We start from the raw sequence: 57,671 nt of genomic DNA, 5'->3' as shown, positions 1-57,671 counted from the left end.
ATTCAGCCCTGAAAACGTAAGGTTGTACTTTGCCATCTTTTTGCAATGTGTAATTGTAATCTGATGCTGATGGACTAAATGCGGGAACCTTAGCTTTGGTGATGGCTGGCATTGCAGCTGTACCAGTATTCGTAGTTGCAGGTCCGATGACTGAAACTACTTTATCATTATTGACCAGTTTAGAAACAACTGAGGCTGATTCTGAGGTACTTGTTTTGTTATCTCGATAAATCATTTGAATCTTCTTCTTTGATTTACCAACCTTAATTCCGCCATCTTTATTGATTTCTTGGGCTGCCAATGCAATCCCATTCTTTTCAGCTTGGCCATAAGCACCGGCGTTACCAGAAAGTTCCATGTTAACCCCGATCTTAATAGTTTTACCCGGATTGTTTCCCTCAGTCTTAGCTGAGGTACACCCTGCCATCGTTGTGCCAATTGTTGCGACTACCGTCAATACTGTTGCCATTTTCATAAATTTCTTCATAATCTTCACTCCTCAAAATAATTGTTGAAATAATTTCTAAACCCAATCTGCGTAAATCAGTTATGTATAATGCTGTCTCGCACCTCCCAAAGGCAATAAAAAAACCTCATTCCATGAATGAGGTTGATGTTATTTCTTGGTATCGTCCTCATTACTAAAAACATAAATAAGGGCTTACCAAATTGATTTTTTAAATCATCAATTTACTAGGTCCTTGGTTTTTAATAATAAGGCTAAATTTTGAATTGAGAAGCTATTGATTGTTTGTGTTGTTTTAATGATCATCGTGAACTTCCTCCTTCAAATTTTATTGCATCGTTTATTTCGTGAAACTGCTGAATTGCAACTCGCAATTTCTTGATGGGTTTAAGATTATAGAAAAAAGATTAGAAAGTCAACAAAAATTTCTAATCTTTTTTTAATTTATTTAAAATCAATATTTTTAATCAGCATTTAAGCATTGATACATCAGTATTTACTGGTTTTTAAAAAAATAACGTTTTCTTTGAATTCATTTTTTTAATCTTTAAAAATGAGAATTTAAAAAAATTTGTCTCAGGGCTACCGGTTGTGCGATTCTTTTGCTATAATTATTTACATGCTTGTTTAGCTCAGTTGGTAGAGCAACGCTCTAGTAAAGCGTAGGTCGCTGGTTCAAGTCCAGTAACAAGCATTTTTAAAACGACGTGATTGGATTCGCGTAGTTTTTTGTTTTTTTAAAATCACTTAAAATCAAATTCATTAAGCTCGTCTCGGTAAAAAAGCATTAATTCCCTGTTCTCTTAACGAAAACCACAGCGGCCCCCAAGCGTTAGAAGTTCTTTTAGGCTTCATACCATTCGCAATACGATCCATCTGTTGTTCATAATAACTTAAACCGATTAATGATCCAACTTTTTTATCTAACATTTTAAATCCTGTAGTTAAATGATCTAGCTCAATATTTGAAAATTGATTAGAAATAATTTGATTTGGTAAGTCTGGAATTAACGCCAATGTTCTGCCCATTCCTACCATTTCAGCCTCTTTATTTACAATCGCCTTAGTCATCCCCTCAACACTATGAAAACCCCCAGTAACTACAACCGGTACATTAACATCAATTTTTGCTTTAGCTGCAAAATTCACAAAAAAAGCTCCTTTGTTTGTAGTTGATTGCATCACTGGTGATTCATAATTACCACCAGATATTTCAATTAAATCGACTCCCATATTTGCCATTGTATGGATGACTTCAATAGAATCTTCTTCTGTAAAGCCACCCTCTACAAAATCAGAGGAATTAATCTTTAATCCAATTGGAAAATTAACACCAACTTGCTGTCGAACAGCTGAATAAATTTCTTTGATAATTCGCATACGATTTTCAAGAGCACCACCATATTCATCAGTTCTTCTATTCACTAATGGCGATAAAAACTGGTTTAACAAATACCCATGAGCAGCATGAATTTCTACACCACCAAATCCAGCTCTTTGTACAACCCCTGCAGCAATCGCAAAACGATTCACAATATCATGTATTTCAGCTACCGATAGCGCTCTTGGTTTGTTGAAACCAAAAGCATTTTCCCCAGAAAGGGGAACTTCACTGGGAGCAACAGGATGCTTGCTAATTGTTTTTGGTGATTGTCGCCCTGGATGATTCAACTGTACCCACGTTTGAGTTCCATTAATTTTGCCAGCTAAAGCCCATTGCTTTAACATCTCCATGTTTTGATCATTCTCAATAACGACATTACCAACCTCACCTCGTGCATGAGAGTCAATCATCACGTTTCCCGTAATTAACAATCCAGTACCACCTTGTGCCCAAGTTCGATAAAGTGACACTAGTTTTTTGGTTGGTGCAAAATTTTTATCACCCATTGTTTCAGACATAGCTGGTTTATAAATTCGATTTTTAATGACTACTCCGTTTTGTAAAGTAAGTGGGTTAAATAATTGTAAATTTGTCATATTTTATCTCCGTTCAAGTGTTTAATAATTTAAACCTTTAGTTTTAAAATAAAAGCCTAACTAGGCTTTTTTCTTTCCAAAATTAACATCGTTTTCTAATGACGCTGTCAATTCTTTCATAAGTACTAATGCATCATCCATATGCGCTGTATAGTACCTTTCAGTTCCTCGTTTTGTCACCACTACTAAGCCTGCATCTAACAACAGTTTCAGATGGTGGGAAACCGCCGGACGTGATAATTCGAGTTGATCAGTAATTTCATTAACTGTCATCTGGTTGCCTCGGCAAAGCATCACAATAATCTGCTGGCGATTTGGATCAATCATCATATTGAATGCAGGTATACCTTTTTTAAATAGTGCCATTGTCTTTTGTGCCACTAAATTACCTCCTATTTCAATTGTTGGATTAATAATTGTGCGGTTTCACGAACGGAAAACGGATTTTGACCCGTAATGAGTTGACCATCTTGAACCGCAAAAGATTTATAAGCGCGCTTTTTTTCAAAAAGTGCACCGTGTGCCTCAGCCACCTCTTTGTTTAAGAATGGCACAATTTGTTTTTTTCCAGCCAGTATTTCTTCGTTTGTAGTAAACCCAGTGACATGTTTATTGGTAATTAGGTAGTCACCATTTTCTTTTTTTATATTCAGTAATCCAGCTATCCCATGACACACTGAAGTCACATACCCACCTTGATTAAAAATTTGCATTGTTATTACTTGTAACTGTTGATTATTAAAGAAATCCCACATGACGCCGTGTCCACCAGTATAATAAATAGCTGCATAATCTTCAGTGTTGATGTCACTAGGTTTTAATGTTTTTGCAAGGCCACGTTGGATAAAGTCTTGACTCTCATAAACTTTCATAATATCTGTATCGACATACTTCATACTTCTTGGATCGATGGGCACAAACCCACCTTTTGGACTTACGTAGTCGACCTCAATACCATTATTTTGCATTTCATCGGTAAATTCTGTCGCTTCACCTAGCCATAATCCAGTTGGATCTACCGACTTGCCATAGTGACTGACATTTGTTTCCACCATTAATATTTTTTTCATAAATTCGCTTCCGTTTAAAGGTTTAAACATATTAAAACAAGATTAAGTTTACTTGTCAAGTTTAAGCTTGTATACTGACTAACTTGATGTCAACAAAGCCACTCAATGACATGCATTGAGTGGCTTTGTTAAATTTGTAATTTTATTCATATTCGATTGTCGAAGGTGGCTTGCTCGTGACGTCATAGAGTATGCGATTAACGTGTTTAACTTCATTAACAATGCGCACCGAGACGTCTTGTAAAACTTCCCATGGCACACGGGCAAAATCGGCTGTCATACCATCGATAGAAGTAACGGCACGAATTGCCACGGCGTAATCATAAGTACGGCCATCTCCCATTACACCAACACTCCTAATCCCAGGAAGGACAGTAAAGTATTGCCAAACGGTCTCGTCTAGTCCCGCATTTTTAAATTCTTCGCGTAAAATAGCATCACTATCACGAACAATTTCCAGTTTTTCTGGCGTGATGGCACCAATGACACGAATACCTAACCCTGGTCCAGGGAATGGTTGGCGCCAAACTAGATCATGTGGCATCCCCAATTTCTCACCTAATTCACGTGCTTCATCTTTAAAAAGACTACGTAATGGTTCGATCAATTCGAAATGCATATCTTCTGGCAAACCGCCAACATTGTGATGCGATTTGATCGTTTGCGCAGTATCTGTCCCACTTTCAATCACATCTGTATACAGCGTACCCTGCGCAAGAAAATCAATACCCTCGAGTTTTTGCGCTTCATCATTAAACACTTGAATAAACTCGTTACCAATAATTTTTCGTTTTTGTTCTGGCTCTGTAACACCTTCAAGTTTACTTAAAAAGCGTTCTTGGGCATCAACCTTAATAATATTCAGTCCAAATTTACCTTCAAGACTGTCCATCACTTGATCAGCTTCATTTTTACGTAATAAGCCATGATCCACAAAAATACTAGTCAATTGGTTGCCAATGGCTTTGTGTAATAAGACGCCGACAACACTGGAATCTACACCACCAGATAAACCAAGCAGCACTTTTTTATCGCCCACTGTTTGACGAATGTGTTCAATTTGGAGATCAATGAAATCATCCATGGTCCAATTAGCCCGTGCTTCACACACTTCAAATGCAAAGTGTTTCAGAATCTCACTGCCAAACTGTGTGTTTTGCACTTCAGTATGGAATTGTAGCCCATAGAATTTTCGCTGATCATCAGCCATTGCAGAGATCGGACAATTAACACTGGTAGCCACAGACTTAAAGCCATCTGGTACCTTCGTCACAAGATCACCATGGCTCATCCAAACATATTGTTTTTTTGGTAGACCTTGAAACATGACTGCATTTTCGTCGGTCACTTCAATATCTGCGTGACCATATTCGGAGTTATCAGCATTTTCAACCTGACCACCATCAAGTTTATAAGCCATTAACTGCATCCCATAACAGATACCTAAAATGGGAATGCCCAGCTCAAAAATTTCACTGTCCACATCAAACGCATCGGGGGCATAAACACTGTTTGGCCCACCAGAAAAGATAATCCCTTTAGGATGTATCTTTTTTATTTCTTGTGCAGTAATTTTGTGCGACAACAACTCTGAATAGATACCAAAATCACGAATTCGACGCGTAATCAACTGGTTATATTGACTACCAAAGTCTAAAACAATGATTTTATCAAATGCATCCATGTTTACATTTGCCAAAAAAGCCACCTCTTTATTTTTTCTAATATTACCATTCTACTTGGTCTGATAATACGGGTCAATGACTATGAGAACTATTTCAGAATTCGTTTTTTAATTATCTATTTACGTAAATAGATCTTGTTAATAATATGATGTTTGGTTTTATGAAGAATCACATCCGCACGATTACGTGTTGGTAAAATAAATTCTTCCAGATTTTTTAAATCGATATCTTTCCAAACTTTCTTAGCCATTTTAAAAGCATCCGCACGATCACCAATTGCATATGGGTAGTAGTAATTAGTTGGATCACGAAATGCGGATCTGAGTAACAAACTAAAACGTTCTAAATACCATTGTTCAATTAATTCCGGTTGTGCATCAACGTAAACGGAAAAATCAAAGAAATCACTGACATATAATTGCTGATTAGACGGTAATTGTAACGTATTAATTCCTTCGACAATTAAAATATCAGGTTGTTCAATTCGTTGCATCGCGCCTGGTACAATATCATAAGTCGCGTGAGAATACACGGGCGATTTAACTATATCTACTCCGGATTTAACGTCATTTAAAAAGGTTAATAGTTTTTCCATATCATACGATTCTGGAAATCCTTTTCGCTCCAACAAATTACGTTTTTTTAATTCTGCATTTGAAAACAAAAATCCATCAGTGGTAATCATTTCAACTTTTTTATTATCAAGTAGACGTTGCAAAAGTAGCGTTATTAATCTTGCAGTTGTACTTTTTCCAACAGCCACCGGCCCCGAAATGCCAATAATGAACGGTACGCGTCTTTGTTTAATTTGCAGAAAATCTGTTTTTTCATTTTGCCATTTTAAATACTGGAAAAATTGTAATTTCACTAGTTGCACTAGTGGTAAATATATATAATCGACATCTTCGAGCGAAATTCGGTCATTTAAAGCTTTAATTTGGTCTAAACCCTCCTGGCTCAGTTCCACGCGTCCGTTGGGATAAAAGCTCTTCCATTTTTCTCTATCAAATTGGTAAAAATTAACCCGATCTTCCATCAAATTGTTCCTCAACATTCAATTAATAATTTCCTGTTATATTTTAACACAAGCGCTTTCATTTGCAGAAAAAAAAGGAAGTCAAACGTCACAGTTACGACTTCCGTTAATATTTTCATTATTTAACTTTTGGAAAAACTAAGTCTTTAATATCCTTCAATTCTGGTGCATCTGTTGTGAAATCATCAATGGTAGTTTGCCCATCATTTTTCTTAATCACGCTGGTTGAATTTTTTGACTGGGCCTTCTTTAAATTCTGCAAACTCTTCTGTAAGTTGTAGGTAAAGTCCTTCTTATTAACTTTCTTAAAGCCCTTTGGCGTATAGAATCGTAGTAAATCACCATTCACCACTTTATCCGACAAATCAAGTTGCGTCGTTACATATTTTTGATCTTTAGCAACGGCTTTCTTTTGACTTGCCGTCAATTTGGTTAGTTGTTTACCAGTTTTCGTGTCATAGGTCTTGCCACCATACTTGGTAAACTTGTCTGAGACAAAATCTCCATTTCGAAAGGCAACGACTTGTTTTCGATTTGGTGCTAATAGATCATGGCCAAACTGAACATATCGATTAGCATCAATGCCTAATAGATTTTCAATGGTTGGTAAGACATCAATTTCACCACCATACGTATGGTTAATGCCACCCTTCAAGCCAGGCATTTGAATCATGAAGGGCACTTTTTGGAACATTGCCAAATCATAGTTGGTGACTTTTTTCTTACCTGTAATTTCTGCAATAGCTGGCTTATGATTATTTGAAATGCCGTAATGATCACCATACAGCACAATCATACTATTATCTTTCAAACCACTCTTATCAAGATAATCATAAAATTCACCAATTGATTCATCTAAGTAACGCGCAGTTTGGACGTATGGATCAACTGTGTCGTCACCCGTTTTCCATCCTGAAATATCCTTATTATCCTTATCCAAGATATATGGATAGTGGTTAGTAACCGTTATTAATTTTGCGTAGAACGGTTGTGGTAATTGTTCAATGTAATGGGTTGATTCCTTTAGGAAGATTTTATCCTTGATTCCGTAACCCGCATCATAATTCTTTACCTTTGGATAATATGCTTTGCTAATAAAGTACTGGTAGCCAAATGATTTATAGGCATTATCACGGTTCCAGAAACTAGGCACATCCCCATGAAACGAAGCAGTTGTGTAGCCCTTTTGATCCAAAATGGCCGGAGCAGCCTGGAACGTATTAGTCGTTCCATCAGTGACCATCGCAGATCCTTCTGGTAATCCAAACAAAGAGTTTTCCAACATTAGTTCAGCATCCGCTGTTTTTCCTTGTCCAACTTGATTGAAGAAATTATCGAAAGCGACCGTATCACTCGAGTGATAGATCTTATTTAAATTAGGGGTAACCTCTTGGCCGTCCCACTTATAATCAATAATAAATTGTTGCAAACTTTCCAAATGAATCACAAAGACATTCTTACCATTGGCAACGCCTTTATATTGAATGTCTGAATTTGATTTGTTTTTATTTAAAAATTTTAAAACTGGTTTAATATCTGAGTTGTTGGCTTTTGCCTTTACAGCACTGTTTTGGGTGGTTTTAACACCGTCATACACCGCATAGGCGTTAATCCCTAGATATTTAACAATATAGTTACTATCAAATGTCCGCGTTAACAGTTGTGAGCGGTTAGTTTCAGCCATAGCCAGGTTAGCGCCAAATAAAAGAACTGAAAAGACACTAATGACACCTGCGTACCTTAATCTAAAATATCGTGTATCGATTCTAATAAGATGAAATGCTAACAAGACGATTAATAAAACGACGTCAGCATACACCATAAAGTCTGAAGGACGTAGAATTCCGAGCAAACTCTTACCGAGATTGTTGGAAACTGATCCAGAACCTTTCATCACGTTAAACGTTAAAAAATCTGAAAATTCACGATAATAAAGGATATTCGCGAATAGCCAAGTTGAAAGCAATGCATTGAAAACAAGCATCAACCAGTAGGCTAGGCGTCCTCTAAAATATAAGGCGATTCCAATGACCAAAATTGCAGCTGGAAACGGGTTTAGCATCAGTAGAAAATGCTGCATGCTATCTGAAACACCTAACGTGAACTTATTTTGATAAGCCCACACACTCTTAATTGCAAATAATACAACCGTGAGAATAAAAAAGCCCATCCGCGTATTTAAGGCGGCGCTTGTCTTTTTTAGCACAGTTTTCATAATCTTTCCTCCATCTAAAATACTGCCAATTTCCATCATAACCTATTAACACTGGATATCAATTTTTTTATTGAAAAGTTTCTAAAAAGTTTAGAAATTCGTCACATTTTTTTCGTGAAGTGTAATAATCTTACAGCTCATTTTACAGATTTTTATCGTTTGAAACCACAATATTTAAAAAATTTTTTTTAATGATTTTGATAACATTTTCTTACACTTCTTTTTTGAAAATTCAATTTTAGTAAGTTTACTTATCGAGTGCTTAGATAAAACTAATTTATGAAAACCTATATTTTGCGGTATATCAGGCGGTTACGTCTATTGCAAACATTTATATAAGATGATTTAATGTGTTGTGTACAATAAAGTTTTCTTATTAAAGGAGTGAAAAAAAGTGGAGGAGTATCAAACAACTGAACATTCATATAAGCGTGTTTCAAAAACGTTATTGATTGTGTTAGTTACTGTCTTTTCAGTTCTGATTGCGGGTGGCCTTCTAATTTTTAAAAACGAAGCCCCGAGACCAGCTAAAATGGTTTCGCCAGCCGGAACTGCAATTATTACGAAGTCCGACTTATTAAGTGGACAAGCTGTTTATGAAAAATATGGGTTAACTGACTACGGTACCTTGTTGGGAAACGGATCATATCTGGGACCCGACTACACCGCTGAAAGTTTACATGTGTACTTGCGTGGGATGGATCATTATTATGGACAAAAGATTTATGGAAAAAGCTATAATTCATTAAGCACTTATAAAAAAGATGCCATCAAAGCAAAAGTTAAACATGAAATTCGTCAGAACCGCTACGATAAAAGTACTAATACGTTACAACTAACGAATGCCCAAGTGGCCGGTGTTAAATATTTACAAAAATATTATCGCCACGAATTCGTTAACAATCCTCGAGCTGCTGGATTACCAGAAAACATGATTAACCAAAAAACAACTGACGAATTTATGTCAAAAGGTAATAAGGTTGATCAATTAACTTCTTACTTCTTCTGGACAGCTTGGTTGTCATCAACCAATCGACCAAATCGGTCATTTACGTACACGAACAACTGGCCATATGATTTAGATGCCGGTAACATCATGCCATCTGAAGCAATGGTTTGGACAGCCATTAGTGTCGCAATCTTAGTTGCCGGTGTTGGAATTATCTTATGGGTACAACGTCGCTATCAATTCGACATGAATCCTGCCTATTCCAACGGCAAAATTCCGTCTGTGAATGCAGATGCCCCAATTACAACTAGTCAACGTAAAGCAGCTAAGTATTTCTTGATTGTGGTCTTGATGTTCCTCGTGCAAGTATTACTAGGTGCATTAATGGCGCATTATTACTCAGAAAACACGTTCTTTGGCTTGAACCTGCAAAAGATTTGGCCATTTAACTTGGCAAAGACTTGGCATTTGCAATTAGCTATCTTCTGGATTGCTACTTCATGGTTAGGTGCCGGGATTTACCTCACACCAAGAGTTCGTGGTCGCGAACCAAAACATCAAGGTGTATTAGTCGATATCTTATTCTGGGCATTGATTGTCGTAGTTGGCGGTTCAATGCTTGGTGAATGGGGCTCCATTCTTAACTGGAAGTTCTTCAACAAAGATTGGTGGTTAATTGGCCACTTTGGTTGGGAATATATTGAGTTAGGTAAACTATGGCAGATTCTATTAATTGTCGGAATGTTAATCTGGGTCGTTATTTTGATGCGTGGTTTCATTCCAAAGATGAAAGAAAAACTCGCCTCACCTGATCGATCACGACTTGTATCGTTACTTTTCATGGGTTCAATTGCCATTCCCGCCTTTTATCTGGCAACCTTATTCATCTTGCCACACTCACACATTACCTTTGCTGATTACTGGCGTTGGTGGATCGTGCACTTGTGGGTTGAAGGAATCTTTGAATCGTTTGCTGTTATTTTAATCGGTTATTTAATGGTCGACATGAAGTTAACCACGATTAAATCAACCATTCGTGCCCTTTATTTCCAATTGATTCTTCTATTAGGTTCCGGTGTTATCGGTACTGGTCACCACTTCTTCTGGGAAGGTGATCACTCCATCTGGCTCGCATTGGGTGCTTGTTTCTCAGCCCTTGAAGTTGTGCCACTTTGTCTCTTAATTTGGGAAGCATGGACGCACTACAAAGTGGTTCGTGATTCACAAGCTGATTTCCCATACAAACCAACTTTCATGTTCTTAGCTTGGACAGGAATTTGGAATGCCATCGGTGCCGGTGCACTTGGATTCTTAATTAATGCACCTGCAATTAACTACTTTGAACATGGAACCCAATGGACGTCTGCGCATGCGCACACTTCCATGGCAGGTGTTTATGGCATGTTATCCTTAGCCATTATGATGTTTGTTCTAAGAAATGTTTCCAAGAAAGAAATTTGGACCCCTAAAATGGACAAAATGATTAATTGGGCATCTTGGTTAATGAACATTGGTCTTATTGGTATGACGGTCATTGCCCTCTTGCCAATCGGTTATCTTCAATTAGCTGATGCCTTAAAGAATGGCTACTGGCATGCACGACTACTCAGCTTCTATCGGACTTCACCAGTTAATGAAATGCTCTGGGCTCGTATTTTGCCAGATAGCATCTTCATTATCGGTGTCATCGTCTTACTAGTTGTCATAGTTAAAATTTTCTTCAACCTCAAACCAGCTACTGCTGACGAGGGTGAAGTTCAAGAATAAAGTTTAAAGAGCTGTCAATGACAGCTCTTTTTTGTTTGGCATTAAACGGTTATACTCAAACAAAGCTCTTTCAGGAGGTTACTATGTCACAATTTGTATTAACAGGTGTTGAAAATAATAAACAACCAATGGCGAAGTACATGAAAAATCAATTTCAATTTGTCGGCACAAAATCACCCGAGCGAAAAGCCCAGTCACGAGCTTTAATTAAACAAAGTAAACAATTACCCATCTCCGAACTATTGCAATTAGTTACCCAACTGTACCTGCGCAACGAGCGGGAATATCAGTATGTTGCCATCGATGTTAGTGTTGCTAACGTTCGTCGTTTAAATTTGCAAACACTTCAGTCTTTTACCAAGTTTGTACCACAAAAAGCTTGGTGGGACAGCGTTGATTCCTGGCGAAAATTGTTTGGTGACTATGTCCGATATCATCCCAACGAAAAGAAGACCGTGTTCAATTGGTTTTTCAAAAATGAAAACTTTTGGATGCGCCGAATTTCAATTTTACTTCAGTTATTAGAAAAAAACGCTGTTGATCAGCAACTTTTGACTCAGGCAATTGAATACGACATCAAAACTAATGAATTCTTTATTCAAAAAGCAATTGGCTGGGCATTGCGCGATTATAGCAAAACGAACCCACAATGGGTCACTGACTTTATTAGTACTCATCAGCTCACCAAATTGGCAAAAACTGAAGGTAGTAAATATATTTAAAAAGCAAAGCGCCTTAGCGCTTTGCTTTTATTGATTATTTTCCGTTAATATTACGACGCTTGCGCTAACCCCTAATCGCGTGGCACCAGCTTCAATCATGTCATATGCTTCTTGAACACTATGGATGCCACCAGATGCTTTAACTCCGATTTTTGGGCCCACAGTTTGCCGTATCAGTTTAACGTCTGCAACGGTTGCACCGACAGTCGAAAAACCAGTCGAAGTTTTAACAAAATCGGTACCGGCTGCTACAGCCAGCTGACAAGCTCTTCTTTTTTCTTCATCGGTTAATAACGCTGTTTCAATAATGACTTTTAACAACGCGCCATTTTCGTGAACTACTTTTGCGACCGCCATAATATCATCACTAACTGCAAGATTTTGTTGCTGCTTTAATGCACCAATATTAATCACCATGTCAATTTCTTGTGCACCATCTTGAATGGCAGTTTGTGTTTCAAACACCTTGGTGGCCGTCGCATTGGCACCTAGCGGGAAACCAATGACGGTACACACTTTGACTGAAGATTGAGTCAATTGCTGAGCAGCCAATTTAACCCAGTATGGATTAATACAAAGTGAAGCCGTGTTGTATTGACGAGCCTCTTCAATGACGGTCTCAATTTGAGCTTGGGTGGCCTCCGGTTTCAGTAACGTATGATCCATGTATTGTGCTAATTCTGTGTTAGATAATTTCATATTTGTGTTCCTTTCGGTAAACAAAAGAGTTATGGCCTCGCCACAACTCTAATTTTACTACACAATGTGATATTCATTATTTGGTACTTGATCAAGTAATTTTGTGATTGATTTAATTCCAATTAAAGTCAGCGCGTGCATAGCTCGCGAACAAACAGTATAGAGTAATTGACGTTCTTCATCACCTTGATAAGTCTGTTGACTCGCATTCCAGACAACCACGGCATCAAATTCCAGTCCCTTAGCTAAATATGAAGGGACGATGATTGTGCCAGGAACTAAACGTTGATTTTCCGTTCGAATTAAGGTTGCCTTAATGCCACGTTGCTGTAATTCGTCAAAAATTGCTTCACAATCTGCGAAATTCTTGCCAATAACAGCTGTTGAATCGTGGTCTTTTTGATAGTTGTCCAGTGTTTGAATCAAACTATCGACAGCCGTTTTGTTATCATTTTTAATGATCACTTGTGGTAAATCACCTTGGCGTTGAAAGGCTTCAATGGCTTCACCATTTTTTAGGATATGTTTAGTAAAGTCAGTAATTTGCGCCGTTGATCGATACGACTTAGTGAGTTGAACCACTTCCGTTTTGTCACGATCAAACATTGTACTTAACTGTGTTAATAACTGTTTACTATTTTCTTTCGTAAAAATAGCCTGATTTAAATCACCAAGTAATGTAAATTTCGCCTTTGGGAAACTAAACTTCAAATAAGCCAGTTGAAAGGCATCATAGTCTTGCACTTCATCAACAAAGACAAAGCGCATGTCTCGTTCACCTTTGCGGCCAGTCATTAAATCATATAAGTACAGATAGACCGACACATCACTAGCACCTAGGCGACGTTCTTTCAAGTTTTCGTACGTTAGATCTGCTTGTTGATCCCATGTTTCTTTAGTTAATTGATATTTTTCCAAGTTAATTAGTTTCGGCACAGCACGAATAAAATGCATGAATTGCGCATTAATGCTTAACCAACGATTATGATCAATGGCTTTTTTAATGGGCTTAAAGGCCTGAATCACAATTTGGCGAGCTAAGAACTTAAATTCTTTATCGCCATTTTCAAACTCTCGTGGTTCATTTCCAAATAACTGATCAATTTCTTCCTTACTGAGTGCTTGAACACTTTGTTCCACCCACTTAGCCCGCATTTCCGTACTAACACGGTGATTGAGCATTTTAACTAATTCTTGCTTAGTGGCATCTAGTCGATTGCCCAGATGGTAGTTCTCATTAAATGAATAGTAAATTTCTTGAATCTTTTCACGACTGAAAAATACTTTGTCGTTAAACATGATATTGCGAAAACGCATATCTGCTGATTCAAGGTGTTTACTGTACCGTTGGACAGCCTTGAAAAATGATAAACTGGTTTTCACATCATTTACTTTTTGACTAGTTTCGGTTTGGTCATCCTCAAAACGTTCTTGCAGTGTTTGGACCTTTATATTTGGCAAACGACGGTTAATATATTGGAAATACGTCATTTGCACCATGTTTTGTTCACCAAGTTCTGGTAGTACTTGGTTAATATAGTCATTAAATAGTTGATTGGGTGAAAATAAAATCACTTGACCTGAATTTAAATTTCCACGATAGCGGTATAACAACCAGGCAACGCGTTGTAATACAGCTGCTGTTTTTCCAGAACCAGCTGCACCTTGGACAAATAACAATTCCGCATCAGTGTTGCGAATGATCTTATTTTGTGACTGTTGGATAGTTGTCACAATACTCTTCATTTTGGTATCAGAATGCGTTCCGAGTGCTTCCAACAACATTTGATCACCAACTGTTTCATCGGTATCATAAATGGTGACCAAAACGCCATCTTTAATTTGGAACTGACGCTTTAATTTAACATCAACTTCTTGCATACCATCGGGTGTTTGATAACTAATTTTACCTAGTCCACCATCATAATAAACGCTCGAAATGGGTGCTCGCCAATCATAAACCAAAAAATGATCTGGACGGTCCACAAACGACGCTAAGCCGATATAAATCGTTTCGTCGGCTTGTTCGCCCTCTTCATAGAAGTCAATGCGCGCAAAGTATGGTGTCTGTTTCAATCGTTGCAGGGTTTGCACCCGTTGATTTTCATGTTGCCAACTGTGTTCCCGTTCAGCCAACATTTGTTGTTGTTGGCGCACGGACATTGCAGTATCCATCATGCCAGAATAACTGGTCGTATTTAATTTGATATCATCATATTGACGATTGATTTCTTGAACATCTTTTTTAGTTTTAGCAATGCTATCTTGAGATTTTTGAATTGCTGTTTCAATCTTTCCAACAACGTCATCAAGATGTTTTTGTTCATATTCACGAATTGAATCTGCCAAGTTACTTCCTCCATGAATGATTAATTGATTGTAATAGTATATCATTTTTGGCGATTTCAACCAAATTTATTAAAATTTTTATCCCAAAAAATACTTCAATATTATAATTTCTTAAAGCTCCCGCAAATGACTGGTGTTTACTGTTTAAACCCTTTAAAATGGTTTCAATCAATCTCGGAGGTGGTAAGATGATGCAACTTTTTTACTATTTAACTCACTTACAAGAAATCATCTTGCCATTGTTTAATTGGTTAGGTGGATGGAGCTACGCTATTTTATTTATCCTGATCTTCGCGGAAACAGGTCTAGTGATTTTTCCATGGCTACCCGGGGAATCACTCATTTTTGTCACCAGCACTCTAGCTGCTGTTAATCATTCCAACTTGAATATTTTTTTATTGATCTTCACTTTCTTCTTTGCCGCATTTTTAGGAGATACTTTGAATTTCAAAATTGGTCATTTTGTATTAAAGTGGTCCTTTTTTCAACGTCATTTTGCTGGTCCAAACTTGGAAAAAGCAGAATTGTTTTTTGAACGGCATGGTATTAAGGCTGTGATTTTTGGTCGATTTGTGCCACTGATTCGTACTTTTGTTCCACTTATTGCGGGTACTTCACGCTTTAAATCTAGCCGCTTTTTAATTGCTAATATTTTAGGTGTTGCTTTATGGGTGTTCGTTGGTTCTAGTCTCGGTTTTTTCTTTGGTACACTGCCCGTGGTGCAAAATCATTTGTCGATCATTATCTTGGGAATTGCCTTAGTTGCCATTACACCAGCAGCAATTATTTCGTTAATTAAGCTCATTCGGCGTAAAATTATTGATCGCAACCTCATGCGGTAATTAACTTGATTTTAATTTTGTCTGTCAATTTGCTATACTAAGTGGCGATTTATAACTATTAGAAATTTTTCGAGGAAATTATGACTCAATTATCATTAGTAATCGTCTTACTTGCGGCTCTATTAATTCCATTATTAATGGCCAGATTAAAAATAAACGCCTTACCTACTGCTGTCATTGAAATTATCACCGGAATCATTCTTGGTAATAGTGTGTTGCATCTTGTTTCTGCTAACAACACGCTCAATGCCCTTTCTGACATTGGTGTGATTGTTTTGCTATTTTTAAGTGGGATGGAAATTGATTTTTCCCTATTTGCAAGACGCCGTGCTCCTAGAAATGAACTTGAACGGCAAGCATTGCAACAAATGAAATTGCAAAAATCGCCATTATTACTCGCTGGTGAAGCATACGCTTCAATTGTCGTATTATCACTGGCGCTGGCCTATCTGTTAAAAATGACAGGCTTGTTTGGTGATATGTGGTTGGCCGCTATTATCTTTTCAACGATTAGTTTAGGGGTCGTCATCGCAACACTCAAAGAAAAAGAATTGCTCAGTAAGCCATACGGCCAAACAGTTCTGCTGATTGCTGTGCTTGGTGAAGTGATACCAATGATGGCATTAACCATTTATGCTTCTATTTTTGGGCACGCTAAACAGCCAATTTGGCTCTTATTATTAATCTTTTTAGCCGCTATCTTTTTGTTTCGTCGATTTAGAAACTTTTTTAGTTTCTTTGAACGCATTAATAAATCGACGACCCAATTGGATATTCGGCTGGCGTTTTTCTTAATTGTCACCTTAGTGACACTTGCTGAATCAGTTGGTGCCGAAAGTATTTTTGGTGCCTTTCTCGCGGGTATTGTGTTGAAGTTGTTACAACCGCACGAAGACACACGCGATAAATTAGACTCATTTGGCTATGGCTTACTCATTCCGATCTTTTTTATCATGAGTGGGGTTACATTGAACATCCCTGCTTTATTGTCTGATCGTAAAACGCTCATCATTATTCCCGTATTTTTCATTGCATATATTGTGGCAAAGCTAGCAGTGGCCGTCATTTTGAAACAACGCTTTAAAACTGCTAATGCGTTTGCGGGTCAAGCCTTAAATACGGCAACCATTACCCTAGTTTTGGCCGTCTTAAAAGTTGCTAAGAACATGCACGTTGTCACCTCGCAACAATCTGGGGCCTTCATTTTAGCAGCTGTAATCACTTGTATCATTGCCCCTTTAATCTTCAACAAATCATACGTTGCAGAAGCAGAAGATCAGAAAAAACAAGTTGTTCATTTTGTTGGTACTAATTTGGCCACCATCCCCGTTGCACAACAACTTAGAAAAGGCCAATATGACATTAAAATGTACACTGATAAAGAAAAAAATTTCAGTGCTTTCAATAGTGAAGTCGATGTAACCTTATTAGATAGCTTAGATACCTTAGAACTCGTCAAGCGCCACGTTTTTGATACAGATATTTTAGTTTTGGGCCACTTTGATGCCATGAAAAATTATCGATTGGCGCTAGCTGCTAAAAAGTTTGGTGTTCCCCGTGTTATTGCTCGGTTTGAAGATCGAAACATCTTGAATCAATCTGAAGATGAACTGACCAATGCGGGTGTTGAAGTTTATAGCACGCCAGAAGCAAATATTAGTCTATTACGCAGTCTAATCGAAATTCCATCGACGCTTGAAATTTTACAAAACACTGAGTCAGCAATTTACGAAGTGACAGTTAAAAATCGGCGCTACACCGGATTTTCTATTCGCAATTTGCCATTTATCAGTGAAATCACCATCAGCCAAATTTTCCGTGATGGCCAGTTTATTAAACCTTCTGGTGATACTTTAATCCAGCTCAATGATCGTATTATTTTCACCAGTGATAAAGATCGGGCACCACAGATTCGTGCTCAGTTTGGTAAATTAAATAGTAACTAAGGTTAAAGCCAGTTTAACAAGGAATTATGTTAAACTGGCTTTAATAGTAAAAAAGATCAAAGGAGTCTTCATATGTCTGAAATTAACGTGTATTTTGTTCGCCACGGTCAAACGTATCTTAATCTGTATAATCGCATTCAGGGCTGGTCTGATGCACCACTGACAGATAAAGGAATTCAAGATGCCAAAAATGCGGGGCAAGCGCTTAAATCCATTTCATTTGATCTCGCGTACAGCAGTGACTCGCCACGCGCCATCAACACGGCCAAAATGATTTTAGAAGCTAACCCAACAACCATTGACATGCCAACCATTGAGCCTGCCTTTCGAGAACAATTCTTTGGATACTTTGAAGGTGCTGACGGCCCTCATACTTGGGATTTCATCGGTCGACCACTTGGTCTTAACAACTTTGAAGAAATGATTGCTGAACTCTCTGTTGAAAAAGTGCGCGATATGATTGCCGCAGCCGACCAATATCATCATGCAGAAGACAATCAACAATTTTGGGACCGTCTTAATCCTGGTTTTGATCTATTGGCAAAACAGACACAGGCTCACAATATTCTAGTGGTCTCACACGGCACGACCATCCGCTCCATCGTGAGTCACTTTGCCCCTGAAATGAACCCCACGAGTTCACCAAAAAACGGTAGCATTACAAAACTAACGATTGCAGGAAAAGACATTAATGTAGATTTCTTCAATCAATTGACACTACCAAATTAACTTTATAAAAAGGACTGTCAGTATGGAAAATCAAGCAGAGTTACAACCCGTCATTCTAGCGGGTTTAAATAATAATCAAGCGAATTTTGATTATTCAATGGAAGAACTAAAGAACCTGGCTTTGGCTAATCAGATGCAGGTTAAGGATACTTTAATTCAAAACATTGATAAGCCAAATCCAGCAACTTACTTTGGTAAAGGTAAAGTTGAAGAACTAGTAACACTCACACAGACACTTCAGGTTTTTACAATTGTGACTAATGATGAATTGACACCTAGCCAAATTCGTAACTTGGAAGAACAAACGAAAGCTCGCATTGTTGATCGAACTGCCTTAATTTTGGAAATTTTTGCCAATCGCGCCCAAAGTAAAGAAGCTAAGCTACAAGTCGAAATCGCTCAACTACAATACCGTCTACCCCGTTTACGAACCAGTGTTAACCAGCGATTAGATCAACAAACTGGTGCTGGTGGTGGGAGCTTTACCAACCGTGGTTCTGGTGAAACTAAGCTCGAAATGAACCGTCGGACAATCCAAAATACAATTGCTCATCTCAAGGCGCAACTCGCTGAAATTGATAAATCTGACGAAACCAGACGGCAACAACGGCAAAAAAATAATTTGCCAACCGTTGCCCTCGTCGGTTACACCAACGCTGGTAAATCAACTATCATGAATGGCTTAGTCCGTAAATTTGGTGTTGATGATGACAAACAGGTTTTTGAAAAAAACATGCTATTTGCAACTTTAGACACTAGTATTCGCCAGTTAACATTCCCTGATCAAAAGCAATTGCTACTCAGCGATACCGTCGGATTCGTTAGTAAATTACCAACTCATCTTGTCGAAGCCTTTAAATCAACCTTAAAAGAGGCTGCGCAGGCGGATCTCTTGTTACAAGTGATTGATTATTCCGACCCGCACTACCGCGATATGATGGATACAACCATGTCAACACTGAGCCAAATTGGGATTAAAACAGATGCGATGATTAACGTGTTCAACAAGGCCGATTTAATCGGCGATGACTTCCCACATATGGAAGGCGACGATCAAATTGTGCTATCTGCTAAAGATGATGACTCATTAGAATTACTGGTGAAAGCCATCAAGCAACGGATCTTTGACAATTATGTAACTGTTAATTTGAAGATTCCATTTGCAAATGGGGATGTTGTTTCCTACCTAAATGATCATGCTAATGTGATTAAAACGGACTATGCGGCAGATGGCACTTTAATGACGGTTGAATTATCATCCGTTGAACAACAACGATTTAACCAATACATTATTTAATAAAACAGCTCGTTACTAAAAGTTCTAGTAACGAGCTGTTTTAATTTAGTTTGTTTGGATGAGCGTCATTAATAAATGAATTTGCGCAGTCACTTGTTTTCGAACTGGTTGACTAAATGACTGTTTATCTTTAATTAGTAATTGATCATAAATCGCTTTTTGGTAGATAGAAACAATCACATTGGCCAATTCTTTAATCTGTGATTCACTAATTCGTAATTCGTTTTTCAATTGTTGAATGGCAGTGATGATATCAGTTGTAGCACCTTTAATCACATCTAATAACCAAGATGCGCTTTGATCAGATAGCAACTCTCTTTCTCGAATTGTGATGATAAATGATTGATAGTTCTCAATCCGGCTAAAGGCCTCTGAAACAACATTAAATTGCTCAACTAATTGGGCTTCTAAATCTTGAATTGTGGTAATTTGATCAAAACTAAATTTAACCATCTTACCTCGTCGTTGAATGCCCTGTTGAATAATGGTTTCCAATATTTCACGTTTACCATCTGGAAAATAATAGTACAGTAGACCGTCTGCAATTCCGACTTGGTTATTGATCTCTCGGGTTGTCGTTGCTTCAAATCCTTTTGTTGCAAATAGCTCCCTTGCAACGGTCAAAATTTTTTCTTTTTTTTCGGAAATCTTGACTTCTTTTTGAGTCATTTGTGTTGTCCAACTTTCATCAATTTCTGCTTGTTAGACCAGTTCCATGATGGTTTGCACAATTAAATATATGTTGAGGATAATCAACACAATAGTTGAAAACCAAGCTGCAATTTTGACCCATAATTTATTAGCAAACTCACCCATCAGTTCTTTGCTACTGGTGTACATAACTAGTGGAATCGCCGCAAACGGCAACGCAATACTCAAGAACACCTGTGAAAACGTCAATAGGTCTTCAATCTTGGCTTCATTATCATGATAGATAACTGCAAAGATTAATACCGGCGTCACTGATAATAGACGGGTAATCAAGCGTTGTACCCATAATGGTACTTTCAGTCGAATAAACCCTTCCATCACAATTTGTCCAGACAAGGTTCCAGTAATCGTTGAACTTTGACCTGAAGATAACAACGCTACAGCGAATAACATACTTAGCATTGGACTGGCGATTGCTCCTACAATTTGAGAATCGCTGAGTGCATTAAATAAATCAACAAATTTACCTAAAGAACTATCTTTGCCAAAGAATAAAGCGGCTCCTAAAATTAAGAGCAAACTATTCACGATAAAGGCAATAAAGAGTTGAATTGAAGAGTCAATAGTAGAAAATTTAACTGCTTTTTTAAGTTCAGCCTTGCTGTTACGATCAATTTTTCTAGTTTGAGAAATCGATGAGCCTAAATACAAATCATGTGGCATCACTGTGGCGCCAATGATTCCCAAGGATAAGTACAACATCGAATGATTGCTAATAATGGTTGGTGATGGTACGTAACCACCTAAGATTCCTGACATACTTGGTTTCGCTAGGATAACTTCGTACAAGAAGACTAATAAGATCACACTGACTAATGTGGCAACAATCGCTTCAATTTTTCGGAAGCCTAATTTCATTAATAATAACAAAATCAAAACATCGGCGGCCGTGATGATAATACCGACAATCAAGGGAATCTTAAATAGTAACTGAATGGCAATACCAGACCCAATGATTTCGGCAACGTCTGTGGCCATAATGGCGGCTTCAGCAATCACCCATAATACGAATCCCATTTTTTTGGAGGTCCGTTGTCGAGTAATTTGTGCCAAATCTTGACCAGTCACAATTCCTAATTTGGCAGACATTGCTTGTAACAACATCGCAATTAAACTAGAAATCAAGACCACAGCTAGTAGTTTGTACTTAAATTGCGCACCACCAGCAATCGAAGTGACCCAGTTACCGGGATCCATATATCCCACAGCTATCAACACACCGGGGCCTGTATAAGCCATTAGTGTTTTCCAAAATCCAGCATTCTTAGGAACATTAATACTGCCATTAATCTCATCGAGACTAGTTCCGACAGTTTTGACATCATCTTCTGATGCCTTACGGTGAATAATTTGCGGCATAAAATAAAACCTCTTTCCTATTGGTTTAGAAATTCGGCCTTTTAAAAACGAGGCAGTTATGGTTACTCAAAACTTTAAATTGATATAACTTTAAGCACTCGGCTTCGATAACTCATATCAATTTAATTTTTTAAATACACATCATTTAATTGAGCGCCCGTTCAAAAGTACATCATTAATATAGCATACTCAATAAAAAAAACAATCTTTTTCGGTTGAGAAAGATTATTTCTGTCGTATTCAATGGCTAAAAGTATTCTAATTTAACATTATTATTAAAAATCAATTTTTTAGACTGTATTTAAAGAGCTATGCCACAATTGGAAAGCAGTCCAAAAACTTACGACCACAATTAACCAACCTAAGACTGATAGCGACAAACTTCTAACTAGTGTTGCTGCAATAACAACTCCTACGATACCACCTAAAATAAATCCAAAAATTCCGTTCAAAGAATATCTATCTTTTCTGATAAAGTTAAGACTGACTGCAGGCATCAACAATGCACAAGACAACATCATTATTGGAAATGCTGCAATTGGTTTCAATCCCAAAAAATATACCAGAACCATACAGGGTGCATATAGGCCAACTCCAGCAGCCATTAAGATGCCCAAAACAAAATTACCAATGACGCCTACTAGTAATTTTCCACCCGTTAGCCCCAGGGCTGAATTATCAGTGGCAATCAGAGAAATCCACCCTAATTTATTAATAATCATCAAAATTGACGTAATTACTAATGCCACTGCCATCGTTTTTTGAATCGTACTTTTATTTAATCTCACAACAATTTCACTACCAACTACAGATCCAATAACTGCAGCTGCAACCATTGAAATTAATGTTATTGGTTGCACCCGAACGGCCGTAACAAAAAACAGTGCCTCCACAATTGTCGGTATAGCATGGCTTAAGTTGAGTGTCCCCGGTAAGTTTCTTTCATCATCTAAATAATTGGTCATTTGAAACAAGGTGGTCGTTGTCACAAAACTACCAATTCCAAGTGTATCTAAGAAATCAGTAATCATCCCAATTCCTGCACCAACAGCTTGTGTCTTAAAAAGCCAATGATAGTTATTTTTTTTTATTTTTATCAAAATAACAATCATCAAAATTATTGCAGATATTACTAGCAAACTCACAATCATAGTATTAACCATGGTTTTTCTCCTCAAAATGAACTTACTATTGTAGTATATGCAAAAACAGCATCAATTGCACCAAAAATAATTTTCTGGAACAAAAAATGCTGTCCTTTTAATTTAACGCGTTACGACTTTTTTTACCTTTATACACTGTCACAACATCATTTAAGCCGATTTCAACAATATTTTTAATTGCAGTATTGGTAAAAAAGGCACTGTGTGGCGTAATAATGACATTCGGCATTGCTTTTAATTCTAAATAATCAGCCGAAATTTGATCCGGACTTACTTGGTGTTCAAAAAACAAGTTTTCATCGGCAATGGTATCTAGCGCCGCGCCAGCAATTTCATGGTTTTTTAAAGCCGTGATTAATGCTTGCGTATCAACGAGGCCACCACGGGCCATATTGATGAAGTAGGCACTATTTTTCATTTGTTTTAAGGTTTTAGTGTTAATGATATTTTGAGTATCATCTTGCAACGGAGTATGAATCGTGACGATATCAGCATTTTCTAGTAGTGTGTCTTGATCCACATACTCTAGGTAAGGTGACAATTCAACGTTGTGCACGGGGTCAGTTGCAATGACCTTTGCCCCAAGGGCTGAATAGATTTGTGCCGTGGCACCACCAATATGTCCAGCACCAATAATTCCAACTGTTTGGTCGTGAATTTCTTTACTCATTAGGCCACTCCAAGTAAAGTCACCAGTTTCCATTCTTTGATCAAAATATCCAATTTGGCGTAGCAACCACATTGCTTGCGTAACACCCATTTCAGCAATTGCACGTGGTGAATATGCAGGAATATTGGTAACCACTAAATGATGCTGTGTGGCCAAATCTAAATCAAGCATTTCATAGCCAACCATTCTCGCAGTAATTTGTTTAATACCAAATTGTTCTAATTTTTCATAGATAATTGGATCTTTAGTCGGAATAGTTTGTTGCATATCTAAGCCATCAAATCCCTGCGCTAAATCGACTGTATCAACTGTCAAATCATCTTCCACTTGAGTCACTTGGTTACCTGTTTTTTTCTCCCAAGCTTCAATAAATGGTTTTTCTTCTGCTAACACGCTATACATAATTATTTTCATTGCTTAATACTCCCTACTTAGCTGAAAAAGAAGCTAAATCCAAATTTTTAATGCGACTGAAGGCTTCTTTTAGTTCATCTAAAGATTGTGTGGCAGCAATTCGTTCAAATCCTTCACCGGCTTCACCAAATGCTAACCCAGGTACAACAATAATTTTGGCTTTTTCCAGCAATTGCTTAGCAAATTCAACTGAATCAAGTCCAGTTTTGCGAATGTCCACAAAGGCGTAAATCCCACCTTGGATTGGTGATACGGACAGCCAACTGATTTGATCTACCTCGTGTTGAATCAACTCTAACCGATCTTTAAATTCTTGTGCAAACTTAGGCACAAATTCATCAGCATGTTGAATCGCATACAACGCGGCATTTTGGGAAGGTGTTGGTGCTGAATAGGTAATTCCTTCATTTACTAACTTAGCGGCATTAACGAGATAATCCGGTCCAATTAAGTAACCAATGCGCCAACCTGTCATAGCAAAACTTTTTGACATACTACCTAGTGTAACCGTATTATCTGGTGCAAATGTTGCAAACGGAATGAAGTCACTGCCTGGCAAAATATAATCTGAATAAACTTCATCAGCCAAAATAAAGATATGGTGTTTAATGGCCACTGCAGCAATTTCTTTTTGTTGCTGTGCAGTTAACACGTTACCTGTGGGATTATTTGGTGAATTGATAATCACTGCTTTAGTTTTATCAGTAATCATTTTTTCAATATCACTAGCTAAAACCGCAAACCCATCTTCTGGTTTAGTTGACAAAATAACTGGTGTTCCGCCAGCTGCCTTAACTTCTTCGGGATAAGGCGAAAAACTAGGTTGGGGCACAATCACTTCATCACCTGGGTTTAATAAAACAGCCAAGGCAAGGTAAAGTGCATGTGACGCACCCACTGTCACCCGAATTTGTGGAATTTCAAAATGCAGATCAAATTTATCAGCATAATAGGCTTGAATAGCCTCACGTAATTCTGGTAAGCCATTTGCTTCAGTATAATGCGTCATTCCTTGCTTTGTTTTAGCAAATGAAGCAGCAATAATTTCTTGTGGTGTGGTGAAATCGGGATCACCAATTGATAAATCAATGGCACCATCTGTTGTGGCCGCCAATGTGCCAATATCAGCTAAGATATTTGGTTCTGGATTTTGATATCGATTTGTTAAAAATGAACTGTCCAAAATATAACCCCCTAGACTTACTATGTGAACTCCATTCGTACAGTATAACATTAAAAAACGATTAGATAAGGTTTGACTTGCTGCTTAAATTGTAATGCTTTTCTAATAAACTCAAAATACGAGTGAGACCAAACGTTAAAATAAAGTAAATTAATGAGGCGAAAATCAGTGGTACGAAAGGCTTAAAACTAGCACCTTGAATAACACCCGTTTGGAACATTAATTCGCCAACACCCACGACAGAAACAATTGAAGATTCCTTAATGACAGCAATGAATTCATTCCCTAACGCAGGTAAGATGCTCTTAAATGCTTGTGGTAGTACCACAAAACGCATGGAAGTACTTGCCTTAAGTCCCAGTGAACGAGCTGCTTCATTTTGACCAACATCAACTGAATTTAAGCCCCCACGAATAATTTCTGCCACATACGCACCAGAGTTCAACCCCATTGCTAATGCCCCTGAAACAAAGGCTGACACATGTAACCCAATCATTTGTGTTCCAAAGAAGACAATAAAGACTTGAACAAGTAATGGTGTCCCCCGCAAATATTCAATATAAACAATACTGAGCCATTTCAAAATTTTCGCTTTTGAACGACGCATCATTGCGAGTGCAGTTCCTAAAATAGTTCCAATAAAGACACCAATTGCAGCTAGCGCAACTGTGTACCAAGCACCCTTAACATAGTAACTGCCATATTCTTGCAAAAAACTTTGTTTCGAGAACATTTGCTTAACGGCCTTTTTTTGGTACTTAGGCATTAATTTCTGTGATTTAATTTGATCAATTGATTTATTAACAGCAGCTGTTAAAGCTGGTGAATTTTTAGGTAAAGCAACCGCCGTATTTTTGGTTGAATTAGCAAATCCTGGTGTGATCAGTTTTAAACTACTATTTTGACTGACATATGCCGCGCCCACTGGATCCTCGGCAACAATTGCGTCGATCTTACTGTTTTCCAGTTGTAAAACCAAATCCGTAAACTTCTCAAGTGACGTTACCTTAGCCCCTGTTAATTGTGTTTTTGCTAAGTCTTCTTGAGTTGTCTGTTTTTGGGCACCAACCTTGACGTTATTGAAGTCTGCTGTTGTTTTATATTTTTTAGCATCCTCTTTACGAATCAAGATTTTTTGTTGGACGGATAGATAGGTTTTTGAAAAAGTAACCTCTTTGGCACGTTCTGGTGTGTTTGACATCCCAGAAATAATCATATCAATCTTGCCCGTTTTCAATGCACCCAACAAACTATCAAATGACATTTCGTCAATTCTTAATTTAACACCCATGTCTTTGGCAATTTTTTTAGCTACTGAAATATCAAATCCAACAATTTCATCTTTCCCATTGATGGTTTTATGAAATTCATACGGAGGATAATCTGCAGATAACCCGACAGTAATGTACCCTTTTTTCTTAATCTTTTGAACATACGGATCCGTTTTGGCGGCAGATGCTGAGTCGGTGAAAGCCCCCATTACGCCAATAGCGGAAGTGAATAATAATGTAATGACTAAAAATAAATGCACTAACTTTTTCATAAACGTACCCCTCTATTTCTCTAGCTCTTTTTTATCAATAAGAGTACTATACACTGAAATAGATATTTATGCAATAGTTTTTCTATTATATTCAAATTAATACTGTTTTTTTTGAAAATATACAAAAAGCGCAAGCTAATATTCATTAACTTGCACTCAAAAATCTTACTTTTAGTTATTACGACGATACTCTAATAGATCGTGAGTAATCGGTGCTGTTGCATCATATACCTTGCGGTAAATTTTATGCATTTGCGCATATTTTGCCACATTTTCAGGATTTGGTTGATATTCATCACCAAAAGCAACAAACTCTTTGGCACAATCTTGAACAGTATCAAACCAGCCAAGACCAACAGCGGCTAACATTGCTGCACCAAGACCTGGTCCTTGTTCATTTTTCAAACTAACAACTTTTTTATTAAAGATATCTGCTTGAATTTGCAACCAGAGTGGGCTCTTGGCACCACCACCAATTGAAACAACTGTATCAAAATCTTGTCCTTTTTCTTGGAAGATATCCATGATATCAGCAAAGGAATAAATAATTCCTTCTAAGACAGATCTGACAAAATCGTTACGCTTGTGAGTCCCATCCACCCCAATAAAGCTTCCGCGAATATTTGCATCAGCATAAGGTGTCCGTTCTCCAACAATGTATGGCGTGAAGACTAGTCCATTAGCACCGACAGTTGATTCAGCTGCACTAGCAACGAAATCACTAAAGTCATCTGTTGGACCAAAGGTTTTCTTTAACCAACTCAAACTGTATCCGGCTGCCAGTGTGACACCCATCGTATAGAACTTATCAGGAATCGCGTGATTAAAGAAGTGCAACTTACCTTGATAATCAACGTTAGAATTGTCCTCATACTTCAAAACCACACCTGAGGTACCGATGCTAGCCATCACCATGTTTGGAGCCAAAATGCCTGATCCCACGGCACCGGCAGCGTTATCAGCTGCGCCACCAAATACCTTAGTATCTGTAGACATTCCTGAGAATAATGAATAGCTTTCAGAAATATTACCAGCATAACCAATCGATTCAATTAATGGTGGGCACATTGAGGTTGGAATATCGAATGCATCACAAACCTCTTTGCTCCATTCTTTATTGGCAACATCGAGTAAGACTGTCCCTGCTGCATCAGAATATTCCATGGCAATTTTGCCGGTCATTCTGTACCGTAAGTAGTCTTTAGGTAAGAGGAAGGTTTTTGCTTTGGCAAAAATATTAGGTTCGTTTTCCTTAACCCATAAAATTTTTGGTAGCGTAAAACCTTCTAATGGCTGATTACGCGTAATTTCAACGTAGCGATCGCCCATTTTTTCAATAATTTCTTCACGTTGTTTTGTCGTTCTTGTATCGTTCCACAAAATTGCTGGTCGTAATACTTGGTTATTTTCATCTAATAAGACTAATCCATGCATTTGACCAGAGTAACTAATACCTTCAATTTCTTCTGGTTTGATACCATCGTTTAAGATTAAACGAACGATAGCAACTGTCGTACCCGACACCCAATCTTCAGGATTTTGTTCACTGTATCCTGGTTTCGGATTGCTGAGTTCATAGTCGAAACTTTCTTGGGCAACGATTGCACCTGTTTTATCTACAGCTGAGACCTTTACGGCACTAGTACCAAGGTCCACTCCAAGGACATAGCTCATAATTTTTCCTCCTTATAACGACAAATGGAGGGTGGAATCTTCATCCCATCCTCCACTAATCTTAACTACTTAATTCATTATTTACCCAAAGTTTTTACAATGTAGTGGTTAATTGTATCTTTAACTTGTTCAAGATGATCTGAGCTAGTTGCGTCACGAAGATCTTTTTGGGTCTTATCAAGTGAGTAAGCTTCAAGGTCAGCCATTGATGCTTTACCACTTTCGATGTCAGCACCGATACCACTCTTGTATGAGCTGTAACGATCTGCAACGATGTTGTCTAATACTTTGTCTTCTTTCATCTTCAATGCAACACGAAGACCAGCAGCAAAGCTATCCATACCAACAATGTGGCTGTAGAATAAGTCTTCTGGTGCAAATGATGAACGACGTGGTTTAGCATCAAAGTTCAAACCACCGTGAGGTCCAATTTGTCCTTCTTCAACGACTTCAACCATAGCTGCAGTTGTCTCATAAAGGTTTGATGGGAATTCATCGATATCCCAACCGATTAACTTGTCACCTTCGTTGGCATCCAATGAACCAAGTAAGCCAGCTTCACGAGCAACACGGATTTCGTGTTGGTAAGTGTGACCAGCTAAGTTAGCATGGTTACCTTCAAGGTTAAGCTTGAAGTCTTTATCTAAGTCGTATTCTTTCATGAATGCGATTGTTGTAGCTGCATCAAAGTCATATTGATGAGTTGTTGGTTCTTTTGGTTTTGGTTCAAGCATCATTTGTGCATCAAAACCAATTTCATTGGCATAATCTTTAGCCATATGGAAGATCTTAGCTGCGTGTTCTTGTTCTTTCTTCATATCTGTGTTCCAAAGTGATTCATAACCTTCACGACCACCCCAGAAGACATAGTTTTCAGAACCGACGCGCTTACCAATTTCAAGACTGTGCTTTAATTGGGCAGCTGAGTATGCAAAGATGTCAGCGTATGGTGAAGTTGCTGCACCAGCAACAAAACGAGGGTTTGTAAACATGTTTGCTGTGTTCCAAAGAACTTTCATTCCTGAAGTCTTTTGATATTCAACAATCTTGTCAACAACTTTATCCAAGTTAGCATTTGTTTCACGTAATGTGTCACCTTCTGGAGCAAGGTCACGATCGTGGAAACAAAGGTAATCAACACCTAATTTGTCATAAAATTCAAATGCATAATCAACTTTAGCCAATGCTTGGTCCATTGGATCAGTGTATTTGTCATAAGGACGAATAGCTGTACCATCACCGAATGGGTCAACTAAACGTTGATCAAATGTGTGCCAGTATGCTACTGAGAAACGTAACCAGTCGCGCATTTTTTTGCCGCCGATTACTTCGTCTGCATTGTAATATTTAAAGCCTAAGCCTGATTTTAAATCGCCTGTTCCAACATAAGGAACCTTATCTACATTCCATAAAGCCATTGTGAATAGCCTCCTGTTTTAGTTTGTTTGTTTTGACAACCAACTTACAAAAATCATTATAAACGCTTACATTTTATTTTGCAACCCCTTTCACAATATAAAAAGCTAAAAAAACGAACCGCCTTCATTGGCGGTTCATTGACGATTTATTTATTCACATAATCATAATTAAAACTTAGTTGTTCATCGATCATATCCAACCCAATATGAATAGCACTTGAACATCCGCCCAGTAATGAAGCATATTTGGCACCTTTTAATAATCTAATGTCGGTCTCATCATTACCGGGAAGTTTTTGATATTTTTTTTGAATCTGCAGCAATGCTTCATCAATCACTTCTATTAAGTTTGAACTCAAATAAATACAATCTGGGTTAATGCTTGTCACCGTATTATAAATGATTGTTGTAATGTAATCATAGAAGTCATGGATGGCCTGCACCACAATTTCATCGTTTTGCGCATATAAATCTGCAACTTCTTGAAATGACAAATGGTCTAATTGTTTTTGTTGTTTAATTGCGTCTAATATTGCATCTTGAGAAGCCACATCTTCAATTTTGCTTATTTCTTTCAGATCTGTCGGATTCATGGCGTACAATGTTCGACCAATTTCACCAGCTTCTCCACTTTCACCACGATATAATTTATGATCGATAATAATTCCCGCACCAATTCCTTTGTGGATGCTAATGACAACAATATTGTTCATCGTTCGGTGAGACTGTCTCGAAAAATCGCGTTTAAACGTGGCCACTAAATTCGCTTCATTTTCGAGATGGACCGGAACTTCTAGACGCTTGACCAATTCACCATGCAAATCCACCCCGTCCATAGAAATAAAAGGCGAATAGGTCACTTTATTTTCAAAAACAATGCCATGAACCGCCACACCGACAGCTAATAAACCTTTGACAGTATCTGGTGCATCAAGAGAGGCTACTGCTTTTTGAATCATTTCAATGACCTGTTGAATATTGCAATCCGTTGTATCAAATCGTGAATGATAAAAGGCTTTACCATCAATATAAGTTGCCATCACATCCAAATGTTTAAACCCGATATCAAAACCCATTACATAACCATAACTAGCATTAATTTTAATCATTACAGGCTTTCTACCGCCCACCTGCGTACTGTGTCCTTGACCAATTTCAGTTACCAATTGCTTTTCTTGTAATTCATTAAAAATTGCAGAAACTGTCGATTTATTTAAATTTAAATTTCTCGAGATTTGAATTCGTGAAATGGGTTCGCCATTAAAGATTTCTCTTAAAACAGCTTTTTCATTGGCACTGCGAATGCTCTGTTTTGTTTCGCCCATAGTATGTCCTCGTTTCATTAACTACTCAATTTATTTATGTATTCTAAAAATTCAATTTTTTTCAAAACACTCAATCATTATTAAAGTATATTGATATGTCATCTGGTATGCAAGAATTTGTCGTAAAAAAAATGATCACTTGAATTAGTAATCATTTTCCGAAATTATTTTTTGACAATCATAACATCACATTTAGCGTTTTGAACCACATAGCTGGTGTTTGAGCCGATCAACATTCTTTCAATTCGATTGAGGCCAGTAGCACCGATCACAATCAAATCAATATTTTCACTTTCGGGCAAATGCTGTGCAAGTTCAAGCTTTGAGTCACCATAGTATACTTTGGAAGTCACATCAACACCAGCATCCTTGGCTTTTTTTACGCATTGATTCATAAATGTTTGAACACTATTACGCGCTTCTTGTAACATGATCGGATCAATTCTATATGAAACGGCCGTTTCTGTTGCTAATGCTGCAAATTTACCATCGTTTTCAACGGTAACTAACATCAATTGTGCATTGTAGAGTTTAGCTAATTCAATTGCTTTATCTAATGCCAGTTTGGATTGCGATGAGCCGTCAATTCCAACTAAAATTTTTTGATAAGGATTCATGATACGTGCTCCTTTCACCGGCTTGTGCGACTAAAATAAAATTCTTATTCACTTTTAATGTACCAAGTTTGACACTATCATGTCGAGTAAAATGAATTTAGTCGTACTTATCTGTGCTATCTAGTTGGTATCGTTTTCAAAATTAAATTGACAAATTTCGGTTATATCAATATGGTTATTACAACATTAAATAATATTTGGGGGTTTTACCATGGACATTTCTAAACGTAGTTTCGGCCACATTAATAATGAGCAAGTTGAGGAATACACACTCACTAACGACAACAATGTGAGCATATCCATTCTCACATTTGCTGGCTTGTGGCGCAGTTTTGAAGTTCCAACCACTAACGGCCACGACAACCTATTATTGAGTGCAGCTGATCTCGAAAATTACACTAATAATCCATTTTACATTGGTCGTTCGATTGGTCGTATCGCTGGTCGCTTGAAAAATGGCTCGTTCACATTGAATGGGCTATCATTTCAAGTGAATCAAAATGAAGGTAACAATAGCTTACATGGTGGTGAAAATGGTTTTTCTAGCCAAATCTGGCACGCAGAAACGAAAACTAATCCCGACAGCTTGCAATTAATTTTAACCAAAACAATGACACAAGCGATGGACCAGTTCCCAGGCAATATGGCAACGACCATCACCTATACATTACAAAATGACAATGCTGTGATCATTGATTTCACTGCTACAAGTGACGAAGATACCCTATTCAATCCGACGAGCCATGCTTATTGGAATTTGGGTGATACGTCAACCACAAAAATTTTGAATCACACATTGCAACTTAGGTCCGATCGTCACTTGGAAGTCGACAACGAAAAAATGCCCACCGGCAACTTTCTAGCAAACAAAAACACACCATTTGATTTCAGCCAGCCAACGCTCTTATCTGGTGCAATCGATCAGATGAAAAATACGACGGAAAAAGGCTTTGATGATATTTTAGAAATCAATCCTAGCCAAACTGATCCGATTGCTATTTTACACGACACCAAAACAGATCGTTCTTTAAAAATTTACTCTAACCGTAATGCGTTAATTGTTTTTACTGCCAATTCGTTTGAAGAAACAATGCACCTAAATCGTGGTAATGGTCATCCATATGAGGCAATTGCTTTAGAAGCTCAAACCTTATCAGATACGCCCCACCATCCCGAATTCGGTGATGTCACACTGGTTGCTAATCAACCAAAATCGTATCAAATCAAATATGAAATCGAATTCTAATAAAAAAGTCTCAACTTTAAAAGTTGAGACTTTTTTATTAAGCAATCTTTTTATCCAAATATTTTGAAAGTAACGATAGCGCGTAACAAACAATAAAGTATAACACTGCTAACGCCACAAACATTGGAATAATGTAGTTTGTGTTTTGGCCATAAATGATCTGGGCATGGTACATCATTTCTGGCAACACGATGATCGTGGCAAGCGAAGTATCCTTAACCAGTGAAATAAACTGACTCACAAGTGCTGGAATCATATTTTTCATTGCTTGCGGTAAAATAATAATCCTTAATCCCTGCCAAAATGTTAGCCCGTTTGATAAGGCCCCTTCCATTTGACCAGAATCAACAGCAATAATTCCTGAGCGGACAATTTCCGCAATCATCATTGATTCAAACACCGTCATTGCCAAAATCGCAGCTTGAATAATGGCTGGCTTAAAGCCAAGGTTAGGTAGTCCAAAATACGTAAAGAAAATAATTAACAGCAGTGGTAAATTACGAATCAAATCGATAATAAACCCAACAATCGCAGAAAAATATTTAATTTTAACGTAGCGAATAACTCCTAAAATCGTACCAAAAATCAAACTAAAGATAATTGAAATTACTGAAACTTCAACCGTTATCCACAGTCCTTGGAGTAGATAGCGAATATTCAGCCACGAATAGGCATCAATAAAGTTTTGCATAACACTATCCCCTCTCTATGCCAGTTTCTTTTCTAGATGACGCATGTAGTAATTAAGCGGCATTGTGATGATCAAATATAATAACCCAACCGCAAAAAAGGTTGACATGGTCTGCAACGTATCATTAGCAATCATGTTTCCTTGGTACATCAAATCAAAACCAGCAACGAAGGCTAACACGGATGAATTCTTAACTAAATTGATAAATTGATTTCCTAGTGGTGGAATCACAATTTTAAAGGCCTGTGGCAAGATGATGTATCTCATGGCCTGCCAAAATGTAAGACCATTGGACATGGCACCTTCCATTTGTCCTGGGTCAACCGATTGAATTCCGGCACGAACTGTTTCTGCAATAAACGCTGAGGTATAAATGGTTAAACCAATTGTACCGGCAGTAAAGCCGTTAATCTTAGTAATATAGAGTGGAATAACCACAAAGAAAAACATGGTGATTACTAGTAGTGGGATATTCCGGAAAACTTCAACATAAACATTACCAATGATGCGCATCAATTTGTTGGGCATGATTTCAAAAATCGCAAATAACGATCCAATAATTAAACTAAAGAACAGCGCAATGATGCTACAGAGTAATGTTTGTCCTAAACCATAAAGTAATGGTTGCCACTGGGTTGCAAAAATATGAATCATTAGCGCCTCATCTCCTTATAGTCAAATCCTTTAACATTACCAAACCATTTCTGCAAAATTTTGTTATAGGTTCCATTTTTCTCCAATGTGGTCAGTGCTTTATTGAGTCGTTTTCTAAATGCGGTCTGTCCTTGGTTAACCGCAATTCCATATGGTTCTTTAGTGAAGGCGCCACCGACAACTACGTAATTTGGATTTTCAACGGACATCCCATATAAAATACCATTATCAGTAGTTAAAGCATCGCCCTGTCCTGACTTCAAAGCAGTTAGGGCCTGGGCATAGTCTGATAATTGTAAAACTTTGGCTTTAGGTGCGTATGTGCCAATATTTTGCACTGAATTTGATCCCGTTACACCCAAAACAACTTTACCGGCTTTATTCAGATCTTTAACATTTTTGATTGGACTACCTTTTTTAACTAAAATAGCTTGCCCAGCATCAAAGTATGATCGCGTAAAATCAACTTGTTTTGCACGTTCTGGGTTAATTGTCATTGTTGCCATAATGGCATCAATATTTCCATTTCTTAGTAATGGCACCCGCGTTTGGCTTGTTACCGGTACAAAAATGGCTTTTCCCTTTTTACCCAAAATTTCTTTAGTCATAGCGGTTGCTAAATCTGCTTCAAATCCCTTAACACGGTTATCTTTAACGTCCATTAAGCCAAATAACTTGGTATCGGCTTTGACGCCCCAAGTAATCGTGTTAGATTTTTGATCGTTTTTTAATACATCTTGACTAGACAAGGCTGATTTTGTGCCACAAGCAGACAATGTAATTATCATCAGTGACAGAGCAGCCAGTAAGCCAACGAAACGCCAAGTTTTCTTCATGGCTAGCTACCCCCTTTACTTGTGCACAATAATCTTACTTAAGAATTGGCGAGCCCGTTCATTGGTTGGTTCACCATCAAAGAAGGTTTCATTACTATCATCTTCAAGAATTTGACCAGCATCCATGAAAATAACACGGTCGCCCACTTCACGCGCAAACCCCATTTCATGGGTCACCACTAACATGGTCATACTTGAATCGCGTGCAATATCTTTCATAACATTTAACACATCATCAATCATTTCAGGATCAAGTGCTGACGTTGGTTCATCAAATAATAAACATTTTGGTTTCATTGCTAAACTTCTAGCAATGGCAATTCGCTGTTGTTGTCCACCAGATAACTGGCGTGGATAACTGTTAGCCTTGCTTTCCAGACCAACCTTTTCTAAAAGACTCATGGCCAGTTCTTTGTTTTCAGCATCTGGTCGTTTTAACACAATTTTAGGTGCCAACATAATGTTTTCTAAAACGGTTTTATTCGCATATAAATTGAAATGCTGGAATACCATGCCAACATTTTTTCTGATTTTATTAGGATCAGTCTTTTTATCTGCTAGATCATAACCATTAACGATTAACTTGCCTTGCTGGATTGGCTCCAACCCGTTAATCGTTCTAATTAAAGTACTTTTCCCCGAACCTGAAGGCCCGATTAAAACCACAGTTTCTCCGGCTTCAACAGTTAAGTTAATGTCTTTTAGTGCATGAAACTCACCGTAATATTTCTGCACATCGTGAAACTCAATCATTGACATAGCAATTCCCTCCACTCTTTCAAATACACTTAAATTAAACTATTCACTAATGACATAATTTAATAAAGATTAAATTAAATTGTAAAACAAAAAAAGAGGTTCGTCAAAATAAAATCATGAATAAACCGCGTAATTATCAACATTCTTCATAAAAATAAGTAAAACAAAAAGCAGACTAAGATAAAATTAGTCTACTCATAATTATCCTTATTTTTTATAAGATATGAATATTTACTTATTTAGTATTTTGATTGACATACTCGCTAATTCGCTTAACTGCTTCTTTCAAGTTATCCATTGAAGCTGCATAGCTAATTCTAATATAGCCTTCACCACCAGGGCCAAAAGAACTTCCAGGTATCACAGCTACTTTGTTATCAAAAGCTAGTTGACGTGCAAATGTTTTGTCATCTTGCTTTAATGCGGCTGGAATTTTACCGAAATAGTAAAAGGCCCCTTCTGGTCGTTGAGATTCAAACCCTAACTTAGCTAATTCGTTATACACAAATTCGCCTCGTCGTTGATATTCTGCCTTCATATCAGGTCCATCATCCAAGCCATTTTCAAACGCTTCTTGGGCAGCATCTTGTGAAATTGTTGATGCGGTCGTGACAGAAAATTGATGTACTTTACCAAGTTGAGCAACCATTTTAACTGGTGCACAAATGGCCCCAATTCGCCAGCCTGTCATCGCATGTGACTTAGACACACCATTTAATAGAATCGTTTGGTCTGGTAAATATTTTGCCACAGAAACGTGCCGGTCTCCATAAGTTAATTCACTATAAATTTCATCTGCAATGACAAAAATATCATGTTTCTTCAAAACATCAGCAATCGCTTTTAAGTCATCAGCACGGTATGTTTTACTAGTTGGATTTGATGGGAAGTTTAACACAACAGCTTTCACTGCATCACCATTTTCTTCAATTGCTTGTTCCAATTTTGCTGGAGTCAAGACAAAATTGTCTGCTGAAGTATCCACGAAAACTGGTTCAGCGCCATTCACTCGCGTGATTGGAATATACAATGGCCAAATTGGTGTTGGAATAATCACTTTATCGCCGCGATTAACAACAGAGCCAATTGCAGTCCAAATGGCTTCAGTAGCACCAACAGTAACGATCACGTTATCAGCGGTGTAATCGAGGTCATATTTTTTATCTAAGAAATTGGCAATTGCTTTGCGCAATCCTGGTGTCCCGTTTGAAGCAGCATAGTGAGTTCGATTATTTTGAATACTTTGAATGGCTGCTTGCTTAACATGCTCTGGTGTATTGAAATCAGGTTCTCCCAAAGTCAACTTAATGATTCCAGGAATCCCTGAAACTTCTTGATCAAACGCGCGAATATCAGATGGCTCTACAGCATCTAGGTCATCACGCATACGGCTAATAAGACGATCGATTTTTTCTGTCATTTTTACCCCTCAAATCCATTCTATTAAAAAAATATTAGAAAATAATTAGAAAACTTGTTACTAGTTTAGCAAGCTTTATGCAGGGTGTCAAAATGACCTTTATTTTGAGTCCTTAGCTTTATAGGCAATTTTGACGTTCAATTGATATGGATTGTCTTGAACAATAGGCGTATCACTACGACCAGCAATCTTGCTGGGACCGCCCGAAATAAAGACATTAGCCAAGAATAGTTTAAATTTACTTTGCGCAACATCAACATCTGTTAATCCAACACTTGTTAAATGACCGACAGCCAAGCGTTCCATTTGGTTCAATCCAATATATATTTCTAACCGAGAACCAGTGGCAATAAGTTCAAAATACGGCACAGTTTGATCTGCATTCAAGGCCTCAATTGGCTGTTTAGTTTTACGGCTAGTATTTACAATTTCTCTTTCTGACATTTGATTATAATTAGCAGTCAATACCTTGTTGTCCAGTAATTGACGCACAACTTTTTTTAAATTAGCCTGTTCATGATTATTAATGGCAACATCTGCCGGTAAAATTTCATCATTGGTAAATAGGCCATTGGCTGGAATATTAGGAACGACATGTTGTGGTTGCTCATGATATTCACCCACACGTCGGCCACCTAATAGTTTTTCAATTTTAGGCGATGGGTCCAATTTTGTCGTTTTATTAGTAAAAAAATAAATGACATTCATGGCAACGGCATACATTAATACAATAAAGGCCAGTAAAAATAGCAAGCCACGTAACCAAACATGGTTTTGCAATAATCGGATAGCTACATAAAGTAAATAAAAATCGCCAACAAAGCCCACGACCGTATATATTTGATTTTTTAATTTGGAATTAACATTAAAATAACCTAATGAATGGTTAATCATATCTAAAAAACTTAACATTTATATTCTCCTTCAAATAACCATCAAGATCACTGCGTGTCGACTCTCTTAATTAGTCTTCGCATTATTATCAGTGGTTGTATTATCGGTCGTATCTTGATTATTAGTGGTTATGTCGTTAGTTGTTGATTTATTGGTATCATTTTGATTGTCATTAGTTGTACCATTGTCGTTTTGATTCGTTGTTGTTTGTTTGGTGCTAGATTGCTTAGTCGCACTAGAATCATTTTGAGCATTGTTTGAATTGTCATCAGTACTTGTTTTGCGACTACTAGACTGTGGAGAATCAACAGAGCTTGATGAACTGACAACGCTACTCGATGTACTTTCAACTTTCGCACCTTCATTGGTATGCGTCGTTTTGTTAACTACTACGTTAGTTGCACTCAGTGCGAGCACAATCGAAACAATCGCAAACGGGGTAATAAAAGGCGGGGTTCGGTAAGCCATATTTACTAATCTCCTTTTTCTTTCTAGTCATATCTTACAACAATAAATATCACTTTGTCGTGAAACTAAGTTTAAGGATTGTATAAGAAAACAAAAAGATTACATCAAGCTTTCTTGCTCAACATAATCTTTATCAAACTAGCTATTTAATAATTGTTGATCCAGTTCGTCATCGACACTAGTGAGAATTTTGGGACCATCTTTTGTAATGACAATCGTATGTTCAAATTGCGCACAATCGGAGCCATCTGCCGTCACATAATACTCCCAGTCCTCATTAGGTTCTGGGACCGGCTTAATTTCCCAAGTTCCCGTCGTAATCATTGGTTCAATGGTAATCGTCATACCTTCTTTAAGCCGTAACCCATGTCCTGCTTCACCATACGCAGGAACATCTGGGCCTTCATGCATTGTTGGTTGAATCCCATGTCCAATGAGCTCACGAACATCCCCGTAGCCTAGATCATCAGTATAGTTCTCTATTGCAGCGCCAATATCACCTAATCGATTGCCGATGACTGCTTGTTTAATCCCAAGATATAATGCTTTTTGAGTAACGTCCATTAATTTTTGGCGCTCATCACTAATCGTGCCCACTGCATAGGTCCAACATGCATCAGACAAATAGCCGTGCCAATTCACAACACTATCTACCGAGACGATATCGCCATCTTGTAAAATAACGCCGCGTCGTGGTGCTGCATGGGCAACTTCATCGTTGATCGAAACACAAGTCGCAAAGTCATACCCGTCAACTGTTTTTTCTTCAGCGGTGGCACCATGTTCTTCAATCCATTGATTAGCAAATTTTTCAATCTCCCAACTCGACATACCTGGACGGATCATCTTTTTTAATTCAACATACATTTCTGCCAAAATATGGCCTGACTTTTCCATACCATCAATTTCTCTTTGTGATTTTAATGTAATCAACCTATTTATCTCCAATCTATCTCTTGATTCCATTTAAAGCTTAACACAATTCACGTATCGTTTTACATAAAAAAAGCGTGACTGCATCACGCATTACATCGCTTTATTTTTGTGCACACTGGGCACATAAACCTACTAATTCAAAATGATGGTCCCTAATCTGCGCGCCTGGTAACTGGTCCGCGAAAAAAGACATATCAATAGGACACATCTGGATTTCAACAACTTTACCGCAGTTTTGACAAACAAAATGGTGATGATGTTTTAATGTCGCATCGCACTGGTATTTAACCTGTAATTGATCATTTTGGACCGAGGTCTCCACAATCCCAAGTGATTCAAATTCCTTCAAATTACGATAAATCGTGTTATGACTCATTCCTGGATACAGTTGCCGTAAATAATCATCAATTTCAGTGACGTCAATATAGTGATCCGGATTTTTGGCCAAACATGCCACTAATGATTTACGCTGTTTTGTGATTTTAAATTGATTATCTTGTAGGACGCGTAACGCCTGTGAATAGTCTACACTCATTTTTGAACCCTCGATTAATTAATCTAAATAATAATGGTTACAGTTTAGCACACGTGTTGGTAAAAAACTACCGATTGGTTTCCACTTCGGTCACAAGTTGGTCGAGTCTCTTTTGCGTTTTTTCCCAGTCATCATTAATAATCAAATGAGCGGTTTTAGTTAAGCCTTCCGGCAACTGTAAATCTCTACGATATTCACGACTGGCAACACGCTGTTTTAATGCGGCCTGACTATCGCCACGCTCAATCAAGCGATTAACTAAATTTTCAGGTTGCGTTACCGTCAGAAAAATAATGACTGCTTGAGCACCTAATTCTTGATGATATGTCTGTGCACCCTTGGTATCCAAGACAATTGTGGCATTATCACTTTGTTCCCATGCTTTATTTAAAGATTCCATCGAAGAGCCATACCAATGGTGATCGTATTGCACTTTTTCTAATAAGTGCAATTTTCGCATTGATTCTGGAGTTTCAAAATGATAGTCGCGATCATCTTTTTCACCTGTTCTTGGTAATCTGGTGGTGTGTGTAATAACTTTAGGCATGTTGTAGGTCCGTCTCAAATAGTTACTGACAGTGGTTTTCCCTGAACCAGTTGCACCTGTAATCACAAAAATTCGTTTCATTATACACTTTCCGCCTTACCCATTATTTTGTCACCAGATAGTCGTTCACTTGGTCTAATAGCACTTTTAAATTATCATAGGTTAATTTTTCTCTGGCTGCTTGGTATGAAAACCAATCAGCATTTTTAATTTCAGCTTCTTGTAACATTGTTTGATCTTGATCCGTGACTTGTGCTGTAAATAAAGTCATCTCTTTTTGATTACCATTAGGCAATTGATAGTTTGTTTGAACTTTAAAATCTGTGTCAATCGTCACTGCTAAATTCGTTTCTTCTAAAATTTCTCTACGTGCAGTTTCTAATAAGGTTTCCTGCTTTTCAACGTGTCCCTTTGGAAAACCCCAAAAGTTTCCAACGTTCGTACTTTGCAGTAATAAATATTTAATTTGTCCGTTTAATTTTTTATAAACTACAGCACCACTGGTAATTTCAATCATTGTTGAGCTCCTTGTTATACTTTTGTTCTATATTAAACTATATTTTTTAAATTGAACACAATCTGCGTTAAATTTTACGGTATTGATGAGTATTTTAAAAATACAGTCATTTAAATCATAAGCATCGGATAATATCATCAATTTTTAATTGACTTTTAATATTCGGAAACGCTATCATTAAACTTAGTCTAACTGTACTTAGTTTATTTAAATAAAAGGTGGTTTGTTATGTCATCAAAACTATTTCGAAAAGAAAGTCTTGATCGCTATCTTGAGCGAGATAATCGATTCAGCAAAACTTTGTCTGCTTTCGATTTAATTGCACTTGGTGTCGGTGCTGTTATTGGAACTGGTATTTTTATTTTGCCAGGAACCGTCGCAGCAACAACTAGTGGTCCCGGAATTATTTTATCATTCTTGGGATCTGCAGTTGTCTGTGCGCTTGCAGCAATGTGTTACGCAGAATTTTCTTCCGCATTACCAGTTGCAGGTTCAGCCTATTCCTACGGTAATGTTGTCATGGGAGAAATTGTTGGCTGGATTCTTGGCTGGGCCTTAATTCTGGAATACATGTTAGCCGTTGCGGCTGTGTCTACAGGGTGGGCAGCTTACTTTAATTCATTCATTGAAGGCTTTGGCTTACATGTCCCTAAAGCAATTGCTGGTTCATTTGATCCAGCCCATGGCACGTATTTTAATCTAGTGGCGATCTTAATTGTGTTAGTCATTTCATTTCTTTTATCACGTGGTATGTCGACTTCGATGCGCATCAACAACTGGGCAGTCGTCATTAAAATTGCAATTATTTTAATTTTTATTTTTGTCGGCATGTTTTACATTAAGCCTTCAAACTGGCACCCATTTCTACCGTACAAGATGCACGGAGTCTTCCAAGGTGCTGCACTAGTCTTTTTTGCATATTTGGGATTTGACGCAGTTTCATCCTCAGCTGCTGAAGTTAAAAATGCAAAAAAGAATATGCCAATCGGAATTATTGGGACCTTAATTGTAGCAACAGTTTTATATATGGCAGTTTCCGTTGTGTTGACAGGGATGGTTAAATATACACACTTAGACGTAGCTAACCCGGTTGCGTTTGCGTTGCAAGTTGCTAAATTAAACTGGGTTGCTGGTCTCATTTCAATCGGTGCTCTAATTGGTATGTTTACCATGATGGTGACAATGATCTACTCTAGTTCTAGATTAGTTTATTCTATTGGACGTGATGGATTATTGCCTAGCTTTTTAGATAAAGTTAATTCAAAACATAAAATTCCACAAAATGCTTTAATTACCGTGACGATAATTATTGCTGCAATGGGCGGATTAGTACCTTTGGATCAACTGACCAGTCTAGTAAACATTGGAACCTTATTAGCTTTTACTTTTGTTTCTTTTGGAATTATTCCACTAAGACATCGTACCGACATTAAAAACGAGGGGGGCTTTAGGGTCCCTTGGTATCCTGTTCTACCAGTTTTGTCAGGAGTCGCATGTCTACTCATGCTAACTCAGCTGAAAATGGAGACATGGATTGGCGCCGGTATTTGGTTCTTAATCGGTATTATTTTGTACTTCTCGTATGGGTATTCACATAGTAAACTCAATAAATAACACAAATTTAAAAATGATAAACAATCAAAAAAGTAACTCCTGCTTTCAAACTCACAGGGGTTACTTTTTTTATTTTTTAAACATTTTAAATTGTAAAAAAATGTCATTGTACTTATTCAACGACTCTAACGGTAAATCGCGATAGACTTGCAGATTTTCTGTTGTTTTTTTGTCTGGATAAAATTGTCGATCCGTTACAATATTTTTGGGCATGTGGTGCAATGCTTGTTGATTTGGTGTCGCGTAACCGATATATTTTGCATTTTGAGCAGCATTCTTAGCATCTAGCATGAAATTTAAAAATTGATAAGCTGCTTTTTTATGAGTTGCTGTTTTAGGAATAACCAAATTATCGAACCAAATATTACTACCTTCACTGGGCACAATATAATGCAAATGAGAATTTTGATCCATCATCTCTCTTGCTTCTCCCGAATAGGTAACTGCTATGGCTGCCTCATTTTGAACCATATACATTTTAATTTCATCAGCCACAACCGCTTTTACATTTGGGGTCAATTGATTCAATTTATTTTGAGCATGTATCAAATCATTATCATTTATGCTATTTACGTTGTGATTTTGAGTAATCAAAGCAATGGCAAGAACATCTCTTGCACTATCAACAAGCATAATATTATTTTTAAATTTGGGGTTCCACAATTTATTCCAATGATTAACTTCCTCTCGCTTAACAAATTTATCATTATAAATAATTCCTAAAGTCCCCCAAAAATAAGGAACTGAATAATTATTCTGCGGATCAAAACTAAGATGCATAAACCGGGGATCAATGTTTTTTAGATTGGGCAGTTTGGTCTGATCTAATCGATCTAGTAAGTGTGCTCTTTGCATTCTTGTAATCATATAATCACTTGGTACCGCAATATCATAACTTGTTCCACCTTGTTTAATTTTGGTAAGCATTGCCTCATTACTATCAAATGTTTCATAGATAACGTGGTAGCCCGTCTGCTTTTCAAACTTATTAATCAATTCGGGATCAATATAATCTCCCCAATTGTAAATTGTCAAAGTTTTATTTGTCGTTTTTTTCGCCTTGGAATTTAATTCTTGGTTTATGCCAGCTAAAGCCAAACAAATCACGCAAATTGCTAATAAAACTCCCATCAATTTTTTCATCACGACACCTGTTTTCTAGTCTTCCTCTGTGTATGAATTTTCTTAGTGTGGCTATATTTATTTAATAGGTAATAACAAAGAACCAACAATAGTGACACTATAAACATCAGAGTGGATAAAGCATTAATTTCCAAATCAATGCCTTGACGCGCTCTAGAATAAATTTCTACGGACAATGTTGAAAATCCATTGCCGGTAACAAAAAAAGTAACAGCAAAATCGTCAAGTGAATAAGTAAATGCCATGAAATAGCCAGCAAAAATGCCAGGACTAATGCTTGGAAAAACAACTCTAGTCAAGGTCTGAAAGCGACTAGCACCTAAATCTAAAGCTGCATCTACCATCGTTTGCGGCATCTCTTTGATTTTTGGAAGTACCATCAGCACGACAATTGGAATTGAAAAGGCAATATGACTCAGTAATACTGAACCGAACCCTAGGCTAATACCCAAAAATGTAAAGAAAATTAAAAAACTTGCGCCAATGATAACATCTGGAGAAACCATCAATACATTATTCAAGGACAGTAGCCAGTTACGAGATTGCTTCTTCTTAAGTGATGAAATTCCAAGTGCACCAAATGTACCAACAATTGTCGCTATAAGAGCAGAAAGTAGTGCAATAATGACGGTATTCAACACAATGCTAATCATGCGGGTATCTGAAAAAAGAGCCTGGTAGTGGGCTAGCGAAAAGTGAGAAAAATGATTCATATTATTCCCCGAACTAAATGAGTAATAAATTAAAAACAAAATCGGTAAATATAAAATTGCAAATACTAACATAATAAAGGCTGGCCCAAAAAATTGGTTTTTTTTCATTTTTGTCTAACCTCCCTTTACTGGACGGTCTTCCGTTAAAAACATAACCATAAACATTGCTAAAATTAAAACAACGCCAATGGTTGAACCCATTCCCCAGTTTTGTGTTACCAAGAAGTGTTCTTCAATTGCTGTTCCTAATGTAATCACACGATTTCCGCCGATTAGTCTGGTAATCATAAATAAAGACAAGGATGGAATAAATACGGCTTGAATACCCGTTTTGACACCTGACAAAGTTAATGGCCAAACAATTTTATAAAATGTCTGCCAACTATTCGCACCTAGATCTTGGCCCGCGTTTATTAATGAAGGATTTAATTGTGCTAGTGAATTAAAAATCGGTAAAATCATAAAAGGAATTTCAATGTAGGTGGCCACAAAGATAAAACTCGCATCCGTAAACAAAATTTGTTTTGGCCCAATACCAATAAAAGTTAAAAAATGATTTACAGAACCATTTTGACTAAATAAGCCAATAAACGCATATGTTTTTAGCAAAAGATTAATCCAAGTCGGTAAAATTACTAAGAGCAACCAAAATTGCTTATTTTTTAATTTATTCAAAAAATATGCGGTTGGATAACTGACCAAGAGCGTAAACAGAGTAATAATTAATGCATACAAAATTGAATTTACTGTCATTTTTAAATAGACGGAATCGGTAAAAAAATTAGCATAATTTATCATTGAAAATTGACCACTAATATTAAAAAAAGATTGATAAAAAATCAGTCCCATTGGTGCAATCACGAACAACGCAATCCATAATATATAGGGCCCAAAATATACAATTTTTTTTGACATTTCACACCTCCATATTATTCATCATACGCATCTAATCTAGCGTCAAATGTTGCTTCATCCTCGTTAAAACGCATGACATGGATGTCTTCAGGATCAAACATCATACCAACCATTTTCCCAACCGAAGTTTTGTGAATTGAATTAATTTTCCACTCATGACCCGTTTCATCGTGTGCCATAATTTGATAATCAACACCTCGAAATAGTTGAGAATCTACAACCACATTCATTTTCCCTTTGTTAGCAGCCACAATATCCAAATCTTCGGGTCGAATCACCACTTCAACTGATTCATTCTTTTTCATTCCACCATCGACACATTCAAAGTCGTGACCGTCAAAATTCACTAAATAATCCGCTTTCATTTTTCCGGGAATAATATTACTCTCACCAATAAAATCAGCAACAAAATGATTGATAGGTTCATCGTAAATATCAACCGGTGTTCCAGATTGCAACACTGTGCCTTCGTTAATGACTAAAATTTGATCGCTCATTGCAAGCGCCTCTTCCTGATCATGTGTTATGAAAATAAATGTAATACCTAATCGCTGCTGTAACTGACGTAATTCAGTCTGCATTTGTTTACGCAGTTTGTAATCCAATGCAGAAAGCGGTTCATCTAGTAGCAGAACTTTTGGTTCATTTACAATTGCTCTAGCAATAGCCACTCGCTGTTTTTGACCCCCAGATAGTTCATCTATATCGCGATTCTCGTACCCTGACAGTCTGACAAGCCTCAAGGCTTGCTCCACTTTTTGTTTAATCTGCGATTTATCAATTTTTTTAATTTCCAACCCAAACGCGACATTTTGGCTAACATTTAAATGTGGAAAGAGTGAGTAGTCCTGAAACACTGTATTAACCTGTCGCTGATTTGCAGGTAGATTATTAATCACCTGTCCATCAAAAATAATGTTGCCATCCGTTACTTCTAAAAAACCGGCAATTAGTTTTAAAATCGTTGTTTTTCCACTACCGGAAGATCCTAATATTGTATAGAATTTACCTTCTTCAATTTCAAAATTTAAATTTTGTAAAATAACCGTATCACCAAAAACTTTACTAACATTTTGAAATTCAATAATACTTTTCAAATAAGTCACCTTCTATCGCAGTAATTTGTTATTGTGTGTTTTTTTCGAACTGTTAAACTTAACCTATTCTATTATACGCATAAGTATGATTCTTATAAACGACAAATTTAGGAGGAACATAAACATAACACTATGAAAATTAATCAATTTAGTCTTCAACCAACTTCTGTAGCGAAAATGATTGACGAGTTAATGACCGCCGCAATTCTGCCCTCTAATTACCAAACACTAAGCTTTAAAGAACTACTGAAGCAATTTTTACTTTGGTCTTTCCCAGAAACTAAGCCCCAGGATGAAATACTAACCAGTTTATTGATTTCAAAAAATGAGTCCGTAGCGCACTTCATTAATGGTAATGAGCCTTTTTCAACTAACAATTTTTATTTACTTGCGCTTCAACTTCTTGAATTCGATTATCCAACTGATTTTTCTCTTGAAAATCCTCTTAAAACGTACCAAGATTATCATTTAGCTTATTACAAATTTTCTTCATGGGGAACTTATGAACTTATTCAAGCGTGGTATTTACTGCTATGTACACATACCAAACATGGACTTTCACTAATTGACTCTTTATCAAGTAAGGGAGTTTTTAAAAATTTATATGACTTACCCGTGCCAAATAAACCAATTTTTTTTAACGGTAAATCTTTACCTGTTTATGATGAAACAAAGTTAATTCGTGAAGTCGTTTACGTAGAGACTTCTTTGGACACTGACAACGACGGCCGTGCTGATTTGCTACGAACCGAAATAATGCGACCAATTGACACTAGCAATGGGTTAAAAGTTCCGGTTATCTTTACAGCAAGTCCTTACAATCAAGGTACAAACGACACCTTAGGAGAGCACCTTACCCATCATGTTAATATTCCACTTCAACATAAAAAAGGTGTCTCAACTTCGTCCAACTATCAATTTAATTCAAATTTTAGCTATCAAAAAATTAACAGCATCGAAAAAACTACTAAAAGCAGCTTTAGTCATGAGAAATCCTATACTTTGAATGATTACTTTGCCGTTCGCGGTTATGCAATTATTTATGCTGCTGGCATTGGCACAAAAGACTCTGATGGTTTTCAAACATGTGGATCTCCAGAGCAAACTGCTGCAACAATTGCAATTATTGAGTGGCTGACTGGTAAGCGAAAAGCGTTCACCAATAAAACAGAGGGTATTGAAATTAAAGCATGGTGGTGTAACCAAAATGTAGCCATGACTGGTCGCTCTTATTTAGGCACCTTAGCAACTGCCGCTGCTACCAGTGGCATAGCAGGCCTTAAAGCAATTATTCCAGAAGCAGGAATTACTAGCTGGTACGATTATTACCGTGAAAATGGATTAGTAATGGCCCCGGGGGGCTTTCAAGGCGAAGACGCCGATGTTTTAGCTGCAGAGACCTTTAGCAAACAGCAAAATCTAGCCGATTATCAAAAATACGCGCAGCCTTTTAAGGCTTATTTAAAACAAATGCAACACGATATGGATCGAACAACAGGCGACTACAATACATTCTGGGATCAACGTAATTATCGTCATCAATTCAAAAATATCACGGCGGATGTTTTAATTGTGCACGGTTTAAACGATTGGAACGTAAAACCAAATCAAGCAAAGGCATTATATGATGCCTTGCAAGAATTACCTGTCACGACAAAATTAATTTTGCATCAAGGACAGCACATTTATATAAATGCGTTCCGTTCCATCGACTACACTGATATCATCAGTCTGTGGCTCGCCAACAAATTGTACAATGTGGCTAATCAAGCTGATCAAATTTTACCAAATGTGATTGTTCAAGCTAATAACCAATCCGAAACTTGGACACCGTATTCATCTTGGGAAGAAAAACAAGATCATAAGACGTTCTATCTGAAGCCATCGACACTTACAGAATCACAAAATTCAACCAACCAAGTCGCCACTTTTAATGATCACCTGTCCAATCAACAATTTAATCTTTTTTGTCAGCAGCCTGCAAAATGGCAACGGAGTCTGTTCATGGCTGATAATTCTCACCGGCTCTTATTCAAAACTGCTGAATTTACAGATGAAAAGTTACTACGCGGCACGCCACAGCTAACTCTGTCAATTGCTTCTTCCACTGATCACGGAATGGTAAGTGCTCAACTTGTTGACTTTGGTCGAGACAAACGTTTGAATCAATCACCAACATTGCTAGAAAAAAATGGCATTGCGCTAGGATATCATTGGCGCAAAGACGATCTTCGAGAATTTACAATGGCGCAAGTGTTCACAGACTACAAAGTAATTTCGTATGGCCACATTAACCTTCAAAATCGTCATGGCAGCGACCACATTGATCATTTAGAAAAGAATGAATTTGTTGACGTAACTTTTGATTTACAGCCAATCTTTCACACTTTCAATGAACACCACCAGTTAGGATTACTGATTTTTTCAACGGATTTTGCAATGAGCCTCCGTGGTAATGAAGATATTTCTTATCAGATTAATCTAGAAAAGTGTCACTTAACCCTGCCAACTTTCCAGTCAATCAACCCCGGTACGAACCAGAATTAAGATTTAATTTAGTAATTTCACCCATCCCTACCGAACGAATTTCTTGGTCAGTTTGGACGATCAATTGGCCAGCTGCATCGATGTCAATTGCCAGCCCACTAATTTCTTGTTTTCCAATTTTTAATGTGATTTGTTTATTTAACACTATATTTCTGCGCCGATATTCATCTAAATATTGTGGATTAGGTAAATCGGCGATCATTTCATAAATTGCTTGAATCAGTTGTGCGACCAAATAATTTGGATCCATAGCCAATTGATCAGTGATGAATCCCATTTTGTGGTCCAGCACACTGGGAATTTCGGTAGGTGTTAAATTAATGCCGATACCAATCACAATGGTTTCAATGCCGCTAGCATCAGCAACTGCCTCGGTTAAAATCCCTGCCACTTTACGATCATTTAAAATTAAGTCATTCACCCACTTGATCGCAATTGGTTGCGGTGCAATCTGATCTAAAATACGGGCAGTGACAACAGCCACTGCTGTGGTTAATTGGCCTACAGAAGCTAATTCTAGTTGTGGAATCATCAAACTCAAATAAAGGCCAGTTTGCTTTGGTGAAATAAATGGTCGCTGTTGGCGACCATAACCATGTGTTTGTTCACTGGCAACAACGGCTATTTTTTTATTGTGATTGTTTGGTGCAATCCGTTTTAAGTAGGCACTTGTCGAATCAATCTTTTCAAAAACTTGAATTTGTACAGTTGTGCCAACTAATTTTTGAATTATCTTTGCATTTAACTTTGTCACTTTTTATTCCTCAACCTGTTTTAATCTAATTTAACTAAGATTAACAAAAAAAATTAAATTTGAATATAGTTATCAAGCGTGTTTCAAGAGTATCTGTGGTAAAATAGACCCAATTTATCAGAAAAAGGTGATCAAATGAAACAAGGAACAACCATTTTAACCCTCGATAACGGTTATCATTTGTGGACGAACACCCAAGGCACTGGCGATATTCACTTGATTTGCCTACACGGTGGCCCTGGTGGTAATCATGAATACTGGGAAAATTTTGCCCAAGAATTAAAAAAACAAGGTCTTGACGTCACAGTTCATATGTATGACCAATTAGGCTCATTTTATTCAGATCAACCAGACTATTCTGACCCTGAAATTGCTAAGAAATATCTCACCTACGATTACTTCTTAGATGAAGTTGAAGAAGTTCGTCAAAAACTTGGACTTGACCATTTTTATTTAATTGGCCAAAGCTGGGGCGGCGCATTAGTTCAGATGTATGCTTTGAAGTATGGCGAACATCTTAAAGGGGCCATTATCTCCTCAATGGTCGATAATATTGATGAATATGTCGTTAATATTAACAAGGTTCGTGAAGAAGCCCTTCCGGCAGATGCCGTTGCTTACATGAAAGAATGCGAAGCAAAGAATGATTATGACAATGACAAATACCAAGAATACGTCGATGTTTTAAATCGTGGCTATGTTGACCGCAAACAGCCACCTGCAATTTCACACCTGATTAGTACAATGGCAACACCTGTTTACAATGCCTTCCAAGGTGACAATGAGTTTGTGATCACTGGGAAGCTGAAGGAATGGGACGTTCGTGATCAAATTCATAACATCACGATGCCAACTCTAATTACGTTTGGTGAACATGAAACAATGCCAATTGCAACCGCTAAACGAATGGCAAAAGAAATTCCACATGCTCGTCTCGTTACTACACCAAATGGTGGTCATCATCATATGATTGATAATGCACCGGTTTATTTTGACCATTTAGCCCAATTCTTACGAGATGTCGAATCAGGTAACTTTAACGAATAGTTTTAAAAATAGTAAACATGTCACCATTAATGACACTGTTTACTATTTTTTTGGTATGATAACAGTAATTTAAAAGTAAGAGAGAAGTTTACCGATGATGAAAAATTTTATTTTTGATATTGATGGCACCCTCATTGATACCATCAAAATGTACATCCCCGCCATGCAAGAAGTTTTAGCTCAGCATGGCTATAATCGCTCTTATAGCGAGTTAACTGGATACTTTGGTATTCCTGCAAAGGAAGCTTTGGAAGGCGCTAGGGTCAAGTCTGATGAGTTTCAGACAATTATTGATGAATGGTTTAAGATTGCTTATTCGCGTGCTGATCAAGTCACCATTTTTGCTGGTATTGAAGAGACGCTTAGTAAATTAAACAAGATGCCAGACGTCAATTTAGCGATTGTTACTTCAAAATCACTGGCTGAATATCAACAAGAATTTAAAAAAAGATATCCACCGATTGCTAACTATTTTCATACAGTGATCACGGCTGACGACACCACCAGCCATAAACCAAACCCTGAACCAATTCTGACAGCACTCCAAAAAGGCGCTTTTGCACCAGAAAACACGATGTACATTGGCGATACAATCCATGATTTACAAGCTGCTCACGGTGCCAAAATTAAATTTGGGGCTGCTATTTGGGGAAGTGCTCAACCTGAAAACTTAAAGCAAGCTGATTTTCAACTGACTCGGCCCGCTGAACTGCTAAACTTAGTGCATTAAAAAAGTCGACCGGCAGGTCGACTTTTATTTTTTCTTCATACTTAAATTTTCAACGTTGAGTATTTTATCAACCCAACCTTGATAAAAACTCTCCTCATGGCTGACAAGAATTAAGTTGCCCGGGAACTGTTGTAAAGCGTGTTTCAAGCCATCTTTTGTTTCATCGTCCAAATGGTTCGTTGGTTCGTCCATCACCAAAACGTTACATGGCGTTAATTCCAAAATGGCCAGTTTTACTTTGGTTTGTTCGCCACCTGATAATAGATTCATCGGTTTCATTGTATTGGCTGCATTAATACCTGCACGCGCTAGTCTGGTACGAATTGTTTTCGGTAACATCGTCGGAAACAAATTTTGAATCGTTTGCAATGGTGTGAGTGAATCATCATCCCAGTCCAAATCCTGATCAAAATAATTAACACGTGCTGATGGTGAAAACTTAGCCTGGCCACTTTTGGCCGGAATTTTACCGAGGATAGATTTAATCAGTGTTGATTTACCGACACCATTAAATCCTTTAAAAATCAGTTTTTCACCCATTGTCATGCTAAAAGTGACGGGCTTTAACAATGGTCGATTGTAGCCAACTGATAATTCATCAACCGCTAACGCATTTTGCGAACCAGTATCTTCATATGGAAAATTGAAGCTAGCTTTTAAATTATCTTCGGGTGGATCAATTTTGGTCATCCGTGCTAACATTTTTTCCCGCGACTTAGCCATTGTGGCTTTTGAGCCAGCCTTATTTTTAGCAATAAAGCGTTGCGCTTTTTCAATTTCCACTTGTTGCTTTTCATATTCGCGCATTTGTGTTTCTTTGCGTTCTTCTTTTTGTTTCATGGCTGCTTTGAAACTGCCGCGATACTTGGTAATTTTCCCAAATGAAACATCACAAATTGAATTCGTAACCCGCTCCAAAAAATCATAATCATGGGAAATAACAATTGCTGCACCATCAAACTCATTTAAATAACCAATTAGCCATTCAATATGACTCGTATCAAGATAGTTAGTTGGTTCATCTAGTAAGATGACATCAGGATTTTCAAGTAATAACTTGGCTAGAATAATCTTTGATCGTTGACCACCACTCATTTCAGAAACTTCATGATCACGACCAATTGAATCCAAGCCTAATCCGGTAATAACACGATCAATTTCGGTTTCAACATCATAAAATCCACGAGACTCTAATTGTTCTTGATAACGGCCAGCTTTTTCCAGTAATTGGTCGTCCATTGAAGTTGCGTAGTCGTCGTAACATTGATTCATCAAATCATTAATCTTATACAAATCAGCATAGGCAGTATGCAAAAAATCAATCAAGGTCATGTGTTCAGGAATATCTGCGTATTGATCCAAATAGCCAATCCGAATGTTATTTTGCCATTTAATGGATCCTTCCACGGGTAAAATAGTACCGGTCAAAATTTTGATCAAGGTACTTTTCCCAGCGCCATTTTGCCCAACAATACCCATATGTTCATGTTGGTTCAACTGAAAACTGGCGTCTTCATATAATTTTTTATCGGCAAAACTCATCGTTAAGCCGCTTACATCTAATAAACTCATTTTAATACTTCTTCCTTTTCACGAACAAAACTGCAATGGTAATACCGTATCATACCTTGAAATAAAGAGTCAATTTGTATGCTATAATTATCGCTGATTTGAAAAAAAGGACGGATACTATGAAAATTAGAGATATTGATCATATTACGCTAACGGTTAGTGATATTGCACGCAGTTTGCGCTTTTATCACGAAGTTTTTGATATGCCAATTATTGAAACTGCAGACGGTCGTCAGACGGTATTATGTGGCAAACAAGCGATTAAATTTCAAGTAAAAGAAAATCCTCATTTACCAATCGCTCAAAATCCCACAATTGGAGCAGCAGATTTTTGCATCATTGTTAAAGACCCGCTAGAAGATGTTATCAATCATTTGGAGAGTTGTTACGTTACTATCGTTGAAGGTCCTGTTGAACGCTCAGGTGCCCATGGAAAAATGAAATCTGTTTATGTTTACGATCCCGATAAAAACTTAATTGAAATTTCTGTTTATTAAATTAAAATTAAAAAAAAATGAAAAAGTGGTTGACTTTTTGAAATTGCCTTGTTAATATCATGTTAATCAAAAGACAAGTTAATGATTCAGCAAGTCAGGGATATTAGGTCAAGACTGGAAATCTAATAATATTGTTTGTTTCATTAATACCACTTTTGAGTAAGTTTTCCGAAATAAGGAAAACCGGATTGCATCCGTTATAGGCTATAAGAGTCAAACGCTAACCATTCTAGATAATTAGCGTTTGTGAACATGGGTGGAACCACGTTATAAATTATAAAACTAACGTCCCTAGCATTTCGATGAAATGCTAGGGACTTTTTTATTTTCATTAGAAGGAGTGAATGTTATGTCACAAATTAATATTTTAGAAAAAAATGGGTCGATTAAAAGTGTTGAAGAAAGTTCACAAGAAGGTTTAAATGCATTACGACTATCTGTCGCATTACTATTAGCAGCGGCATTGAACAAAAGTTTTGCAGGAATTCGTTTGGGCGAAATCGTTGCCGACGAAAATGGTTTTTACGTTGATTCTGATAAAGATGAAAGCCAAGTTTCCGCTGACGAGTTGGAGGATCTTGAATCAAAAATTAATGACTTTATTGAAAATAACGTTGAATTAAAACCAATTTCTGTTGCGCTGAGCGATGCATTGGCTGCAGCTCAAAAAGATAAGTTTCAACAAGAACTTTTGCAAGATGCTGCCGAAAACAATCAAGTATCAATGTTTCAAATTGGTGATTTTAAGGCACTTGCTGATGGCAAAGTCTTGGCGGACTTAGCAAATGTTAAAAACTTTAAACTCTTATCTGTTGCTGGCGCATATTGGAAATCAATGTCGTCCAACCCAATGCTTCAACGTATTTATGGTTCCGCATTCTTCAATGCTGAAGATCTACAAAATGATTTAAAAGCACGAAAAGAAGCTCGTGAACGTGATCATCGTGTTATTGGTAACGATCTAGATTTATTCTTTGTTGATCCTAAAGTCGGTGCTGGCCTGCCATACTGGATGCCAAAAGGGTCAACCATCCGTCGCGTTATTGAAAGATACATCATTGATAAAGAAGTAGCTAACGGCTATAAACATGTTTACACTCCCGTATTAATGAACTTAGATGTTTATAAAACTTCTGGGCATTGGCAACATTATCGAGAGGACATGTTCCCACCTATGGACATGGGCGATGGCGAACAACTTGAATTGCGACCAATGAACTGTCCAAGCCACATTCAAATTTATAACCATCATATTCGTTCCTATCGTGAACTGCCGTTACGAATCGCCGAATTAGGTATGATGCATCGATATGAAAAATCTGGCGCTCTCTCGGGATTACAACGTGTTCGTGAAATGACATTGAATGATGGTCACACATTTGTTGCTCCAGACCAAATTTTGGATGAATTTAAGAGTATCTTGAAATTAATGATTGAAGTTTATCATGATTTTAATATTGATGATTATAGTTTCCGCTTGAGCTACCGTGATCCGGAAAATACAGATAAATACTTTGATGATGATGAAATGTGGAACAGTGCTCAAACTATGTTAAAACAAGCCATGGATGATATGGGCTTAGATTATTATGAAGCAGAAGGTGAAGCTGCCTTCTACGGTCCTAAATTGGATGTTCAAACAAAGACTGCTGCAGGCAACGATGAAACACTCTCAACCATTCAATTGGATTTCATGCTGCCAAAGCAATTTGATCTTCATTACGTCGGTGAAGATGGTGAACAACATCGTCCAATTATGATTCACCGTGGACTTGTTTCAACAATGGAACGATTTACAGCCTATCTAACAGAAATGTACAAAGGTGCTTTTCCAACTTGGCTTTCACCTATTCAAGTTAAAATTATCCCTGTGAAAGAAGAATTGCATGCTCAATACGCTGATCAACTAAACAAAGAATTATCCGCTGCAGGTATCCGCGTTAGCGTTGATCACCGTAACGAAAAAATGGGCTATAAAATTCGTGAAGCTCAGACACAAAAAGTACCCTACACTTTAGTTGTTGGAGATAACGAAGTCGCTGATAAACTAGTTTCAGTCCGCAAATATGGCGAAGAGCAACAAGCCACTGAATCAAAACAAGACTTTCTAGAAGCAATATTAAGTGATCTTGCAAGTTACTCACGAGAATAACTGTTTTAAAAGTACTTTCGATTTCAAATAACATAAAACTCACTCCTAAATGAAAATGGGCTTGCATAAGCAGGCCCATTTTCATTTGAATACAATTTAATACTCTTTAAATGCGATCTTTCAATTTATCTAACATATCGGCAGTCATTTTATCTAAATCATAGCTAGGCGAGAAATCCCACTCTGACTTAGCGGCCGAGGCATCAATCGAGTTTGGCCATGAGTCTGCAATTTTTTGACGTGCTGGATCAACATCGTAATCCATATCGAAATCAGGCATTACTTTTTGAATCGATTTCTTAATGTCTTCTGGTTCGAATGACATTGCCGTAATATTGAACGAATTGCGGTGTACTAAACGACTTGGATCGGCATTTAACAATTTAACCACAGCGTCGATAGCATCTGGCATATACATCATGTCCATATATGTGCCTTCTTTAATAAAACTAGTGTAATGTTTCTTCCGCAATGCCTCGTAATAAATATCGACAGCATAGTCAGTCGTCCCTCCACCAGGAAGTGTCTTGTATGAAATCAGCCCTGGGAATCGAACACTTCTCGTATCAACACCGAACTTCGTGTAGTAATAGTCTTCTAGTAGTTCTCCAGCAACTTTTGTTACACCGTACATTGTCGTAGGGCGCATAATCGTGTCTTGTGGTGTATTATCCTTAGGTGTATTTGGTCCAAATGCACCAATTGAACTAGGTGCAAAGAACATCGAATTAGTAATTCTAGCAGTTTCTAGGGCATTGTATAGTCCCGTCATGTTCAAATTCCAAGCAAGTTGTGGCTTTTGTTCTGCCACAGCAGAGAGGAGTGCTGCAAGATGAATCACCGTATCAACGTTGTTTTCTTTGGCAATTTCCAACATCTTGTCACCATCATTGACGTCTAAGATTTCAAAATGGCCACCTTCAACAGTTGGATTACCTTCAGGTTTGCGAATATCAGTTGCAATCACATTGTCTTGTCCCAGATCCTTGCGTAGTCTTTCTGCCAATTCTGATCCAATTTGTCCTAATGATCCTGTAATTAATACTTTTTTCATAATGTTCATCTCCCCTGTATTTTATAAATAGTTCAATTCGTGGCCAACTTCTTCATACGTTTTAATTGCTTGATCCAACATTTCTTTTGTATGTGTTCTGATTGGCATGTTTCGAATTCGTCCAGTTCCTAATGGTACTGTTGGATAAACAATTGGTTTAGCATAAACACCTTTTTCAATTAATTTCTTTGAAAATTCTTGTGTCTTAGCTTCGTCACCTATAATTACTGGACTAATTGGTGTTTCTGATTTTCCTATATCAAAGCCTAAACCACTTAATTTTTCTTTGAAGTAACGTGCGTTATCCCAAAGTTGTTCAACGTACTCAGGCTTCTCCATAATTTCGGTTAAGGCCTCAATGATTGCAGCCGCTGAACCAGGTGTTAATGATGTTGAAAATAGGAACGGACGACTACGTGCTTTCAACCAGTCAATTAATTTTTGTTTACCTGCAACGTAACCACCCACAACACCAACGGCTTTGGATAAGGTACCCATTTGAAA

Annotated in this window: 51 protein-coding genes and 1 tRNA gene (2 of these 52 running past the window's edge); 14 read left to right on the top strand and 38 right to left on the bottom strand. The window is 37.4% G+C overall.

Translation table 11 applies throughout. The annotated features are described in order from the left end of the window. Positions 1 to 490, bottom strand: partial view of an ABC transporter substrate-binding protein gene (locus ACYVQZ_RS03075; RefSeq protein ID WP_461240035.1) — the beginning only. 698 nt of this gene lie to the left of the window's left edge; 490 of the gene's 1,188 nt are visible here — the first part of the coding sequence; it begins with the start codon at positions 488 to 490; its stop codon lies beyond the left edge, outside the window. Positions 491 to 1,087: 597 nt separating this feature from the next. Here ACYVQZ_RS03075 and ACYVQZ_RS03070 point away from each other — a divergent pair. After that, positions 1,088 to 1,160 (top strand) — tRNA-Thr (locus tag ACYVQZ_RS03070). Positions 1,161 to 1,228: 68 nt separating this feature from the next. On the opposite strand, the gene ACYVQZ_RS03065 is transcribed toward ACYVQZ_RS03070, so the two are convergent. The 6 genes from ACYVQZ_RS03065 to ACYVQZ_RS03040 form a co-directional block, all read right to left on the bottom strand. Next, positions 1,229 to 2,446: an NADH:flavin oxidoreductase/NADH oxidase family protein gene (locus tag ACYVQZ_RS03065; protein ID WP_461239928.1), complete on the bottom strand. Its 1,218-nt coding sequence runs from the start codon at positions 2,444 to 2,446 to the stop codon at positions 1,229 to 1,231. 60 nt (positions 2,447 to 2,506) lie between these two features. Next, positions 2,507 to 2,827, bottom strand: coding sequence for an ArsR/SmtB family transcription factor (locus ACYVQZ_RS03060; protein WP_461239927.1), 321 nt, complete (start codon positions 2,825 to 2,827; stop codon positions 2,507 to 2,509). Positions 2,828 to 2,838: 11 nt separating this feature from the next. Beyond that, positions 2,839 to 3,516, bottom strand: coding sequence for a type 1 glutamine amidotransferase domain-containing protein (locus ACYVQZ_RS03055; RefSeq protein ID WP_461239926.1), 678 nt, complete (start codon positions 3,514 to 3,516; stop codon positions 2,839 to 2,841). Positions 3,517 to 3,658: 142 nt separating this feature from the next. Next, positions 3,659 to 5,215, bottom strand: coding sequence for a glutamine-hydrolyzing GMP synthase (gene guaA, locus ACYVQZ_RS03050; RefSeq protein ID WP_461239925.1), 1,557 nt, complete (start codon positions 5,213 to 5,215; stop codon positions 3,659 to 3,661). Positions 5,216 to 5,316: 101 nt separating this feature from the next. Beyond that, positions 5,317 to 6,237: a type I pantothenate kinase gene (gene coaA, locus ACYVQZ_RS03045; RefSeq protein ID WP_461239924.1), complete on the bottom strand. Its 921-nt coding sequence runs from the start codon at positions 6,235 to 6,237 to the stop codon at positions 5,317 to 5,319. 118 nt (positions 6,238 to 6,355) lie between these two features. Then, positions 6,356 to 8,452: an LTA synthase family protein gene (locus ACYVQZ_RS03040; protein ID WP_461239923.1), complete on the bottom strand. Its 2,097-nt coding sequence runs from the start codon at positions 8,450 to 8,452 to the stop codon at positions 6,356 to 6,358. A gap of 394 nt (positions 8,453 to 8,846) precedes the next feature. Here ACYVQZ_RS03040 and ACYVQZ_RS03035 point away from each other — a divergent pair, with 394 nt between their 5' ends. Together ACYVQZ_RS03035 and ACYVQZ_RS03030 are read left to right on the top strand one after the other, a co-directional pair. Then, positions 8,847 to 11,168: a nitric-oxide reductase large subunit gene (locus tag ACYVQZ_RS03035; RefSeq protein WP_461239922.1), complete on the top strand. Its 2,322-nt coding sequence runs from the start codon at positions 8,847 to 8,849 to the stop codon at positions 11,166 to 11,168. Positions 11,169 to 11,251: 83 nt separating this feature from the next. Beyond that, complete coding sequence (locus tag ACYVQZ_RS03030; RefSeq protein WP_461239921.1) at positions 11,252 to 11,890, top strand: DNA alkylation repair protein; 639 nt, start codon at positions 11,252 to 11,254, stop codon at positions 11,888 to 11,890. Positions 11,891 to 11,917: 27 nt separating this feature from the next. Here the strand turns inward: ACYVQZ_RS03030 and deoC are convergent, their stop codons facing one another. Both deoC and helD read right to left on the bottom strand, forming a co-directional pair. After that, positions 11,918 to 12,589 (bottom strand): deoxyribose-phosphate aldolase, encoded by a 672-nt coding sequence (gene deoC / locus ACYVQZ_RS03025; protein WP_461239920.1) that lies wholly within the window; start codon positions 12,587 to 12,589, stop codon positions 11,918 to 11,920. Between the two features lie 57 nt (positions 12,590 to 12,646). Next, complete coding sequence (gene helD, locus ACYVQZ_RS03020; protein WP_461239919.1) at positions 12,647 to 14,938, bottom strand: RNA polymerase recycling motor HelD; 2,292 nt, start codon at positions 14,936 to 14,938, stop codon at positions 12,647 to 12,649. 188 nt (positions 14,939 to 15,126) lie between these two features. Between helD and ACYVQZ_RS03015 the strand changes: the two genes are divergently transcribed. The 4 genes from ACYVQZ_RS03015 to hflX all read left to right on the top strand — a co-directional run bounded on the left by ACYVQZ_RS03015 (position 15,127) and on the right by hflX (position 19,752). Beyond that, on the top strand, positions 15,127 to 15,780 hold the full coding sequence (locus ACYVQZ_RS03015) for a VTT domain-containing protein (protein WP_461239918.1): 654 nt from the start codon (positions 15,127 to 15,129) through the stop codon (positions 15,778 to 15,780). A gap of 80 nt (positions 15,781 to 15,860) precedes the next feature. Then, positions 15,861 to 17,726 (top strand): cation:proton antiporter domain-containing protein, encoded by a 1,866-nt coding sequence (locus tag ACYVQZ_RS03010; RefSeq protein WP_461239917.1) that lies wholly within the window; start codon positions 15,861 to 15,863, stop codon positions 17,724 to 17,726. Positions 17,727 to 17,798: 72 nt separating this feature from the next. Next, entirely contained in the window at positions 17,799 to 18,455 is a 657-nt protein-coding gene (locus ACYVQZ_RS03005; protein ID WP_461239916.1) for a histidine phosphatase family protein, read from the top strand. A gap of 22 nt (positions 18,456 to 18,477) precedes the next feature. Beyond that, positions 18,478 to 19,752: a GTPase HflX gene (gene hflX / locus ACYVQZ_RS03000; protein ID WP_461239915.1), complete on the top strand. Its 1,275-nt coding sequence runs from the start codon at positions 18,478 to 18,480 to the stop codon at positions 19,750 to 19,752. A gap of 45 nt (positions 19,753 to 19,797) precedes the next feature. Here hflX and ACYVQZ_RS02995 read toward each other — a convergent pair whose 3' ends face one another. The 10 genes from ACYVQZ_RS02995 to ACYVQZ_RS02950 form a co-directional block, all read right to left on the bottom strand. Further along, positions 19,798 to 20,421, bottom strand: coding sequence for a TetR/AcrR family transcriptional regulator (locus ACYVQZ_RS02995; RefSeq protein WP_461239914.1), 624 nt, complete (start codon positions 20,419 to 20,421; stop codon positions 19,798 to 19,800). 33 nt (positions 20,422 to 20,454) lie between these two features. After that, positions 20,455 to 21,822: an Nramp family divalent metal transporter gene (locus ACYVQZ_RS02990; RefSeq protein WP_461239913.1), complete on the bottom strand. Its 1,368-nt coding sequence runs from the start codon at positions 21,820 to 21,822 to the stop codon at positions 20,455 to 20,457. A 290-nt stretch (positions 21,823 to 22,112) separates the two neighbouring features. Then, positions 22,113 to 22,985 carry a TSUP family transporter gene (locus tag ACYVQZ_RS02985; protein WP_461239912.1) on the bottom strand — a complete coding sequence of 291 codons (873 nt, stop codon included), beginning with the start codon at positions 22,983 to 22,985 and terminating at the stop codon, positions 22,113 to 22,115. A 97-nt stretch (positions 22,986 to 23,082) separates the two neighbouring features. After that, positions 23,083 to 24,069 carry a D-2-hydroxyacid dehydrogenase gene (locus ACYVQZ_RS02980; RefSeq protein WP_461239911.1) on the bottom strand — a complete coding sequence of 329 codons (987 nt, stop codon included), beginning with the start codon at positions 24,067 to 24,069 and terminating at the stop codon, positions 23,083 to 23,085. Positions 24,070 to 24,082: 13 nt separating this feature from the next. Continuing rightward, a complete protein-coding gene (locus ACYVQZ_RS02975) occupies positions 24,083 to 25,252 on the bottom strand; it encodes an aminotransferase class I/II-fold pyridoxal phosphate-dependent enzyme (protein WP_461239910.1) in 1,170 nt (389 codons plus the stop codon). Positions 25,253 to 25,313: 61 nt separating this feature from the next. Continuing rightward, on the bottom strand, positions 25,314 to 26,795 hold the full coding sequence (locus ACYVQZ_RS02970) for an ABC transporter substrate-binding protein/permease (protein ID WP_461239909.1): 1,482 nt from the start codon (positions 26,793 to 26,795) through the stop codon (positions 25,314 to 25,316). A gap of 171 nt (positions 26,796 to 26,966) precedes the next feature. Beyond that, positions 26,967 to 28,469: a xylulokinase gene (gene xylB, locus ACYVQZ_RS02965; protein ID WP_461239908.1), complete on the bottom strand. Its 1,503-nt coding sequence runs from the start codon at positions 28,467 to 28,469 to the stop codon at positions 26,967 to 26,969. A 77-nt stretch (positions 28,470 to 28,546) separates the two neighbouring features. Continuing rightward, a complete protein-coding gene (gene xylA, locus ACYVQZ_RS02960; RefSeq protein WP_461239907.1) occupies positions 28,547 to 29,887 on the bottom strand; it encodes a xylose isomerase in 1,341 nt (446 codons plus the stop codon). Positions 29,888 to 30,033: 146 nt separating this feature from the next. Beyond that, a complete protein-coding gene (locus ACYVQZ_RS02955) occupies positions 30,034 to 31,212 on the bottom strand; it encodes an ROK family transcriptional regulator (RefSeq protein WP_461239906.1) in 1,179 nt (392 codons plus the stop codon). Positions 31,213 to 31,376: 164 nt separating this feature from the next. Beyond that, complete coding sequence (locus ACYVQZ_RS02950; protein ID WP_461239905.1) at positions 31,377 to 31,829, bottom strand: universal stress protein; 453 nt, start codon at positions 31,827 to 31,829, stop codon at positions 31,377 to 31,379. Positions 31,830 to 32,040: 211 nt separating this feature from the next. Between ACYVQZ_RS02950 and ACYVQZ_RS02945 the strand changes: the two genes are divergently transcribed. After that, positions 32,041 to 33,075 (top strand): aldose epimerase family protein, encoded by a 1,035-nt coding sequence (locus ACYVQZ_RS02945; RefSeq protein WP_461239904.1) that lies wholly within the window; start codon positions 32,041 to 32,043, stop codon positions 33,073 to 33,075. Positions 33,076 to 33,112: 37 nt separating this feature from the next. On the opposite strand, the gene ACYVQZ_RS02940 is transcribed toward ACYVQZ_RS02945, so the two are convergent. From ACYVQZ_RS02940 to ACYVQZ_RS02890, 11 genes are all read right to left on the bottom strand, one after another. Then, entirely contained in the window at positions 33,113 to 33,766 is a 654-nt protein-coding gene (locus ACYVQZ_RS02940; protein WP_461239903.1) for an amino acid ABC transporter permease, read from the bottom strand. A 15-nt stretch (positions 33,767 to 33,781) separates the two neighbouring features. Then, a complete protein-coding gene (locus tag ACYVQZ_RS02935) occupies positions 33,782 to 34,420 on the bottom strand; it encodes an amino acid ABC transporter permease (protein WP_461239902.1) in 639 nt (212 codons plus the stop codon). Further along, a complete protein-coding gene (locus ACYVQZ_RS02930; protein WP_461239901.1) occupies positions 34,420 to 35,256 on the bottom strand; it encodes a transporter substrate-binding domain-containing protein in 837 nt (278 codons plus the stop codon). The genes ACYVQZ_RS02935 and ACYVQZ_RS02930 overlap by 1 nt, the downstream gene beginning before the upstream one ends. 15 nt (positions 35,257 to 35,271) lie before the next feature. Then, positions 35,272 to 36,015, bottom strand: coding sequence for an amino acid ABC transporter ATP-binding protein (locus ACYVQZ_RS02925; RefSeq protein WP_461239900.1), 744 nt, complete (start codon positions 36,013 to 36,015; stop codon positions 35,272 to 35,274). A 235-nt stretch (positions 36,016 to 36,250) separates the two neighbouring features. Next, complete coding sequence (locus ACYVQZ_RS02920) at positions 36,251 to 37,435, bottom strand: aminotransferase class I/II-fold pyridoxal phosphate-dependent enzyme (protein WP_461239899.1); 1,185 nt, start codon at positions 37,433 to 37,435, stop codon at positions 36,251 to 36,253. A 99-nt stretch (positions 37,436 to 37,534) separates the two neighbouring features. Beyond that, on the bottom strand, positions 37,535 to 38,347 hold the full coding sequence (locus ACYVQZ_RS02915) for a DUF6681 family protein (protein WP_461239898.1): 813 nt from the start codon (positions 38,345 to 38,347) through the stop codon (positions 37,535 to 37,537). A 48-nt stretch (positions 38,348 to 38,395) separates the two neighbouring features. After that, on the bottom strand, positions 38,396 to 38,797 hold the full coding sequence (locus ACYVQZ_RS02910) for a hypothetical protein (protein WP_461239897.1): 402 nt from the start codon (positions 38,795 to 38,797) through the stop codon (positions 38,396 to 38,398). Between the two features lie 138 nt (positions 38,798 to 38,935). Then, positions 38,936 to 39,730: a type I methionyl aminopeptidase gene (map, locus tag ACYVQZ_RS02905; protein WP_461239896.1), complete on the bottom strand. Its 795-nt coding sequence runs from the start codon at positions 39,728 to 39,730 to the stop codon at positions 38,936 to 38,938. A 103-nt stretch (positions 39,731 to 39,833) separates the two neighbouring features. Then, positions 39,834 to 40,268, bottom strand: coding sequence for a Fur family transcriptional regulator (locus ACYVQZ_RS02900; RefSeq protein ID WP_461239895.1), 435 nt, complete (start codon positions 40,266 to 40,268; stop codon positions 39,834 to 39,836). Positions 40,269 to 40,335: 67 nt separating this feature from the next. Then, entirely contained in the window at positions 40,336 to 40,896 is a 561-nt protein-coding gene (locus ACYVQZ_RS02895; protein ID WP_461239894.1) for a guanylate kinase, read from the bottom strand. Positions 40,897 to 40,918: 22 nt separating this feature from the next. Continuing rightward, entirely contained in the window at positions 40,919 to 41,332 is a 414-nt protein-coding gene (locus ACYVQZ_RS02890) for a bis(5'-nucleosyl)-tetraphosphatase (RefSeq protein WP_461239893.1), read from the bottom strand. 228 nt (positions 41,333 to 41,560) lie between these two features. Between ACYVQZ_RS02890 and ACYVQZ_RS02885 the strand changes: the two genes are divergently transcribed. Then, positions 41,561 to 42,946 (top strand): APC family permease, encoded by a 1,386-nt coding sequence (locus ACYVQZ_RS02885; protein WP_461239892.1) that lies wholly within the window; start codon positions 41,561 to 41,563, stop codon positions 42,944 to 42,946. A 69-nt stretch (positions 42,947 to 43,015) separates the two neighbouring features. On the opposite strand, the gene ACYVQZ_RS02880 is transcribed toward ACYVQZ_RS02885, so the two are convergent. The 4 genes from ACYVQZ_RS02880 to ACYVQZ_RS02865 are packed head-to-tail and all read right to left on the bottom strand — an operon-like array spanning position 43,016 to position 46,814. Continuing rightward, entirely contained in the window at positions 43,016 to 44,089 is a 1,074-nt protein-coding gene (locus tag ACYVQZ_RS02880) for an ABC transporter substrate-binding protein (RefSeq protein ID WP_461239891.1), read from the bottom strand. Next, positions 44,089 to 44,910 carry an ABC transporter permease gene (locus tag ACYVQZ_RS02875; RefSeq protein WP_461239890.1) on the bottom strand — a complete coding sequence of 274 codons (822 nt, stop codon included), beginning with the start codon at positions 44,908 to 44,910 and terminating at the stop codon, positions 44,089 to 44,091. The genes ACYVQZ_RS02880 and ACYVQZ_RS02875 overlap by 1 nt, the downstream gene beginning before the upstream one ends. A gap of 6 nt (positions 44,911 to 44,916) precedes the next feature. Continuing rightward, the gene (locus tag ACYVQZ_RS02870) at positions 44,917 to 45,717 is read right to left on the bottom strand and encodes an ABC transporter permease (protein WP_461239889.1); all 801 of its coding nucleotides are present in this window, start codon (positions 45,715 to 45,717) and stop codon (positions 44,917 to 44,919) included. 14 nt (positions 45,718 to 45,731) lie between these two features. After that, positions 45,732 to 46,814: an ABC transporter ATP-binding protein gene (locus ACYVQZ_RS02865; protein WP_461239888.1), complete on the bottom strand. Its 1,083-nt coding sequence runs from the start codon at positions 46,812 to 46,814 to the stop codon at positions 45,732 to 45,734. A gap of 132 nt (positions 46,815 to 46,946) precedes the next feature. Here ACYVQZ_RS02865 and ACYVQZ_RS02860 point away from each other — a divergent pair, with 132 nt between their 5' ends. Next, on the top strand, positions 46,947 to 49,361 hold the full coding sequence (locus ACYVQZ_RS02860; protein WP_461239887.1) for a Xaa-Pro dipeptidyl-peptidase: 2,415 nt from the start codon (positions 46,947 to 46,949) through the stop codon (positions 49,359 to 49,361). Here the strand turns inward: ACYVQZ_RS02860 and ACYVQZ_RS02855 are convergent. Next, entirely contained in the window at positions 49,336 to 50,115 is a 780-nt protein-coding gene (locus ACYVQZ_RS02855; RefSeq protein ID WP_461239886.1) for a biotin--[acetyl-CoA-carboxylase] ligase, read from the bottom strand. The genes ACYVQZ_RS02860 and ACYVQZ_RS02855 overlap by 26 nt on opposite strands. Positions 50,116 to 50,250: 135 nt before the next feature. Between ACYVQZ_RS02855 and ACYVQZ_RS02850 the strand changes: the two genes are divergently transcribed. Continuing rightward, positions 50,251 to 51,162 carry a proline-specific peptidase family protein gene (locus tag ACYVQZ_RS02850; RefSeq protein WP_461239885.1) on the top strand — a complete coding sequence of 304 codons (912 nt, stop codon included), beginning with the start codon at positions 50,251 to 50,253 and terminating at the stop codon, positions 51,160 to 51,162. A gap of 94 nt (positions 51,163 to 51,256) precedes the next feature. Further along, positions 51,257 to 51,892 (top strand): HAD family hydrolase, encoded by a 636-nt coding sequence (locus ACYVQZ_RS02845; protein WP_461239884.1) that lies wholly within the window; start codon positions 51,257 to 51,259, stop codon positions 51,890 to 51,892. A gap of 24 nt (positions 51,893 to 51,916) precedes the next feature. On the opposite strand, the gene ACYVQZ_RS02840 is transcribed toward ACYVQZ_RS02845, so the two are convergent. Next, complete coding sequence (locus tag ACYVQZ_RS02840) at positions 51,917 to 53,464, bottom strand: ABC-F family ATP-binding cassette domain-containing protein (RefSeq protein ID WP_461239883.1); 1,548 nt, start codon at positions 53,462 to 53,464, stop codon at positions 51,917 to 51,919. A 119-nt stretch (positions 53,465 to 53,583) separates the two neighbouring features. Between ACYVQZ_RS02840 and ACYVQZ_RS02835 the strand changes: the two genes are divergently transcribed. Beyond that, positions 53,584 to 53,961, top strand: coding sequence for a VOC family protein (locus tag ACYVQZ_RS02835; protein WP_461239882.1), 378 nt, complete (start codon positions 53,584 to 53,586; stop codon positions 53,959 to 53,961). Between the two features lie 349 nt (positions 53,962 to 54,310). Continuing rightward, positions 54,311 to 56,113, top strand: a complete 1,803-nt coding sequence (gene thrS / locus ACYVQZ_RS02830) for a threonine--tRNA ligase (protein ID WP_461239881.1) — start codon at positions 54,311 to 54,313, stop codon at positions 56,111 to 56,113. A 106-nt stretch (positions 56,114 to 56,219) separates the two neighbouring features. Here the strand turns inward: thrS and ACYVQZ_RS02825 are convergent, their stop codons facing one another. Continuing rightward, complete coding sequence (locus tag ACYVQZ_RS02825; RefSeq protein ID WP_461239880.1) at positions 56,220 to 57,167, bottom strand: L-threonine 3-dehydrogenase; 948 nt, start codon at positions 57,165 to 57,167, stop codon at positions 56,220 to 56,222. A 21-nt stretch (positions 57,168 to 57,188) separates the two neighbouring features. Further along, positions 57,189 to 57,671: the end of a glycine C-acetyltransferase gene (locus tag ACYVQZ_RS02820; protein ID WP_461239879.1), read on the bottom strand. The gene runs 705 nt beyond the window's last position; 483 of the gene's 1,188 nt are visible here — the last part of the coding sequence; its start codon lies beyond the right edge, outside the window — the gene reads right to left on this strand; the stop codon is at positions 57,189 to 57,191.

The organism is Paucilactobacillus salsurae (genome assembly GCF_054784995.1).
The sequence above is the reverse complement of the archived record's forward strand: the minus strand, read 5'-3'. Positions and strand labels throughout refer to the sequence as shown.

Coding starts and splice junctions, on each gene's coding strand:
- ACYVQZ_RS03065 (WP_461239928.1), bottom strand. CDS start 2,446: ATGACAAATTTACAATTATTTAACCCACTTACTTTACAAAACGGAGTA.
- ACYVQZ_RS02840 (WP_461239883.1), bottom strand. CDS start 53,464: ATGAGTTTATTAGATGTAAGCGGCTTAACGATGAGTTTTGCCGATAAA.
- ACYVQZ_RS02990 (WP_461239913.1), bottom strand. CDS start 21,822: ATGCCGCAAATTATTCACCGTAAGGCATCAGAAGATGATGTCAAAACT.
- ACYVQZ_RS02980 (WP_461239911.1), bottom strand. CDS start 24,069: ATGAAAATAATTATGTATAGCGTGTTAGCAGAAGAAAAACCATTTATT.
- ACYVQZ_RS02880 (WP_461239891.1), bottom strand. CDS start 44,089: ATGAAAAAATTGATGGGAGTTTTATTAGCAATTTGCGTGATTTGTTTG.
- coaA (WP_461239924.1), bottom strand. CDS start 6,237: ATGGAAGATCGGGTTAATTTTTACCAATTTGATAGAGAAAAATGGAAG.
- ACYVQZ_RS02970 (WP_461239909.1), bottom strand. CDS start 26,795: ATGAAAAAGTTAGTGCATTTATTTTTAGTCATTACATTATTATTCACT.
- hflX (WP_461239915.1), top strand. CDS start 18,478: ATGGAAAATCAAGCAGAGTTACAACCCGTCATTCTAGCGGGTTTAAAT.
- ACYVQZ_RS02910 (WP_461239897.1), bottom strand. CDS start 38,797: ATGGCTTACCGAACCCCGCCTTTTATTACCCCGTTTGCGATTGTTTCG.
- ACYVQZ_RS02885 (WP_461239892.1), top strand. CDS start 41,561: ATGTCATCAAAACTATTTCGAAAAGAAAGTCTTGATCGCTATCTTGAG.
- ACYVQZ_RS02985 (WP_461239912.1), bottom strand. CDS start 22,985: ATGGTTAATACTATGATTGTGAGTTTGCTAGTAATATCTGCAATAATT.
- ACYVQZ_RS02845 (WP_461239884.1), top strand. CDS start 51,257: ATGATGAAAAATTTTATTTTTGATATTGATGGCACCCTCATTGATACC.
- ACYVQZ_RS02875 (WP_461239890.1), bottom strand. CDS start 44,910: ATGAAAAAAAACCAATTTTTTGGGCCAGCCTTTATTATGTTAGTATTT.
- ACYVQZ_RS03010 (WP_461239917.1), top strand. CDS start 15,861: ATGACTCAATTATCATTAGTAATCGTCTTACTTGCGGCTCTATTAATT.
- ACYVQZ_RS02995 (WP_461239914.1), bottom strand. CDS start 20,421: ATGACTCAAAAAGAAGTCAAGATTTCCGAAAAAAAAGAAAAAATTTTG.
- ACYVQZ_RS02825 (WP_461239880.1), bottom strand. CDS start 57,167: ATGAAAAAAGTATTAATTACAGGATCATTAGGACAAATTGGATCAGAA.
- ACYVQZ_RS02860 (WP_461239887.1), top strand. CDS start 46,947: ATGAAAATTAATCAATTTAGTCTTCAACCAACTTCTGTAGCGAAAATG.
- ACYVQZ_RS02915 (WP_461239898.1), bottom strand. CDS start 38,347: ATGTTAAGTTTTTTAGATATGATTAACCATTCATTAGGTTATTTTAAT.
- ACYVQZ_RS03005 (WP_461239916.1), top strand. CDS start 17,799: ATGTCTGAAATTAACGTGTATTTTGTTCGCCACGGTCAAACGTATCTT.
- ACYVQZ_RS03015 (WP_461239918.1), top strand. CDS start 15,127: ATGATGCAACTTTTTTACTATTTAACTCACTTACAAGAAATCATCTTG.
- ACYVQZ_RS02935 (WP_461239902.1), bottom strand. CDS start 34,420: ATGATTCATATTTTTGCAACCCAGTGGCAACCATTACTTTATGGTTTA.
- ACYVQZ_RS02895 (WP_461239894.1), bottom strand. CDS start 40,896: ATGAAACGAATTTTTGTGATTACAGGTGCAACTGGTTCAGGGAAAACC.
- ACYVQZ_RS02945 (WP_461239904.1), top strand. CDS start 32,041: ATGGACATTTCTAAACGTAGTTTCGGCCACATTAATAATGAGCAAGTT.
- ACYVQZ_RS02950 (WP_461239905.1), bottom strand. CDS start 31,829: ATGAATCCTTATCAAAAAATTTTAGTTGGAATTGACGGCTCATCGCAA.
- ACYVQZ_RS02920 (WP_461239899.1), bottom strand. CDS start 37,435: ATGACAGAAAAAATCGATCGTCTTATTAGCCGTATGCGTGATGACCTA.
- ACYVQZ_RS03030 (WP_461239921.1), top strand. CDS start 11,252: ATGTCACAATTTGTATTAACAGGTGTTGAAAATAATAAACAACCAATG.
- ACYVQZ_RS02930 (WP_461239901.1), bottom strand. CDS start 35,256: ATGAAGAAAACTTGGCGTTTCGTTGGCTTACTGGCTGCTCTGTCACTG.
- xylA (WP_461239907.1), bottom strand. CDS start 29,887: ATGGCTTTATGGAATGTAGATAAGGTTCCTTATGTTGGAACAGGCGAT.
- thrS (WP_461239881.1), top strand. CDS start 54,311: ATGTCACAAATTAATATTTTAGAAAAAAATGGGTCGATTAAAAGTGTT.
- ACYVQZ_RS02890 (WP_461239893.1), bottom strand. CDS start 41,332: ATGATTGAAATTACCAGTGGTGCTGTAGTTTATAAAAAATTAAACGGA.
- ACYVQZ_RS02900 (WP_461239895.1), bottom strand. CDS start 40,268: ATGAGTGTAGACTATTCACAGGCGTTACGCGTCCTACAAGATAATCAA.
- xylB (WP_461239908.1), bottom strand. CDS start 28,469: ATGAGCTATGTCCTTGGAGTGGACCTTGGTACTAGTGCCGTAAAGGTC.
- ACYVQZ_RS02850 (WP_461239885.1), top strand. CDS start 50,251: ATGAAACAAGGAACAACCATTTTAACCCTCGATAACGGTTATCATTTG.
- ACYVQZ_RS02940 (WP_461239903.1), bottom strand. CDS start 33,766: ATGCAAAACTTTATTGATGCCTATTCGTGGCTGAATATTCGCTATCTA.
- ACYVQZ_RS02955 (WP_461239906.1), bottom strand. CDS start 31,212: ATGGGCGAAACAAAACAGAGCATTCGCAGTGCCAATGAAAAAGCTGTT.
- ACYVQZ_RS03055 (WP_461239926.1), bottom strand. CDS start 3,516: ATGAAAAAAATATTAATGGTGGAAACAAATGTCAGTCACTATGGCAAG.
- ACYVQZ_RS02870 (WP_461239889.1), bottom strand. CDS start 45,717: ATGTCAAAAAAAATTGTATATTTTGGGCCCTATATATTATGGATTGCG.
- ACYVQZ_RS02835 (WP_461239882.1), top strand. CDS start 53,584: ATGAAAATTAGAGATATTGATCATATTACGCTAACGGTTAGTGATATT.
- ACYVQZ_RS02925 (WP_461239900.1), bottom strand. CDS start 36,015: ATGTCAATGATTGAGTTTCACGATGTGCAGAAATATTACGGTGAGTTT.
- ACYVQZ_RS03040 (WP_461239923.1), bottom strand. CDS start 8,452: ATGAAAACTGTGCTAAAAAAGACAAGCGCCGCCTTAAATACGCGGATG.
- deoC (WP_461239920.1), bottom strand. CDS start 12,589: ATGAAATTATCTAACACAGAATTAGCACAATACATGGATCATACGTTA.